Source organism: Mycobacterium sp. NGS63 (assembly GCF_059812295.1).
Window position 1 is genome coordinate 222,049 of record NZ_JCALCJ010000007.1, and the last position, 56,646, is coordinate 278,694.

The 56,646-nt window shown below is 70.4% G+C and carries 53 protein-coding genes, 1 tRNA gene and 2 pseudogenes (2 of these 56 cut by a window edge); 29 read left to right on the forward strand and 27 right to left on the reverse strand.

Going from position 1 to position 56,646, the window contains the following annotated elements:
* A protein-coding gene (locus tag AC5Y4Z_RS19500; RefSeq protein WP_499966273.1) for an acyltransferase family protein crosses the window boundary here: on the reverse strand, positions 1-1,240 show its 5' portion. 878 nt of this gene lie to the left of the window's left edge; only the first 1,240 of its 2,118 coding nucleotides appear in the window; its start codon is at positions 1,238-1,240; its stop codon lies off the left edge, out of view.
* A 9-nt stretch (positions 1,241-1,249) separates the two neighbouring features.
* Positions 1,250-2,119, reverse strand: coding sequence for an alpha/beta hydrolase (locus AC5Y4Z_RS19505; protein WP_499966379.1), 870 nt, complete (start codon positions 2,117-2,119; stop codon positions 1,250-1,252).
* Positions 2,120-2,300: 181 nt separating this feature from the next.
* Here AC5Y4Z_RS19505 and AC5Y4Z_RS19510 point away from each other — a divergent pair, with 181 nt between their 5' ends.
* Both AC5Y4Z_RS19510 and AC5Y4Z_RS19515 read left to right on the forward strand, forming a co-directional pair.
* Positions 2,301-3,359: an LLM class flavin-dependent oxidoreductase gene (locus AC5Y4Z_RS19510; protein ID WP_499966274.1), complete on the forward strand. Its 1,059-nt coding sequence runs from the start codon at positions 2,301-2,303 to the stop codon at positions 3,357-3,359.
* Positions 3,360-3,472: 113 nt separating this feature from the next.
* Positions 3,473-4,855 carry an amino acid permease gene (locus AC5Y4Z_RS19515; RefSeq protein WP_499966275.1) on the forward strand — a complete coding sequence of 461 codons (1,383 nt, stop codon included), beginning with the start codon at positions 3,473-3,475 and terminating at the stop codon, positions 4,853-4,855.
* Here AC5Y4Z_RS19515 and car read toward each other — a convergent pair.
* Positions 4,797-8,366, reverse strand: a complete 3,570-nt coding sequence (car, locus tag AC5Y4Z_RS19520; protein ID WP_499966276.1) for a carboxylic acid reductase — start codon at positions 8,364-8,366, stop codon at positions 4,797-4,799. The genes AC5Y4Z_RS19515 and car overlap by 59 nt on opposite strands.
* Before the next feature lie 84 nt (positions 8,367-8,450).
* Between car and AC5Y4Z_RS19525 the strand changes: the two genes are divergently transcribed.
* The 9 genes from AC5Y4Z_RS19525 (at position 8,451) to AC5Y4Z_RS19565 (ending at position 17,580) form a co-directional block, all read left to right on the forward strand.
* Positions 8,451-8,792 (forward strand): hypothetical protein, encoded by a 342-nt coding sequence (locus tag AC5Y4Z_RS19525; protein WP_499966277.1) that lies wholly within the window; start codon positions 8,451-8,453, stop codon positions 8,790-8,792.
* Between the two features lie 51 nt (positions 8,793-8,843).
* A complete protein-coding gene (gene hemL / locus AC5Y4Z_RS19530) occupies positions 8,844-10,175 on the forward strand; it encodes a glutamate-1-semialdehyde 2,1-aminomutase (protein WP_499966278.1) in 1,332 nt (443 codons plus the stop codon).
* Positions 10,175-10,783, forward strand: a complete 609-nt coding sequence (locus tag AC5Y4Z_RS19535; RefSeq protein ID WP_499966279.1) for a histidine phosphatase family protein — start codon at positions 10,175-10,177, stop codon at positions 10,781-10,783. The genes hemL and AC5Y4Z_RS19535 overlap by 1 nt, the downstream gene beginning before the upstream one ends.
* Before the next feature lie 17 nt (positions 10,784-10,800).
* The gene (locus AC5Y4Z_RS19540) at positions 10,801-11,376 is read left to right on the forward strand and encodes a TlpA disulfide reductase family protein (protein WP_499966281.1); all 576 of its coding nucleotides are present in this window, start codon (positions 10,801-10,803) and stop codon (positions 11,374-11,376) included.
* Positions 11,373-12,152 carry a cytochrome c biogenesis CcdA family protein gene (locus AC5Y4Z_RS19545; protein WP_499966282.1) on the forward strand — a complete coding sequence of 260 codons (780 nt, stop codon included), beginning with the start codon at positions 11,373-11,375 and terminating at the stop codon, positions 12,150-12,152. The genes AC5Y4Z_RS19540 and AC5Y4Z_RS19545 overlap by 4 nt, the downstream gene beginning before the upstream one ends.
* 29 nt (positions 12,153-12,181) lie before the next feature.
* Positions 12,182-13,831, forward strand: a complete 1,650-nt coding sequence (gene resB / locus AC5Y4Z_RS19550; RefSeq protein ID WP_499966283.1) for a cytochrome c biogenesis protein ResB — start codon at positions 12,182-12,184, stop codon at positions 13,829-13,831.
* Positions 13,828-14,805 (forward strand): c-type cytochrome biogenesis protein CcsB, encoded by a 978-nt coding sequence (gene ccsB, locus AC5Y4Z_RS19555; RefSeq protein WP_499966285.1) that lies wholly within the window; start codon positions 13,828-13,830, stop codon positions 14,803-14,805. Before resB ends, ccsB begins: the two co-directional genes overlap by 4 nt.
* A 42-nt stretch (positions 14,806-14,847) precedes the next feature.
* A complete protein-coding gene (locus tag AC5Y4Z_RS19560; RefSeq protein WP_499966287.1) occupies positions 14,848-16,158 on the forward strand; it encodes a MinD/ParA family ATP-binding protein in 1,311 nt (436 codons plus the stop codon).
* 135 nt (positions 16,159-16,293) lie between these two features.
* On the forward strand, positions 16,294-17,580 hold the full coding sequence (locus AC5Y4Z_RS19565; protein ID WP_499966289.1) for a MinD/ParA family ATP-binding protein: 1,287 nt from the start codon (positions 16,294-16,296) through the stop codon (positions 17,578-17,580).
* Between the two features lie 10 nt (positions 17,581-17,590).
* On the opposite strand, the gene AC5Y4Z_RS19570 is transcribed toward AC5Y4Z_RS19565, so the two are convergent.
* Positions 17,591-17,752: a hypothetical protein gene (locus AC5Y4Z_RS19570; RefSeq protein ID WP_499966291.1), complete on the reverse strand. Its 162-nt coding sequence runs from the start codon at positions 17,750-17,752 to the stop codon at positions 17,591-17,593.
* Between the two features lie 46 nt (positions 17,753-17,798).
* Here AC5Y4Z_RS19570 and AC5Y4Z_RS19575 point away from each other — a divergent pair, with 46 nt between their 5' ends.
* Positions 17,799-18,149: a DUF4229 domain-containing protein gene (locus tag AC5Y4Z_RS19575; protein ID WP_499966293.1), complete on the forward strand. Its 351-nt coding sequence runs from the start codon at positions 17,799-17,801 to the stop codon at positions 18,147-18,149.
* A 10-nt stretch (positions 18,150-18,159) separates the two neighbouring features.
* Here the strand turns inward: AC5Y4Z_RS19575 and AC5Y4Z_RS19580 are convergent, their stop codons facing one another.
* The gene (locus AC5Y4Z_RS19580) at positions 18,160-19,032 is read right to left on the reverse strand and encodes a 1,4-dihydroxy-2-naphthoate polyprenyltransferase (RefSeq protein WP_499966295.1); all 873 of its coding nucleotides are present in this window, start codon (positions 19,030-19,032) and stop codon (positions 18,160-18,162) included.
* A 34-nt stretch (positions 19,033-19,066) separates the two neighbouring features.
* Here AC5Y4Z_RS19580 and AC5Y4Z_RS19585 point away from each other — a divergent pair, with 34 nt between their 5' ends.
* The gene (locus AC5Y4Z_RS19585; RefSeq protein ID WP_499966297.1) at positions 19,067-19,843 is read left to right on the forward strand and encodes an S-methyl-5'-thioadenosine phosphorylase; all 777 of its coding nucleotides are present in this window, start codon (positions 19,067-19,069) and stop codon (positions 19,841-19,843) included.
* A complete protein-coding gene (locus AC5Y4Z_RS19590; RefSeq protein ID WP_499966299.1) occupies positions 19,840-20,868 on the forward strand; it encodes an NAD-dependent epimerase/dehydratase family protein in 1,029 nt (342 codons plus the stop codon). The genes AC5Y4Z_RS19585 and AC5Y4Z_RS19590 overlap by 4 nt, the downstream gene beginning before the upstream one ends.
* Here the strand turns inward: AC5Y4Z_RS19590 and AC5Y4Z_RS19595 are convergent.
* On the reverse strand, positions 20,865-22,496 hold the full coding sequence (locus tag AC5Y4Z_RS19595) for a DUF7937 domain-containing protein (RefSeq protein ID WP_499966301.1): 1,632 nt from the start codon (positions 22,494-22,496) through the stop codon (positions 20,865-20,867). The two genes, AC5Y4Z_RS19590 and AC5Y4Z_RS19595, sit on opposite strands and share 4 nt — an antisense overlap.
* A 295-nt stretch (positions 22,497-22,791) precedes the next feature.
* Between AC5Y4Z_RS19595 and AC5Y4Z_RS19600 the strand changes: the two genes are divergently transcribed.
* Genes AC5Y4Z_RS19600 through AC5Y4Z_RS19610 form a run of 3 tightly spaced genes read left to right on the forward strand, consistent with a single transcriptional unit; the run spans position 22,792 to position 25,839 of the window.
* Positions 22,792-24,501: a DUF7159 family protein gene (locus AC5Y4Z_RS19600; protein WP_499966303.1), complete on the forward strand. Its 1,710-nt coding sequence runs from the start codon at positions 22,792-22,794 to the stop codon at positions 24,499-24,501.
* 13 nt (positions 24,502-24,514) lie between these two features.
* Positions 24,515-25,171, forward strand: a complete 657-nt coding sequence (locus AC5Y4Z_RS19605; protein ID WP_499966305.1) for a glycosyltransferase family 2 protein — start codon at positions 24,515-24,517, stop codon at positions 25,169-25,171.
* Complete coding sequence (locus AC5Y4Z_RS19610; protein WP_499966307.1) at positions 25,168-25,839, forward strand: TIGR04282 family arsenosugar biosynthesis glycosyltransferase; 672 nt, start codon at positions 25,168-25,170, stop codon at positions 25,837-25,839. Before AC5Y4Z_RS19605 ends, AC5Y4Z_RS19610 begins: the two co-directional genes overlap by 4 nt.
* Before the next feature lie 209 nt (positions 25,840-26,048).
* Here the strand turns inward: AC5Y4Z_RS19610 and AC5Y4Z_RS19615 are convergent, their stop codons facing one another.
* From AC5Y4Z_RS19615 to AC5Y4Z_RS19660, 10 genes are all read right to left on the reverse strand, one after another.
* Complete coding sequence (locus tag AC5Y4Z_RS19615) at positions 26,049-27,401, reverse strand: hypothetical protein (protein ID WP_499966308.1); 1,353 nt, start codon at positions 27,399-27,401, stop codon at positions 26,049-26,051.
* Between the two features lie 11 nt (positions 27,402-27,412).
* The gene (gene menE, locus AC5Y4Z_RS19620; protein WP_499966380.1) at positions 27,413-28,498 is read right to left on the reverse strand and encodes an o-succinylbenzoate--CoA ligase; all 1,086 of its coding nucleotides are present in this window, start codon (positions 28,496-28,498) and stop codon (positions 27,413-27,415) included.
* 68 nt (positions 28,499-28,566) lie between these two features.
* Positions 28,567-28,878: a DUF3349 domain-containing protein gene (locus AC5Y4Z_RS19625; RefSeq protein WP_499966309.1), complete on the reverse strand. Its 312-nt coding sequence runs from the start codon at positions 28,876-28,878 to the stop codon at positions 28,567-28,569.
* A gap of 41 nt (positions 28,879-28,919) precedes the next feature.
* Positions 28,920-29,228 (reverse strand): hypothetical protein, encoded by a 309-nt coding sequence (locus AC5Y4Z_RS19630; RefSeq protein ID WP_499966311.1) that lies wholly within the window; start codon positions 29,226-29,228, stop codon positions 28,920-28,922.
* Positions 29,225-30,478, reverse strand: a complete 1,254-nt coding sequence (locus tag AC5Y4Z_RS19635; protein ID WP_499966313.1) for an inorganic phosphate transporter — start codon at positions 30,476-30,478, stop codon at positions 29,225-29,227. Before AC5Y4Z_RS19635 ends, AC5Y4Z_RS19630 begins: the two co-directional genes overlap by 4 nt.
* Positions 30,479-30,576: 98 nt before the next feature.
* Positions 30,577-30,981: a VOC family protein gene (locus tag AC5Y4Z_RS19640; protein ID WP_499966314.1), complete on the reverse strand. Its 405-nt coding sequence runs from the start codon at positions 30,979-30,981 to the stop codon at positions 30,577-30,579.
* Between the two features lie 21 nt (positions 30,982-31,002).
* On the reverse strand, positions 31,003-31,887 hold the full coding sequence (locus tag AC5Y4Z_RS19645) for an SDR family oxidoreductase (RefSeq protein ID WP_499966316.1): 885 nt from the start codon (positions 31,885-31,887) through the stop codon (positions 31,003-31,005).
* A gap of 53 nt (positions 31,888-31,940) precedes the next feature.
* On the reverse strand, positions 31,941-32,843 hold the full coding sequence (locus AC5Y4Z_RS19650; protein ID WP_499966317.1) for a 1,4-dihydroxy-2-naphthoyl-CoA synthase: 903 nt from the start codon (positions 32,841-32,843) through the stop codon (positions 31,941-31,943).
* A 13-nt stretch (positions 32,844-32,856) separates the two neighbouring features.
* Positions 32,857-33,312, reverse strand: coding sequence for a nitroreductase family deazaflavin-dependent oxidoreductase (locus tag AC5Y4Z_RS19655; RefSeq protein WP_499966318.1), 456 nt, complete (start codon positions 33,310-33,312; stop codon positions 32,857-32,859).
* A gap of 11 nt (positions 33,313-33,323) precedes the next feature.
* The gene (locus AC5Y4Z_RS19660; RefSeq protein WP_499966319.1) at positions 33,324-34,211 is read right to left on the reverse strand and encodes an aldo/keto reductase; all 888 of its coding nucleotides are present in this window, start codon (positions 34,209-34,211) and stop codon (positions 33,324-33,326) included.
* A gap of 83 nt (positions 34,212-34,294) precedes the next feature.
* Here AC5Y4Z_RS19660 and AC5Y4Z_RS19665 point away from each other — a divergent pair, with 83 nt between their 5' ends.
* On the forward strand, positions 34,295-34,840 hold the full coding sequence (locus tag AC5Y4Z_RS19665) for a TetR/AcrR family transcriptional regulator (RefSeq protein ID WP_499966321.1): 546 nt from the start codon (positions 34,295-34,297) through the stop codon (positions 34,838-34,840).
* A 71-nt stretch (positions 34,841-34,911) separates the two neighbouring features.
* On the opposite strand, the pseudogene fadD8 reads toward AC5Y4Z_RS19665, so the two are convergent.
* Positions 34,912-36,593 (reverse strand): annotated as a pseudogene (fadD8, locus tag AC5Y4Z_RS19670) (fatty-acid--CoA ligase FadD8).
* Between fadD8 and AC5Y4Z_RS19675 the strand changes: the two are divergent.
* From AC5Y4Z_RS19675 to AC5Y4Z_RS19705, 7 genes are all read left to right on the forward strand, one after another.
* Positions 36,579-38,183 (forward strand): amidohydrolase, encoded by a 1,605-nt coding sequence (locus AC5Y4Z_RS19675; RefSeq protein ID WP_499966323.1) that lies wholly within the window; start codon positions 36,579-36,581, stop codon positions 38,181-38,183. The pseudogene fadD8 and the gene AC5Y4Z_RS19675 sit on opposite strands and share 15 nt — an antisense overlap.
* Before the next feature lie 50 nt (positions 38,184-38,233).
* Positions 38,234-39,151 (forward strand): o-succinylbenzoate synthase, encoded by a 918-nt coding sequence (locus AC5Y4Z_RS19680; protein ID WP_499966381.1) that lies wholly within the window; start codon positions 38,234-38,236, stop codon positions 39,149-39,151.
* The gene (locus tag AC5Y4Z_RS19685) at positions 39,148-39,927 is read left to right on the forward strand and encodes an alpha/beta fold hydrolase (protein WP_499966325.1); all 780 of its coding nucleotides are present in this window, start codon (positions 39,148-39,150) and stop codon (positions 39,925-39,927) included. The genes AC5Y4Z_RS19680 and AC5Y4Z_RS19685 overlap by 4 nt, the downstream gene beginning before the upstream one ends.
* 99 nt (positions 39,928-40,026) lie before the next feature.
* Positions 40,027-41,664, forward strand: coding sequence for a 2-succinyl-5-enolpyruvyl-6-hydroxy-3-cyclohexene-1-carboxylic-acid synthase (gene menD, locus AC5Y4Z_RS19690; RefSeq protein ID WP_499966326.1), 1,638 nt, complete (start codon positions 40,027-40,029; stop codon positions 41,662-41,664).
* Positions 41,661-42,182, forward strand: a complete 522-nt coding sequence (locus AC5Y4Z_RS19695) for a DUF3592 domain-containing protein (RefSeq protein ID WP_499966328.1) — start codon at positions 41,661-41,663, stop codon at positions 42,180-42,182. The genes menD and AC5Y4Z_RS19695 overlap by 4 nt, the downstream gene beginning before the upstream one ends.
* A 38-nt stretch (positions 42,183-42,220) precedes the next feature.
* On the forward strand, positions 42,221-43,348 hold the full coding sequence (locus AC5Y4Z_RS19700) for a glycosyltransferase family 4 protein (RefSeq protein ID WP_499966330.1): 1,128 nt from the start codon (positions 42,221-42,223) through the stop codon (positions 43,346-43,348).
* A gap of 21 nt (positions 43,349-43,369) precedes the next feature.
* Positions 43,370-44,059, forward strand: a complete 690-nt coding sequence (locus tag AC5Y4Z_RS19705) for a demethylmenaquinone methyltransferase (protein ID WP_499966331.1) — start codon at positions 43,370-43,372, stop codon at positions 44,057-44,059.
* Between the two features lie 97 nt (positions 44,060-44,156).
* Here the strand turns inward: AC5Y4Z_RS19705 and AC5Y4Z_RS19710 are convergent, their stop codons facing one another.
* The 3 genes from AC5Y4Z_RS19710 to menJ form a co-directional block, all read right to left on the reverse strand.
* Positions 44,157-44,492 carry a DUF732 domain-containing protein gene (locus AC5Y4Z_RS19710; protein ID WP_499966333.1) on the reverse strand — a complete coding sequence of 112 codons (336 nt, stop codon included), beginning with the start codon at positions 44,490-44,492 and terminating at the stop codon, positions 44,157-44,159.
* A 17-nt stretch (positions 44,493-44,509) separates the two neighbouring features.
* Positions 44,510-45,184, reverse strand: coding sequence for a class I SAM-dependent methyltransferase (locus AC5Y4Z_RS19715; protein WP_499966335.1), 675 nt, complete (start codon positions 45,182-45,184; stop codon positions 44,510-44,512).
* A gap of 123 nt (positions 45,185-45,307) precedes the next feature.
* Positions 45,308-46,537, reverse strand: a complete 1,230-nt coding sequence (gene menJ / locus AC5Y4Z_RS19720) for a menaquinone reductase MenJ (protein ID WP_499966337.1) — start codon at positions 46,535-46,537, stop codon at positions 45,308-45,310.
* Between the two features lie 22 nt (positions 46,538-46,559).
* Here menJ and grcC1 point away from each other — a divergent pair, with 22 nt between their 5' ends.
* From grcC1 to AC5Y4Z_RS19735, 3 genes are all read left to right on the forward strand, one after another.
* A complete protein-coding gene (gene grcC1 / locus AC5Y4Z_RS19725) occupies positions 46,560-47,561 on the forward strand; it encodes a nonaprenyl/(2E,6E)-farnesyl/geranylgeranyl diphosphat synthase (RefSeq protein WP_499966338.1) in 1,002 nt (333 codons plus the stop codon).
* Positions 47,562-47,632: 71 nt separating this feature from the next.
* The gene (htpX, locus tag AC5Y4Z_RS19730) at positions 47,633-48,487 is read left to right on the forward strand and encodes a zinc metalloprotease HtpX (RefSeq protein ID WP_499966339.1); all 855 of its coding nucleotides are present in this window, start codon (positions 47,633-47,635) and stop codon (positions 48,485-48,487) included.
* Between the two features lie 85 nt (positions 48,488-48,572).
* A complete protein-coding gene (locus AC5Y4Z_RS19735) occupies positions 48,573-48,797 on the forward strand; it encodes a helix-turn-helix domain-containing protein (protein WP_499966340.1) in 225 nt (74 codons plus the stop codon).
* Between the two features lie 9 nt (positions 48,798-48,806).
* Here the strand turns inward: AC5Y4Z_RS19735 and AC5Y4Z_RS19740 are convergent, their stop codons facing one another.
* The 6 genes from AC5Y4Z_RS19740 to AC5Y4Z_RS19765 all read right to left on the reverse strand — a co-directional run bounded on the left by AC5Y4Z_RS19740 (position 48,807) and on the right by AC5Y4Z_RS19765 (position 54,903).
* Positions 48,807-50,303, reverse strand: coding sequence for a SulP family inorganic anion transporter (locus tag AC5Y4Z_RS19740; RefSeq protein WP_499966382.1), 1,497 nt, complete (start codon positions 50,301-50,303; stop codon positions 48,807-48,809).
* A gap of 314 nt (positions 50,304-50,617) precedes the next feature.
* Positions 50,618-51,643, reverse strand: a complete 1,026-nt coding sequence (locus AC5Y4Z_RS19745; protein ID WP_499966341.1) for an NAD(P)H-dependent glycerol-3-phosphate dehydrogenase — start codon at positions 51,641-51,643, stop codon at positions 50,618-50,620.
* Positions 51,644-51,684: 41 nt separating this feature from the next.
* Entirely contained in the window at positions 51,685-53,169 is a 1,485-nt protein-coding gene (locus AC5Y4Z_RS19750) for a flavin-containing monooxygenase (protein ID WP_499966342.1), read from the reverse strand.
* A gap of 61 nt (positions 53,170-53,230) precedes the next feature.
* Entirely contained in the window at positions 53,231-53,854 is a 624-nt protein-coding gene (locus AC5Y4Z_RS19755; RefSeq protein WP_499966344.1) for an RES family NAD+ phosphorylase, read from the reverse strand.
* Positions 53,851-54,357, reverse strand: a complete 507-nt coding sequence (locus AC5Y4Z_RS19760; RefSeq protein WP_499966345.1) for a hypothetical protein — start codon at positions 54,355-54,357, stop codon at positions 53,851-53,853. The genes AC5Y4Z_RS19755 and AC5Y4Z_RS19760 overlap by 4 nt, the downstream gene beginning before the upstream one ends.
* 54 nt (positions 54,358-54,411) lie before the next feature.
* Complete coding sequence (locus AC5Y4Z_RS19765) at positions 54,412-54,903, reverse strand: YajQ family cyclic di-GMP-binding protein (protein ID WP_499966347.1); 492 nt, start codon at positions 54,901-54,903, stop codon at positions 54,412-54,414.
* A 67-nt stretch (positions 54,904-54,970) separates the two neighbouring features.
* Here AC5Y4Z_RS19765 and AC5Y4Z_RS19770 point away from each other — a divergent pair.
* A tRNA-Tyr gene (locus AC5Y4Z_RS19770) sits at positions 54,971-55,056 on the forward strand.
* A gap of 32 nt (positions 55,057-55,088) precedes the next feature.
* Here the strand turns inward: AC5Y4Z_RS19770 and AC5Y4Z_RS19775 are convergent.
* Positions 55,089-56,646 (reverse strand): annotated as a pseudogene (locus tag AC5Y4Z_RS19775) (NAD(P)-binding protein) (it continues 1,534 nt past the right edge of the window).

Here is a 56,646-nt window from a genome sequence, read left to right on the forward strand (position 1 = left end):
CGGGGACATTCGCCGGTGGCAGCGTGACGATGTTGGCCTTCGGTGCCGCCGCGCCGTGGCCCGTCGGCACCGGCGTCAGCGTCAGCAACAGCGCGCACGCGCACGCCGCGGCCACGCTGGCGGCGCCCGCCACTGCCAGGCTCGCCTTCACAGACCGGCGCAGCGCGGCGGCGAACCGGCCGGGGTTTTCGACCAGATGCAACGTGATCACGGCCAGCCCGGCCGAGACGGCGACCGCGGTCAGCCGGGCCGCCAGCCCGTCGGGCTCCCCCAACAGCCGCGGCATGAGCAGCAGCACCGGCCAGTGCCACAGGTACCACGAGTAGGACACCCGGCCGATCGCCCGCATCGCGGGCCGGCACAGCAGGCGGCCGGCCCCCAGGCCGCCGGTGACGCAACCGCCCCCGATCACCAGCGCGGTGCCCAGCACGGGCAGCAGCGCCGCGGTGCCGGGGTAGGGCGTGCCGGGACCCAGCTGGGTGCAGGTCAACGCGATCAGCGCCAGGCCACCCCACCCGGCGATCGCCGCGGGCAGCAGGGGCAGCCGCCGCCAGTGGCGAATCGACAGCGCCACCAGCCCGCCGGCCGCCAGCTCCCACGCGCGGGTGGGCAACGAGAAGAACGCCCACGACGGCGACGTGCGCGTCCACGCCAGGCCCGCCGCCAGCGACGCCGCCCCGACCAGCCCCAGCGTCACCGCGTACGGGAGGGAGCCGCCGCTCCTGCGGCGGGCCAGCCACGCCGTGGCGATGATCAGCACCGGCCACACCAGATAGAACTGTTCCTCCACGCCCAGCGACCAGTAGTGCTGGAACGGAGACGGCGCGCCGGAGGCCAGGTAGTCGGTGGCTTGCCCGGCGAACCGGTAGTTGCCCACGTACAGGGCGGAGGCGATGCCGTCCAGCAGGACGCCGCGCGCCTGCAGCGGCGGCAGCGCGACGGCCGCCACGACGGCGGTGGCGACGCCGACGACGGCCGCGGCCGGCAGCAGGCGCCGGGCCCGGGCGCCGTAAAAGCGGCCCAGCGCAACGGTGTTGGTGCCGGTGACCTCGCGCCACAGCAGCCCGGTGATGAGGAAGCCGGAGATGACGAAGAAGACGTCCACCCCGATGTAGCCGCCCCCGACGCCCGGGATTCCCGCGTGGTACGCCACGACCGCGATCACCGCGACCGCGCGCAGACCCTCGATGTCCGGGCGGAATCCCGTCCCCTTGATGCGCCGCTCCGCCTGGACTGTCATCGGCGTGGGCTACGTCGCCATCCAGGTCAGCTCGCCGGGCAATTGCATGCGCCAGTAACCGACGTCGTGTCCGCCCAGGGAGAAGCTGCCCGCCGGCTTGGTCTTGAGCTGGCTGACGAATTGCTTTGTGGCGAAATAGAACCGGTCGAAGGTGCCGCAGTCCACGCGCAGCGGGATGGTGTTGAGCGCCGGCAGGCCCACGACGTTGTTCGCCACCCAGTCGTCGTAGCTGTCGAACGCGCCCGCCGCGCTGCCGGCGAACGAGGTGTACAGCGCCGGGCTGATCGCGCAGATGCCGGCGGTGCGCGCCGGGCCCAGCTTGGCGCCCAGGTGCAGCGCGCCGTACCCGCCCATCGACCACCCCATGAAGCCGACCCGCGAGGTGTCGAAACCCATGGTGGACAACATCGGCAGCAGTTCGTCGAGCACCATCGCGCCCGAGTCCACGCCGGAAGCCCTTTTGTGCCAATAGGTGTTGCCGCCGTCGACACCCACCACCGCGAACGGCGGCTTGCCCTCCTTGGCCAGCCGGGCCAGACCCTCCTGGACGCCCATGTCCAGCATCTGGTTGGCGTCGCCGTCCACGCCGTGCAGCGCGATCACCGGCCGCAGCGCCCCGGTTTGGCCGGGCGGCACGGCGATCACGTAGTTGGTCTTGATGCCCCCGCGGGCGGCCGACACGAACGAGCCGGTGAGCTTGGTCGGCAGGGTGCCGGCGGTCGGCGGCTCGAACGGGGCGGGGCCCAGCGGCGCCGGCGCGGCCTGCGGCCTGACCGGATCCAACAGGGCGCTGAACGCGAACATGCCAGCGGCTCCCAGGCTGGCACCGGCGCCCATTCGCAGCACCGCCCGGCGGGTGAGATCAGGCATGATCGCAATAATGCCGGGCCGATCGCTCGATATCGGCCGAGCCACGCCGAATTGGAAGCATTGCGTGATCTCGCGTGACCGCGCGGTCGCGAACCGGTGACCTTGTCGGGGATGCAATCTCGCCGGTTTCAACCCTGGCGCCCGTCCGCAACGTCGCCCACGATGCGGGGAGGCCGACGAGGGAGAATGGATGAGCCTGGCGTTTCACTGGTTTTTGCCGACCTACGGGGATTCGCGGAACCTGGTCGCGGGCGGGCACGGCACCGCCATGCACGGCGACCGGCCGGCGACGCTGCGCTACCTGCACCAGATCTGCGCGGCCGCCGAGGACAACGGCTTCGAGGCGGTCCTCACACCGACCGGATTGTGGTGTGAGGACGCCTGGTTGACGACGGCGATGCTGATCGATGCAACCGAGACGCTGAAATTCCTCGTCGCGTTCCGGCCGGGATTGCTCAGCCCCACCCTCGCCGCGCAGATGGCCGGGACGTTCCAGCGGCATTCGGCGGGGCGGCTGCTGCTTAACGTCGTGACCGGCGGCGAGCCGCACGAGCAACGCGCCTACGGGGATTTCCTGGACAAGGAGTCGCGCTACGCCCGCACGGCCGAATTCCTGCACGTGGTAAGGCAATTGTGGGCCTCGCGGGAGCCGTTGACCTTCGCCGGAGACCACATCCGCATCGACGGCGCGCAGCTCAACAACCCGCCCGACCCGATACCCACGGTGTTCTTCGGCGGTTCGTCGGCGGCGGCGGGGCCGGTCGCGGCCAAGCACTCCGACGTCTACCTGACCTGGGGCGAGCCACCGATCAGCCGCGACACCGCGGAGGCGGCGTGGGCCGAGGCCGACCGGTTGCTCGCGGCCGTCGACCCGGCCGACGTCCAGCGGGTGCAGGCCAGCCTGGCGCGCAGCGAATCCGAGGGCCAGCACCGCATGCTCAAGTTGCACGACGGCAGCACCGACCGGCTGGTGGTCGGCCCCAACCTGTGGGCCGGGGTGGGCCTGGTGCGCGGCGGCGCGGGCACCGCGCTGGTCGGGTCGCACGCCGAGGTCGCCGAACGGCTGGCCGAGTACTCCCGGCTGGGCATCACCCACTTCATCCTGTCGGGCTATCCGCACCTGGAGGAGGCCTACTGGTTCGGCGAGGGCGTCCTGCCGCTGCTCGAACGAAAAGGCTTGTGGCGACAACCCAACCGCCGATCACGCCCGGCACCGGCGACGCCGTTCGCGCTCGCCTCGGCGCACTGACGCGTATTCCCGCCGAGACTGCGTCCAGCGCGTGAATTTCGCGATTTTTTGGCGCTGAGCGCAGACTCGGCGCGGGCGGTGGCGCCTGGCCCACCGATGTGCTGTGGTTAACCATGGCCAGCGCTTCGCAACTGCGGCAAGGACTGTCGCAGCGGCAGCTCAGCATGATCGCCATCGGCGGGGTGATCGGCGCCGGCTTGTTCGTCGGGTCCGGCGTGGTGATCAAGGACACCGGGCCCGCCGCCTTCCTTACCTACACGCTGTGCGGCCTGCTGATCGTGTTGGTGATGCGGATGCTGGGCGAGATGGCCGCCGCCAATCCGTCGACGGGATCGTTCGCCGACTACGCGGCGCGCGCCCTGGGCGGCTGGGCGGGCTTTTCGGTCGCGTGGCTGTATTGGTACTTCTGGGTGATCGTGGTCGGGTTCGAGGCGGTGGCCGGGGGAAAGGTCCTCGGCTACTGGTTCCACGCGCCGCTGTGGCTGCTGTCGCTGTGCCTGATGCTGCTGATGACCGCGACGAACCTGTTCTCGGTGTCATCCTTCGGCGAGTTCGAATTCTGGTTCGCCGGAATCAAAGTCGCCACCATCGTGGTGTTCCTCGTCGTCGGCTCGGTCTTCGTGCTCGGCCTGCTGCCCGGCCACAACACGGACTTCTCGAACCTCACCGCGCACGGCGGCTTCTTCCCGAAGGGCGTCGGTGCGGTCTTCGCGGCCATCGTGGTGGTGATCTTCTCCATGGTCGGCGCCGAGATCGTCACCGTCGCCGCCGCCGAGAGCCGCGACCCCGAGGTCGCCGTCCAGCGGGCGACGCGCTCGGTGGTCGCGCGCATCGCGATCTTCTTCGTCGGTTCGGTGTTTCTGCTCGTGGTGATCCTGCCGTGGGATTCGGTGGAGCCGGGCGCGTCGCCGTACGTCGCCGCGCTCAAGCACATGGGTCTGCCCGGCGCGGACCAGGTGATGAACGCCGTCGTGCTCACCGCCGTGCTGTCCTGCCTGAACTCCGGGCTGTACACGGCGTCGCGCATGCTGTTCGTGCTCGCCGACCGCCGCGAGGCGCCGGCCCGGCTGGTCCGGCTCAGCCGCCGCGGGGTCCCCCACCTGGCCATCCTGTGCTCGTCGGCGGTCGGTTTCGGATGCGTCGTCATGGCGTGGGTCGCGCCGAACACGGTGTTCCTCTTCCTGCTCAACTCGTCGGGCGCCGTCATCCTGTTCGTCTATTGGCTGATCGCGCTGTCGCAGATCATCCTGCGCCGCCGCACCCCCGAGGACGAGCTGCGGATCAAGATGTGGTTCTTCCCGGTGCTGTCGATCCTCACGCTGGCCGGGATCACCGCCGTGCTGGTGCAGATGGCGTTCGATCGCTCGGCGCGCAGTCAGCTCTGGCTCAGCCTGCTGTCCTGGGCGGTGGTGATCGGGCTGTACCTGCTCGGGAGGGTCAGGCCACGTGCGCGCCGGTCGACGCCGGAAGCAAGCCCAGCCGCTGAAGATCGGTGACGTACTTGCCGATCAGCGGCTCCGTCACGTGCGGCACGTCCCCGGCGCTGTCGATCCCGGCGGATTGCACTGCGGCGCGGAACTTTTCGGCCGGCATCCCGGTGCCCTGCGTCGGCGCGCCCGGCGTGGCGTAGGCGCTCATCAGCGGCAGCATGGAATGCTTCCGCTGGCCCTCGGGCAGCGCCTTCATCGCCGCGGTGAACCGGCTGAGCCACTCGTCGTAGTCGTCGATGCGCTCGATGTGGTGGCCCGCCGCGATGAGCCAGTCGACGAAGGTGTCCAGAGAGACGCCGTCGTCGTGGGTGTTGAGCACGTTGTAGGTGCGGTACCCGTCGCGGATGTCCCCGCCCAGGGTGGTGATCGCCTCGGCGGTGAAATCGGCCGGCAGCCCGTCATAGTGGGCGCGCTGCGGGCGGCCGGACGCGTCGAGCCGGTAGAACGACCGCGGCGCCAGCCCGGTGGCCACCACGCTCAGGATCAGGCGGGTGAACATGTCGGGCACGTTGAGCTGGCCGGCGAAGGTGCTGTGCGCCAGGATCATGTCGGAGCGGAACACCGCCACCGGCAGCCGGCACAAGTCGTACGCCTCGCGCAGCAGCACCTCGCCCGCCCACTTGCTGGTCGCGTAGCCGCCGGCATACCTTTCGATGGACTCGTCGAGGGACCGCGACGGGCTGGCCGAGCGTACGTCGACGTCCTCGCCGAGGAACCCGCCGTCCGGCAGGGCCGTCACCGCGACCGTGGAGATGTAGTTGATCGCCTTGAGCCGGTTGGTGATTGCGAGTTTGACGATCTCGGCGGTGCCCACCACGTTGGGGCCGAACAGCTGGCTGTAGGGCAGCACGTGGTTCACCAGGGCGGCGGAGTGCACGATCAGGTCCACCGACCCCGCGAGCCGGTCATAGGTGGGGGTGTCCAGGCCGAGGTTGGACGCGCCCACGTCCCCGACGAGGACGCGCAGATGCTTGGCGGCCAATTCGCGGAAACGCGCGGACAATCGCGCGTCGCCGCTGTCCATCGCGGCCTCGATGCGCTGGCGTCCGGCGGTCGGGTCGGCGCCGCGGGCCAGGCAGATCACGGTGCCCCCGGCCGGCGCCAGCCGTTCGAGCCAGTCCAGGCACAAGAAGCGCCCCAGGTAGCCGTTGGCGCCGGTCAGCAGCACGGTGTCGACCGCGCCCGACGGGCGGTCGAGGCCGGGCGCGGCGGCCAGCGTGCCGGCATCGATGAACTTGTCCAGGGTGAGGTCGGCCGCCCGGGCGACGCTGGCGCCACGGCCGTGCACCGACGCGAACGTCGGGCGGGTGGACACCGACGTCCGTTCGCCGTCAACGAAATTGGCGATCGTCGCCAGGGTTGCGGTGGGGCTGACGATCGTCTGGACCGGCACGTCGATCCCGAAGATCGCCTCCAGCAGCGTGGCGAACGAGAATGCCGACAGCGAATCACCGCCCAGGTCAATGAATTTCGCGTCGGCTCCCGGGGTCGCGTCGCCCGGGAGACCGAGGGTGGCCACCGCCGCGCGTCGCACGGTGTCGATGGTGGGCCGGTCGCGGCTCGCCGCGCGCAGCTCGTCGAGCCGGTTGTTCTGGCTCGCTTCGATGTCGGCGTACATGGCGTCCAGGCGTTCGCCGTAGCGCGCCTTGAGCGCCGGGCGCAGCAGTTTGCCCACTCCGGACAGCAACCCGTTGTCGCGGGTGAAACGCTGTGGCTCCAGCAGGAAGTCGCGCGGGATCTCGTAGGGGTGCAGGCGGGCGTCGGCGGCGATCCGCTGCAGCGACTCGGCGATCAAACCCCGCGCGTCCCGGTCGCCGATGGCGTCGGGGTTGGGCACGATCACGGCGAGCAAAAACGGCTGCTCGCTGCTGCCGTACAGAAAGATCTGCCGGATGTAGGGACTGGTGGAGTAGGTGGCCTCCAGCTGGGACACCGCGACGAATTCGCCCTGCGAGAGCTTGATGACGTTGTTGGCACGGTCCAGGTACATCAGGCGGTCGGGGCCCAGCTCGGCCATGATGTCGCCGGTCTTGTAAAACCCTTCCTCATCGAAGATTTGGGCCGACAGTTCGGGATGCTTGAAATATCCCGGGATCACGGTGCTGGCCTTGACGCAGAGTTCGCCGCGCGGGTGGGGCTCGTCGGTGGTGAGGTAGCCCAGCTCGGGAACGTCGACCAGCTTGTAGTCGGTCACCGGCGGGCGCCGCAGGATGCCGTTGCGCAGGATGCCGCCGCCGGTCTCGGTGGCGCCGTACCCGTCGGCGACCGGCACGTCGAGCAGCGACTCCATGAAAGCGTGCATCTGCCGGGACAACGGCGCGCTGCCGCACATCGCCGAGAGCACCCGACCGCCGATGAAGTCTTCGCGCAGTTCGGCTTTCACCGCCTCGTCCAGCTGCTCGGCGCCCTGATCGCCGGGCGGTCGCTGGTCGAGTTCCTTGCGGTAGCGCCGAAAGAACATGTCGCACACGCGCGGGACCAGGTTCAGGGCGGTGGGGCGGACCAGGGCGATGTCGTCGAACAGGGTGGACATGTCGCTCTTGGCCGCGAAGTAGCCGATCCCGCCGGAGGACAGCGTGGCGATGAGCCATTCCAGCCCGTAGACGTGGGATAGCGGCATGTATTGCAGGTGGATCGCCGGGATCAGCTTGCCGATGTCCAGCGAGGGGCTGTGGGGACGCTGCCAGAGCCGGGTCATCATGTCGGTGGTGTACATCGCCCCCTTCGGGGTGCCGGTGCTGCCCGACGTGTAAATCAAAGTGGCCAAGGGGTTTTCGTCGGCGGGCGGGACGAACGCCGGCGCGGCCGGCAGCCCGTGGCCGGACTCGAGCTCGGCGGCCAGCGGCGCGACATCCAGCCGTCGCCCTGCGGCGCCCAGGCGTGCGACGGCGTACTCGTAGCGGTCGCGCTGTGCGTCGTCGTCGCTGGTGTAGTCGAACACCACCAGCCGTTCGATCGAGGGCGCGTCGACGACGACGTCGACGGCGGTGTCCAGCGACTCGATGCTCACGGCGAGGACGCGCGGTGCGGTCTCGGCGACGATCGGGGCCAGCTGCGCCGCCGACGAACTGGTCTGCAGCGGCACGAACACCGCGCCGAGGGCGATGCAGGCCAGGTAGTTCACCGCGTAGTCGATGCTGGTGAAGCCCAGCACGGCGACGAAGTCGCCCGGACGAAAGCCGTGCGGCAAGCCCGAGCGCCACGCGCCCGCCAGGGCGGCGACCCGCTCGGCCAGCTCGCGATAGGTGATGGTCTCGAATCCCGACAGCAACGTCGTGCCCGCGGCCCCCGTCGCCTCGTCGCGGGTCACCTCGCAGGCGCGCTGCCCCAGGGCGGGCCGGTCGGCGTAGCCCGCCAGATAGGTGTCGACCACCTCGGCAAGCCGCAACCCGGGCCGGTGCGCGGCCTCGGTCACCTCCGCCGACGGCGCGGCGGCGCGAAATTGCGGGTCGTTGGCGTACAGCTGCTCGACGCGCTCGGCCAGTCGCTGTTCCCGGTCGGTGGCGGTGTCAGTCATCGGGGCCGTATACCCGCCCGGTCCCGGTCCAGTCGCGGCGCGATTGGCCGCCCGGTTTGCCCAGCGTAAGCGTAGTGTCGCCTCATGGTTGATTCACCGGGCGACGAGGCCGGCAGGCGCGCCCAGGAGCTGCTGCGCAGGGGGGAAGAACTCGCCGCGCGCAAGGTCGTCACGGCCGAGGACGTCAAGCGCGCCGCCGAACGAGCCGAGCGCGGCCACCAGCGCGACCAGGAGGCCCACCAGCGCGCGGTGCATCGCCACTACCAGGCCGGCGCCGCGCACGAGCGCGCCGCCGAGGTCCACGAGGCGGCGGTCGCCGAGGGCCTCGGCGACGTCGCCGAACACGTGCGCGCGGCCGAACGGGAGCGCGAAGCCGCCCGGCGCGACCTGCTTGCCGCCCAGGAGGCCGACAACCAGGACGCCTGACTGCTACACCCTGTAGTTGAACGATCGGCGGCGGCTGGAACACTGGTCGGCATGGGTAGTGACCAGGCGGCCGCGCGCGCCCCGGCCGCGGTGACCGCGTCGGCGAGGCTGTTCGAGGATGCCTGCGCCGTCATTCCGGGCGGGGTGAACTCCCCGGTGCGCGCGTTCACGGCGGTCGGCGGCACCCCGCGCTTCATCACCGAGGCGCGCGGCTGCTGGCTCACCGACGCCGACGGCAACCGCTACGTCGACCTGGTCTGCTCCTGGGGGCCGATGATCCTGGGCCACGCCCACCCGGCCGTCGTCGACGCCGTCGCCACGGCCGCCGCCTCCGGCCTATCCTTCGGGGCGCCGACACCGGCGGAGAGCCGGCTGGCCGCCGAGATCATCGAGCGGGTGGCGCCCGTCGAGCGGATCCGGCTGGTGAACTCCGGCACCGAGGCCACCATGAGCGCCGTCCGGTTGGCCCGCGGCTACACCGGCCGCGCCAAAATCGTCAAGTTCTCCGGGTGCTATCACGGCCACGTCGACGCCCTGCTGGCCGACGCGGGCTCCGGGGTGGCGACCCTTGGTCTGCCGTCCTCGCCGGGGGTCACCGGGGCCGCGGCCGCCGACACGATCGTGTTGCCCTACAACGACATCGACGCGGTGCGGGAGGCTTTTGCGCGCCATGGGGACCAGATCGCGGCGGTGATCACCGAGGCCAGCCCGGGCAACATGGGCGTCGTCCCGCCGGGCCCGGGCTACAACGCGGCGCTGCGCGCGATCACCGCCGAGCACGGCGCGCTGCTGATCGTCGACGAGGTGATGACGGGCTTCCGGGTCAGCCGAAGCGGTTGGTACGGAATCGATCCGGTCGCCGCCGACCTGTTCACCTTCGGCAAGGTGATGAGCGGCGGGTTGCCGGCCGCCGCGTTCGGCGGCCGGGCCGACGTGATGGAGCGACTCGCCCCGCTGGGGCCGGTGTATCAGGCCGGCACGTTGTCGGGTAACCCGGTGGCGGTGGCCGCCGGCCTGGCCACGCTGCGCGCCGCCGACGACGCGGCCTACGCCGCGCTGGACGCCAACGCCGACCGCCTGGCCGGCCTGCTCTCCGACGCGCTGACCAAAGAGAGTGTGCCGCATCAGGTTTCGCGTGGGGGCAACATGCTCAGCGTGTTCTTCTCCGAGACGCCGGTCACCGACTTCGCCTCCGCGCGCTCCAGCGCGACGTGGCGCTATCCGCCGTTCTTCCACGCGCTGCTGGACGCGGGCGTCTACCCGCCGTGCAGCGCCTTCGAGGCGTGGTTCGTCTCGACGGCCCTCGACGACGCCGCGTTCGAACGGATCGGCGCCGCGTTGCCCGTCGCGGCGCGCGCGGCCGCCCAGGAGGGCAAGCCCTGATGGCCGAGACGACCCGGGTCCATGTGGTGCGCCACGGCGAGGTGTACAACCCCAGCGGGGTCCTGTACGGGCGGCTGCCCGGATTCCACCTGTCCGACAACGGCAGGGCCCAGGCCGAGGCGGTCGCCGAGGCGCTGGCCGGCCGCGACGTCGTCGCGGTCATCGCCTCCCCGCTGCAGCGGGCCCAGGAGACCGCCGCGCCCATCGCCGCCAGGCACGGCCTGCCGGTGGACACCGACCCCGACCTGATCGAGTCGGCCAACTTCTTCGAGGGCCGCCGGGTCGGTCCCGGCGACGGCGCGTGGCGCGACCCGCGGTTCTGGTGGCGGCTGCGCAACCCGTTCACCCCGTCGTGGGGCGAGCCCTACGCCGAGATCGCGGCCCGCATGGCGACCGCGGTCGACAAGGCGCGCGCCCGCGGCACCGGCCACGAGGTGGTGTGCGTCAGTCACCAGCTGCCGGTGTGGACGGTGCGGCTGCACCTGACCGGCCGGCGGCTGTGGCACGACCCGCGGCGGCGCGAGTGCGGCCTGGGCTCGGTGACGACCTTCGTCTACGACGGCGACCGGCTGGTCGACGTCGAGTATCGGGAACCGGCGGGCGGTTGATCGTGCGGCGACTGGCGATGGCCGGGGCGGCAGTGGCCATCTTGATGGCCATGGTGCTGGCCGGCTGCTCCGGCCGCGATGCCGTCGCGCAGGGCGGCACCTTCGAATTCGTCTCGCCCGGCGGCAAGACCGACATCTACTACGACCCGCCCGCCAGCCGCGGCCGCCCGGGCCCGCTGTCGGGTCCCGACCTGGCGGACCCGGCGCACACGCGGTCGCTGGACGACTTCGGCGGGCAGGTCGTCGTCGTCAACATCTGGGGGCAGTGGTGCGGGCCGTGCCGGGCCGAGATCGGCCAGCTGCAGCAGGTGTATGACGCCACCCGGGGTGGCTCGGTTTCGTTCCTCGGCATCGACGTCCGCGACAACAACCGCCAGGCGGCCCTGGACTTCGTCGACGACCACCACGTGAGCTACCCGTCCATCTACGATCCGGCGATGCGCACCCTGATCGCGTTCGGCGGCAAGTACCCGACCACCGTGATCCCGTCGACGCTGGTGCTGGACCGCCAGCACCGGGTGGCCGCGGTGTTCCTGCGCGAACTGCTGGCCGCCGACCTGCAGCCGGTGGTGCAGCGGGTGGCCAAAGAATGACCGGCTTCGCGCAGATCGCCGCCGCCGGGCCGCTGCTGGTGGCGCTGGGGGTGTGCTTGCTGGCGGGGCTGGTGTCGTTCGCCTCGCCGTGCGTGGTGCCGCTGGTGCCCGGCTACCTGTCGTACCTGGCGGCGGTCGTCGGGGTAGATGAGGAGCCAGGGCGCGGCGCGGTTAAGGCCCCACCGAGCGCCCGGTGGCGGGTCGCGGGATCCGCGGCGTTGTTCGTGGCCGGCTTCACCACGGTGTTCGTGCTGGGCACCGTAGCCGTGCTGGGCATGACCACCACGCTGATCACCAACCAGCTGCTGCTGCAGCGGGCCGGGGGCGTGCTGACCATCGTGATGGGGCTGGTGTTCGTCGGCCTGATCCCGGCCCTGCAGCGCCAGGCCCGGTTCAGCCCGCGGCAGCTGACGACGGTGGCGGGGGCGCCGCTGCTCGGCGCGGTCTTCGCGCTCGGGTGGACGCCGTGCCTGGGGCCGACGCTGACCGGGGTGATCACCGTCGCCTCGGCCACCGACGGCGCCAACGTCGCGCGCGGGGTCGCGCTGGTGATCGCCTACTGCCTCGGGCTGGGGATCCCGTTCGTGGCGCTGGCGTTCGGCTCGGCGGGCGCGGTGGGGGCGCTGGGCTGGCTGCGGCGGCACACCCGGGCGATCCAGATCTTCGGCGGGGCGCTGCTGATCGCGGTCGGTGTCCTGCTGGTCACCGGGGTGTGGAACGACTTCATCTCCTGGCTGCGCGACGCGTTCGTCTCCGACGTGAGGCTGCCGATCTAGTGGCGCGAGCAGACGCAAAAGCACCCAAAATGCGCCATTTTGGGGTGCTTTTGCGTCTGCTCGCCACCGCCCGCAACACCTGGCGCGCGCTGACCTCGATGGGCACCGCGCTGGTGCTGCTGTTCCTGCTCGCGCTGGGCGCGATCCCCGGCGCGCTGCTGCCGCAGCGCAGCCTCAACGCCGGCAAGGTCGACGACTACCTCAAGACCCACCCCGTGATCGGGCCCTGGCTGGACCGGCTGCAGGCCTTCGACGTGTTCTCCAGCTTCTGGTTCACCGCCATCTACGTGCTGCTGTTCGTCTCCCTGGTCGGCTGCCTGACCCCGCGGATGATCGAGCACGCGCGCAGCCTGCGCGCCGCGCCCGTCGCCGCGCCGCGCAACCTGACCCGGCTGCCCAAGCACGCCGGCGCCGAGCTGCGCGCCGACCCCGTGGAGCTGAATGCCCTGGCGAACCGGATCACCGGCCGGCTGCGCGGTTGGCGCACGGCCATCCGCCACCCGGACCCCGACGACGCGAACACGGTCGAGGTGTCCGCCGAGAAGGGCTACCTGCGCGAGTTCGGCAACATCGCCTTCCACTTCTCGTTGCTGGGCCTGCTGGTCGCGGTGGCCGTCGGCAAGCTGTTCGGCTACGAGGGCAACGTCATCGTCATCGCCGACGGCGGGCCCGGCTTCTGCTCGGCGTCGCCGGCCGCGTTCGATTCCTTCCGCGCCGGCAATACCGTCGACGGCACGTCGCTGCACCCAATCTGCATCCGGGTCAACGACTTTCAGGCCCACTACCTGCCGTCGGGGCAGGCCACCTCGTTCGCCGCCGATATCGACTACCAGGACGGCCGCGACCTGGCCGCCAACAACTGGCGGCCCTACCGGCTGGAGGTCAACCACCCGCTGCGCGTCGGCGGCGACCGGGTGTACCTGCAGGGCCACGGCTACGCGCCCACCTTCACCGTGACGTTCCCCGACGGCCGCACCCGCACGTCGACCGTGCAGTGGCGGCCCGACAACCCGCAGACCCTCCTCTCGTCGGGGGTGGCGCGCATCGACCCGCCCGCCGGCACCTTCCCCACTGCCGCCGAACGCCGCCAACACGAGATCGCGATCCAGGGCCTCCTGGCGCCCACCGAGCAACTCGACGGCACCCTGTTGTCGTCGCGGTTCCCGGCCCTGAACGCGCCCGCGGTGGCCGTCGACATCTACCGCGGCGACACCGGCCTGGACACCGGGCGGCCGCAGTCGCTGTTCACCCTGGACCCGCGGCTCATCGAGCAGGGCCGGCTGACCAAGGCGAAGCGGGTCAACCTGCGCGCCGGCCAGGAGGTGCGCCTCGATCAGGACGGCACCGTCGTCCGCTTCGACGGCGCGGTGCCGTTCGTCAACCTGCAGGTCTCCCACGACCCGGGCCAGACGTGGGTGCTCGTCTTCGCCGTCACGATGATGGCCGGGCTGCTGGTGTCGTTGCTGGTGCGCCGCCGCAGGGTGTGGGTCAGGCTCACTGCGGGAAGTGCCGAGGCGGCCGGTACGGTGAACGTCGAGCTGGGCGGGCTGGCGCGCACCGACAACTCCGGGTGGGGCGACGAGTTCGAGCGGTTGACCGAGCGGATACTCGACGGGCTCGGCGAGCCGGCACCGGCGCCGGTCCCCCAACCGGCCACGAGCCCACAGGACGTCACATGAACACGACACACATCAACATCGGGCTGGCGCGCTTCTCCGACTGGGCCTTCACGTCGGCGGTGGTGGCCCTGGTCGTCGCGCTGCTGCTGCTGGCCTTCGAGCTGGCGTACGTCGGGGCGCGACGCTCCGAGAACCGCGCCGCCGTCCTGGCCGGCGCGGTGGCCGCCGACAGCGCCGTCCCCGGCGTCGTGGCGGACAGCGACCGGCGACCGGTCGACGAACGCGTGGGGCGGGCCGGGTTGGCCGTGGTCTACCTCGGCATCGGGCTGCTGCTGGCCTGCATCGTCTTGCGCGGCCTGGCCACCCTGCGGGTGCCGTGGGGCAACATGTACGAATTCATCAACCTGACCTGCTGCTGCGGGCTTGTCGCCGGCGCGGTCGTGTTGCGCCGCCCGCAGTACCGGGCCCTGTGGGTCTTTCTGCTCGTCCCGGTGCTGATCCTGCTGACGGTTTCCGGGCGCTGGCTCTACGCCAACGCGGCGCCGGTGATGCCCGCGCTGCAGTCCTACTGGCTACCCATCCACGTCTCGGTGGTCAGCCTGGGTTCGGGCGTGTTCATGGTCGCCGGCATCGCCAGCATCCTGTTCCTGCTGCGCACGTCGCGGCTGAGTGACCCATCGGCCGAGGGCACACTGGCCCGGGTGGTGCGGCGCCTGCCCGACGCCCAGACCCTTGACCGCGTCGCCTATCGCACCACGATCTTCGCGTTCCCGGTGTTCGGTTTCGGGGTCATCTTCGGGGCCATCTGGGCCGAGGAGGCCTGGGGCCGGTACTGGGGCTGGGATCCGAAAGAGACCGTTTCGTTCGTCGCCTGGGTGGTATACGCAACTTATCTGCATGCTAGGTCAACCGCGGGATGGCGGGGCAGGAAGGCCGCATGGATCAACGTCGTGGGATTCGTGGCCATGGTCTTCAACTTGTTCTTCGTCAACCTGGTGACCGTCGGCCTGCACTCCTACGCAGGGGTGGGATGACACTGACGAATTTGATCCGAGAATTGCAAGGGGAAGTACAACGTGTCCGAGGACCGAACGACGGGCGTCGGTGGGCCGGACGGTGACGGAGGCGCTAACGGTGCCATCAGGCCGAAGACCCCACCGCCGTGGTACGCCTCCGGGTACTCCTCCGAGCCGTCCACACAGTCCGGTCCGGATGCGCCGCCGGGGGCCAACTGGGGTTTGCACGTCGAGCGCAAGTTGAACGATCCCCCGACGAACGTGGTGCCGACGCCGCCGACGAGCGCTGAACCGCGGGCCTGGGCGGAGACACCCGATGAGGCACATTTGCCGGGCGTGGAGTCACCCCCGTACGGGCGCTACTACGGCATGTCGGGTGACACATCGTCGGGTCCTCGATACCGCGAGCCGCTCGCCGCACCCATTTCGTATCCGGAGCTGTCCACCAGCTCACTGTTGCGGCAGATCAAACCGCCACCGTCGGAGGGTTGGCGGCGGTGGCTGTACAACGTGTCGGGCCAGCTGATCAACGTCGGCGAGAGTCCCCGGACCCTCCACTATCGCGACCTGATGGTCCACGTCAACCAACCGCTTCGCGGGTGCTATCGGATCGCGCTGTTGTCGTTGAAGGGCGGCGTTGGCAAGACCACGATCACCGCCGCCCTGGGCGCCATCTTCGCCTCCGTTCGCGGTGACCGCGTGGTGGCCGTCGACGCCAACCCCGACCGCGGCACGCTCAGCGAGAAGGTGCCGCAGGAGACCTCGGCCACGGTGCGGCACCTGCTACGCGACGCCGACGGCATCCGGCGCTACGGCGATGTGCGCAGCTACACCAACCAGGGACCGAGCAGGCTGGAAGTGCTTGCGTCGGAAAGCGATCCGGCGATCTCCGAGGCTTTCAGCGCCCAGGATTACGCCCGCACCCTGGAAATCCTCGAGCGGTTCTACGGCATCGTGCTGACCGACTGCGGTACCGGGCTGCTGCACTCGGCGACGTCGGCGGTCTTGGAAAAGGCCGATGTTCTGATCGTGGTCAGCTCCGCATCCATCGACGGGACGCGTAGCGCCTCGGCGACGCTCGACTGGTTGGATGCCCACGGCTACGAAGACCTGGTGCGCAGGTCCATCGCGATCGTCAACGCGGTACGGCCGCGTTCCGGCAAGGTCGACATGCAAAAGGTGGTCGAGCACTTCGCCCGGCGCTGCAACGCGGTGCGGCTGGTGCCCTTCGATCCACACCTTGAGGAAGGCGCCGAAATCCACCTCGAGCAGTTGAAACGGGAGACCCGCGAGGCGATTGTCGAGCTGGCGGCTGTGGTCGCCGACGGGTTCCCCAGCGACCAACTGAGCGTCGGGACCAACTTTCTCTAGGACTGCTGGGGCAGGCGTGCCATTTTCGTCCGCGTGTTCTTCGTTAACCTGGTGACTGTGGGCCCGCATTCGTATGCGGGTGTGGGATGACAGTCAGCGACCGACCTAGGTAAGCCCAAACAAGGGGGAGTGCAGGTGTCCGACCATCCAACGACGGGCGTGGGGGCGCCCGAACCGCCGACCACGCAGATGCCGCCCCAGCAGCCCGCGGAACCGACGGCCGAGACCGGCGAAGCGCCGACCCGGGCTTTCGCCGGATTCCGCACCGAGCGCCGGGTCCCGGGACCCGAGCGGCGGCAGGCCGCGGCGCCCACCGCCCCCGGCGGCGTGCCGACGGGGATGCCGCCGTGGGACTCCACACCGGCCACCGGCATCGCCCGCGTCGACCCGACGGCGTTCGGCGCCTACTACAACGGCCCCGCCGAGCCGCCGCCCGCCCAGGCCCAGGCCACCCCGTACCGGCGCGAGGCGCTCCCGCACACGCCGTATCCCGAACTGTCCACCGGCATGCTGTTGCGGCCCGTCAAACCGCCGCCATCGGAGGGGTGGCGCCGGCTGGTATACGACCTGTCGGGCCGGCTGATCAACCTGGGCGAGAGCCCCCGCGCCGCGCGGCACAACAACCTGGTGGCCCAGGTCAACCGGCCCCTGCGGGGCTGCTACCGGGTCGCGGTGCTGTCGCTGAAGGGCGGCGTCGGCAAGACCACGATCAGCGCCACGCTCGGGTCGACCTTCGCCTCCATCCGCGGCGACCGGGTGGTGGCCGTGGACGCCAACCCCGACCGCGGCACCCTGAGCCAGAAGATCCCGTTGGAGACCGCGGCGACGGTGCGCCAGCTGCTGCACGACGCGGGAACCATCGAGCGCTACAGCGACGTCCGCCGTTACACGTCGAAAGGTCCGAGTGGGATGGAGGTGCTGGCGTCGGAGACCGACCCGGCCGTCTCCGAGGCGTTCGGCGCCGACGACTACAGCCGGGTGCTGAATATTCTCGAGCGGTTCTACGGCCTGGTGCTCACCGACTGCGGTACCGGGCTGCTGCACTCGGTGATGTCGTCGGTGCTGGAGAAGGCCGACGTCCTGCTCGTGATCGCCTCGGGATCCATCGACGGCGCGCGCAGCGCCTCGGCCACGCTGGACTGGCTGGACGCGCACGGGCACGAAGCGCTGGTGCGCGACTCCATCGCCGTCATCAACGGCGTGCGCCCGCGTACCGGCAAGGTCGACATGAACAAGGTGATCGATCACTTCTCCCGGCGTTGCCGAGCCGTGCAGGTGATTCCGTTCGACCCGCACCTGGAAGAGGGTGCGGAAATCAGCCTGGACCAGTTGCGGCGAGGCACGCGCGAAGCGCTGACCGAGCTGGCGGCCGTCGTGGCCGACGGGTTCCCCGGCGACCAACGCAATCCGGGTGTGGCCTGAACGCGGCCAGTTAACGAGGGTTGTTGTCCCCGTGCCCTAACCGCCGCAAGAACTCTGGATCGTCGTCGGGACCGATGACGCGTGTCTTCGGCCGGTGGGTCTGCGAACGGGCGGCACGCCAGCCGACATAGATCAGCGTCCCCAGAATCAGGACGAGCAGCAGGTAGAGCACTCAACACCTCCTTCGAGCGAATATACCTGCGCCGTAGGCTCGGGGTGTGTCTGAACGGCCTGGCGAGAACGGGACCCATGAGCGTGCGCGGACCAGCGCGGTCGTCGACGTTTTGCTGTACACGGCGGCCCGGCTGGGGCTGGTGCTGGTCCTCAGCGCCGCGATCTACGGCGTCGCGCGATTGCTGGGGGTGGCGCAGTTCCCCGTCGTGGTCGCGGTGTTGTTCGCTCTCATCATCGCGATGCCCCTGGGCATCTGGGTGTTCGGGCCGCTGCGCCGGCGCGCGACCGCTTCGCTCGCGGTGGCCGGCGAACGCCGGCGCCGGGAGCGCGAACAGCTGCAGGCCCGGCTGCGCGGGGAGGCGCCACCCGACGAGCCCGGCGTGCCCGGCGACTAGGTGCGCCCGTTCAGCGCGCGAGCGCCAGCGCGGCCGCCACCGCGATCGCCCACACCACCATCGCCAGCCCGGTGTCGCGCAACACCGGAATCAGTTGGGGCCCGCCGCGGCCCGATCGCACCGGGGCGGCCGCGCGCAGCGCCAGCGGGGTGGCCACCAATCCCACCGCGCACCACGGCGTCGCCGCCATGAGCACCAGGGTCAGCGCCCCGGCGGTGGCCAGCAGCGTTTGGTAGAGGACCCGGGTGCGGGCATCGCCCAGCCGCACGGCCAGGGTCACCTTCTGCGAGCGGGCGTCGGTGGGGATGTCGCGCAGGTTGTTGGCCACCAGCACCGACGACGACAGCGCCCCGACCGACACCGCCAGCACCAGCCCGACCCAGTCCACCCGCAACGCCTGGGTGTACTGGGTGCCCAGCACCGCGACCAGGCCGAAGAACACGAACACCGCGACCTCGCCAAAACCCGCGTAGCCGTAAGGCTTTGACCCGCCCGTGTACAGCCACGCCCCGGCGATGCAGGCCGCGCCGACCGCGATCAGCCACGGCGCGCTGCACAACGCCAGCGCCACCCCGGCCGCCGCCCCCACCGACAGGCTCGTCACCGCCGCGGCCAACACCGAGCGCGGGGTGGCCAGCCGCGCGCCCACCAGGCGCACCGGCCCGGCCCGGTCGTCGTCGGTGCCGCGGATGCCGTCGGAGTAGTCGTTGGCGTAGTTGACACCCACGATGAACGCCACCGCGACGGCCAGCGCCAGCAGCGCCTTCCACCACACCGCGGATCCCAGCCACGCCGCGGCGCCCGTGCCGGCCACCACCGGCGCCACCGCGTTGGGCAGCGTCCGGGGCCGGGCACCCGAGACCCACTGCGCGAAACTGGCCACCAGGGCATCCTGCCCTATGCACCACAATGGTCGGATGCTCGGAGTCATCGGCGGCAGCGGCTTCTACACGTTCTTCGAGTCCGGCACCCGCGACGTCGACGTCGACACCCCGTACGGCCCGCCCAGCGCCCCAGTCACGGTCGGCGCCGTCGGCGGGCGCGAGGTCGCGTTCCTGCCGCGGCACGGCGCGACGCACCAGTTCTCGGCGCACACCGTGCCCTATCGGGCCAACATGTGGGCGCTGCGCAAGCTCGGCGTGCGGCGGGTGCTCGGCCCCTGCGCGGTCGGCAGCCTGGATCCGGCCAACGGCCCGGGCGCGGTGGTGGTGCCCGACCAGCTGGTGGACCGCACCAGCGGGCGCGCCGACACCTACTTCGACTCCGGCGCCGTCCACGTCGACTTCGCCGATCCCTACTGCCCTGGCCTGCGGGAAGCGGCCACCGGCCTGCCCGGCGTGGTCGACGGCGGCACCATGGTGGTGATCCAGGGACCGCGGTTTTCCACCAGGGCGGAGAGCCGCTGGTTCGCCTCGGCGGGGTTCGCCCTGGTCAACATGACCGGCTACCCGGAGGCGGTGCTGGCGCGGGAACTCGAAATATGTTATGCGGCAATCGCATTGGTGACCGACCTGGACGCCGGCGTCGCGGCCGGCGAGGGCGTGAAGGCCGTCGACGTGTTCGCCGAATTCGAACGGAACATGGGACCGTTCAAGGAACTGGTCCGCGCGGCGATCGGGCGGGTCACCGACGAGGGCGCGTGCGCGCACTGCCTGCCGCACACCGGGGTCACGCTGCCGGTGGAGTTGCCGTGAGGGTGTTGCTGACCGGCGCGGCCGGCTTCATCGGGTCGCGGGTGGACGCGGCGCTGCGGGCGGCGGGCCACGACGTGGTCGGTGTCGACGCGCTGCTGCCCGCGGCGCACGGCCCGGACGCGGTGCCGCCGCCGGGATGCCGGCGGGTCGACCTCCGCGACGGCGAGGCGCTGGCCCCGCTGCTGGACGGCGTGGACGTCGTCTGTCATCAGGCGGCGATGGTGGGTGCGGGCGTCGACGCTGCCGACGCGCCGGCGTACGGCGGCCACAACGATTTCGCCACCACGGTGCTGCTGGCGCGAATGTTCGCCGCCCGGGTGCGCCGCCTGGTGCTGGCGTCCTCGATGGTGGTCTACGGGCAGGGCCACTACGCCTGCCCCGAACACGGGCTCGTCGATCCGCCGCCGCGGCGGCGCGCCGACCTCGACGCCGGAGTCTTCGAAAACCGTTGTCCGGTATGCGGACTGGACACGACGTGGCGATTGGTCGACGAGGACGCCGCCCTGCGGCCGCGCAGCCTGTACGCCGCCAGCAAGACCGCGCAGGAGCACTACGCGCTGGCGTGGTCGGAGGCGACGGGCGGCTCGGTGGTGGCGCTGCGCTACCACAACGTCTACGGGCCCGGCATGCCGCGCGACACCCCGTATTCCGGCGTGGCGGCAATCTTCCGCTCTTCGCTGGAAAAGGGCGAGCCGCCAAGGGTTTTCGAGGATGGCGGCCAGATGCGTGACTTCGTGCATGTCGACGACGTAGCTGCCGCCAACCTCGCGGCCATGAGTGTCCAGGACGGCTTCACCGCCGTCAACGTCTGCTCCGGACAACCGATCTCAATCCTGGAGGTGGCCACCGCGCTGTGCGACGCGCGCGGCACCTCGCTCGCCCCAACGGTCACCGGGCAGTACCGCAGCGGCGACGTGCGCCACATCGTCGCCGATCCCACCCGCGCCGCGCAGCTGCTGGGATTCCGGGCGGCGATCGATCCGCGCGCGGGACTGCGCGAATTCGCCTTCGCGCCTTTGCGTTAACTCGGCGGCCGGAAGATCCTGGGCTTCTGCAGGGGGATCTGCCGGGTGGCGGAGTCGTCACCGCGGAAGATGCGCGGCGAAGCGCCCGGCCGCGGCGGAGCGCCGGTGGGGATACGCGTGGTCGCCGCCCCCGACGGCGGGGCGCCCCGGCCGACCGGGATGCGCGTCGTCGGCGCGCTGGCGCCTTTGGCACCGGCGGCGCGCTTGCGGGCGGCGAGGCGTTTCTGGCGGCGCAGCCGCCGCCCGCTGAGGTGGCCCGTGACGACCGCGGCCGCGAGAATGCACAGCGCCAGCACGCACAGAGCGACGTCGAACGTGCTGGTGATCTGTTGCGCAAGGTTGTTGCCGTAGACCGGGTTCGGGGCGGGCGCGTTCGGCGACTCCTCGAACCGCGGCGCCAGCGCGACGCCCACGACGACGCGCGAGATGCTCAGGGTGGCCACCAAACCACAGAGCGAGGAGACCAGCCTGGCCGCGACGGCGTCGTTGCCGAGGTTGATGCGCAACCAGATCGCGAGCACCGCGGTGGCCAGATCGAACGCGGCCAGCACCAGGGTGTCGTAGCGCGAGAACGGATAGTTCAGGCTCACGGCGACGGCGAGGTCGGTGAACCGCATGAACATCGACCCCAGGCACCAAACGATGATGAGCAGCAACCCATTTCGGGCCGCCGCGCGCCACGCGTTCTCCTCGGTCGCCGACGCGTCGCGGCGGGCCAGCAGGGTCCGCGGCGCGAAGATCGCCGCGGCCGCCGCCCACGCCAGGTAGCCCTCGAAACCGACGCCGGCCGTCGAGGTGTTCTGCGCGATGCCGTGGAACGCGTCGATGTCGCGGCCGACGGGAAGGATCCACACGAGGACCCCGGCCACCAGGGTGGACACGCCGAGGGCCACCGTCGCCAGCCGCGACGCCCTGGTGGTGCGCAACAGCCAGCGCGACGCGACCAGGACGGCGACCAGCGCCACCACGCCGTAGACCACCGCCGTCACGATGACGGCGATGTTCTGCTTACCGAACTCGGACGAACCGTTCGCGCCGTGCAGCGCGTAGCGCACCCGCCAGAACAGGTTGAAGGCGAAGCTCAGCGCCGCACCCGCCATCGACGCGTAGCCGATGACCCGCGCGGGCCGGGCGCCGGCGTCGGGGTCGTCGCCGGCGGGCGCCGGTTGCGCGCTCAACAGAGCGCCGGCGATCCCGACCCACGCGCCCGGTCCGACACCGCCCGGCACGTTCACCGTGCCGCCGAACCGGACGGTCTCGACGATGTCGAACACGACAAAGCCCAGGACCAGCAGCGCATAGGGGAGGTTCAGCGCCAGCCGAAGCCGCCCGGCCAGCGCGGGATTGAACCGCGCGCTCGACGACCGCGAGGACCCGGCCAGGACGATCGAGGCCAGGGACAGCAACGTCGCGACGAACAGCAGGGCCGACACCACCGTGTTGCTGCGCGGGATCCCAAGCCCGACATACAGATTCCACGGCAACAACAGCGCCACCACGAGCAGTGCGGCCGCGGTCAGATCGCCGGCGACGTCCCGCCGCCGGCTGGATGTTGGCGTCCCGGCGGGCGCGGGTGGTGTCCGCCCGCGGATGGGGCCGGTAGGGGCGTCGTCGCTGGTCTGACTCACGGTTCCCCCCGCATATCGAGGACGGCCATCGGTGGCGCAACGTTGGCCGCCGGGCGGGGGAACCCCCTGCCGCGCCGACGTCGTTGCTCAGTTGAAAACATAATCTCCGTTCGGCCAACGCGGCAGTGCTGAGAACGTGCGGTACCGCGGATAACCTGGCGCGGTTTGCCAACCCGGTTACGCTGCGCTCACAGGCTAACGTGTCGACCGAATGACCGTAGGTGCCGACGGCATCGCAGTGCAATGATGCCGGGACATGCTGGTGGCGGGGTAGCCAGGCCGAAGGAGAGCCGGGATGGACGTCGTTTTGGGGGTCGCGGTCGCGGGTCCCGTTGCCCGCTTGGCGCTCGTCGGGTCGGGCTCGGACGTGATCGACCAATCCGTCGTCGAGCTGGGCGGCAACCCGATCGGCACCCTGACCGAGACCGTGGCCGGGACGAACCGATTGCTGGCCGACGAAAACCACCGGCTCGTCGCCACCCGGCTGTGCTGGCCCGACGCCGGCCAGGCCGACCAGCTCCGCCGGGCGCTGGAGGATTCCGGTGTGCACAACGTGGCGGTGCTCTCGGAGTCGCAGGCGGTGACGGCGCTGATGCGCGCGGCCGGCCGGACCGGCGGTGTCCTGGTGGTCGACGACGAGACCGCGACGCTGTCGGTGGTCGGTTCGGGCGGCGACGACGCGCCGCCGACGATGCTGGCCCAGCAGCCGCTTGCGGCCTCGGGACCCGACGCCACCGCCGCGTTGGACACGATGATGGCCCGGCTCAACGACCAGCCCGGCGCCCCGCAGGACGTCTACCTTGTGGGGGCGTCGTCGAACCTGAACCGGGTCGCCGACCAGCTGCGCGACGCGTCGACCATGCGCGTGGAGATTCCCGAAGACCCCACCTTTGCGCTCGCCCGCGGCGCGGCGCTGGCCGCCGCGCCCGTGGCTTTGGATGCGACGGCGATGGCGCCGGCGGTGGGGCTGACCGGCGACGCGACGGCGATGGCGCCGGCGGCCGGGCTCACCGGCGACGAGACCGCGTTCGCGCCCGCTGCCGAGCCGGCCGGCGAGGAACAGCAGCTGGCGTACTCGATGGCGGACGAGGGCGAGCCGTACGCAGCGGACGAATTCGGTTCCGAATTCGACGATTTCGGCGAATACGACGACGACGCGACCGCGACCGGCCGGGTGCCGCTGAGCAGACGGTCGTTGGTGCTCGGCAACGCCGTGATCGCCTTCGCCGTCATCGGTTTCGCTTCGCTGGCCGCCGCGGTGGCCATCGCCGTCCGGCCGACCGCCAGTGCGCAGCCGGTGGTGGGGCACCAGAACGCCGCCCCCGGCAAGTTCATGCCGCTGCTGCCGACCCAGCAGCAGGCGCCGGTGCCACCACCGCCGCCCGAGGCGCCCAACGCCGGGTTCCAGGGCGGCGTCATCCCGGCCCCGACCGGCGGGGGCACGGGTCCGCAGCAGCTGCCGGCGCCGGCCGGCCCCGTCGGGCCGGAGACGCCGGGGACCCCCGGTTTCGTGCCCAACCCGAATCCGGGTGTGCCGATCCCGGTGCCGATCATCATTCCGTTCCCGGGCTGGCAGCCCCCGTATCAGCCGCCGTATACGCCGCCGACCACACCGTCGACGCCGACGACGCCGACGACGCCGCCTACGACGACCGCGGTGACCACCACGCAGCCGCCGACGACCACCACGCAGCCGCCGACCACGAGCACGCAGCCGCCGACCACGAGCACGCAGCCGCCGACCACGAGCACGCAGGCGCCGGTGACCACCACGCAGGCGCCGGTGACCACCACGCAGGCACCGGTGACGACGCAGGCGCCCGTGACCACTCAGGCTCCCGTGACCACCCAGGCGCCGGTGACCACCCAGGCCCCGGTGACCCAGCAGCCCACGCAGCAAACAGCGGCGCCGAAGCCACCACCGACGCAACAGCAGACCGTCGCGCCGAAGCCGGCTCAGCCGACGCAGCAGGCCCCGAAACCCGGGCACCTTCCCGGGTTCTGAGCGCGGTCGGGCGATGCGGGGCGATGCGGTCACGGTCGTGCTGCCGTGCCTCAACGAGGAGGAGTCTCTGCCGGCCGTGCTGGCGGCCGTTCCGGACGGCTATTGCCCGCTCGTGGTGGACAACAACAGCACCGACGAAACCGCCGCGGTCGCCGCCCGGTACGGCGCCCGGGTGGTGAGCGAACCGCGGCCCGGCTACGGGTCGGCGGTCCACGCGGGCGTCGTGGCCGCGACGACGCCGATCGTCGCGGTCATCGACGCCGACGGCTCGCTGGACCCCGGTGATTTGCCGCGGCTCGTCGCCGCGCTGGACGAGGGCGCCGACCTGGTGATCGGCCGTCGGCGCCCGGTGCCCGGGCTGCACTGGCCGTGGGTCGCCCGGGTGGGCACCGTGGTGATGAGCTGGCGGTTGCGCACCCGCCATGGCCTGCCGGTGCACGACATCGCCCCGATGCGCGTCGCCGGCCGCGAGGCGTTGCTGAATCTCGGTGTCGCCGACCGGCGCTCGGGCTACCCACTGGAGCTGCTGGTCCGGGCTGCGGCCGCCGGCTGGCGGGTGGTCGAGCTCGACGTCAGCTACGGCCCGCGCACGGGCGGCAAGTCGAAGGTCAGCGGTTCGCTGCGGGGCAGCATCACCGCGATCCTGGACTTCTGGAAGGTGATTTCGTGAGCGTCCTGCCGGTCAGCCTGCTGGTGGTCGCCAAGGCGCCGGAACCCGGGCGCGCCAAGACGCGTCTCGCCGCGACCGTCGGCGACCGCGTCGCCGCCGACATCGCCGCCGCGGCGCTGCTGGACACGCTGGACGCGGTGGCCGCCGCTTCGGTGGCGGCCCGGGTGGTGGCCCTCACGGGCGACCTCGGCGCGGCCGCGGGCGCCGCCGAGATCCGGCGACGGCTCGAGTCCTTCACGGTGATCCCGCAGCGTGGTGACGACTTCGCCGACCGGCTCGCCAACGCCCATTGTGACGCGGGCTCGATCTTCGAGGGCTGCCCGGTGCTGCAGATCGGGATGGACACCCCTCAGGTCAGCGCCGAACTGTTGACCGATTGCGCGCGTCGGCTGCTAGAGGCGCCGGCGATCCTCGGGTTGGCCCACGACGGTGGTTGGTGGGCGCTCGGGGTGACCGCGCCGTCGATGGCCGAATGCCTGCGCGCCGTGCCGATGTCTCAAGCCGATACCGGGGCGTTGACCTTGAAGGCATTGCGCGACAACGGCATTGACGTGGTATCGGTGCAGCGCCTAGCCGACGTCGACGTCGTCGACGACGTCGCCGTGGTGCGCGACGCCTGCGGGGCCGCCAGCCGCTTCGCGCGGGTCACCCGCGCGGCCGGGCTATGAATCCATGGCTTTGGGTGTGAATCGTGGGCGGAATATTCGGCTGGAGACCGCCACTGGCTCACAGTCAAAGCCCTGGGCTCACAGTCAATTATGTCGTGGGTCTGTGACGGCTTGGGTGTGAATCTATGGCTTTGGGTGTGAATCGTGGGCGGAATATTCGGCCGGAGACCGCCACTGGCTCACAATCAAAGCCCTGGGCTCACACTCGATCACCAGTTGGTGACCATGACGGTGTTCACAAGCAGCGCCCCGGGGGCGTTGACCGCCAGCCACCACCGATGTGAGCGCACCGGCAGCAGCGCCGGCGCCGCGGTGAGCCAGACGGTGAACGGCAACCAGATCCGTTCCACCTCGGCCTTGCTCAGCATGCTCAGGTCGGCGCAGACGATGACGGCCAGCATGGCCAGCAGCACCAGGTGGAAGCCGCAGCGGCGGCGGATGGCAACGAAGTCGAACACCCGGCTGAGGCCCGCGACGCTGCCCAGCCCGATCGCGCACACCACGCACGCCAGGTTGGCCCAGCTCCAATACTGAAACGGCCGGTCCTTGGCGATCCCCTGCCAATAGCGTTGCTGCACAAGCGTATAGCCATCGAACCAGTAGAACCCCGCGACGGCGAAGGTCACCGCGACCGCCAGCGCGGTCAGGGCCGCCGGGCCAAGCGCGCGCAGCACCGCGCGCCAATCGCGCGCCGAGACCAGCACCGCGAACGCCGGCAGCCCCAGCAGGATCAGGCCGTAGTTGAGGAAAACGCCCCAGCCCAGCAGCAGCCCCGCGGCGGCCGCGACCAGCGCGGGGAACCGCACGGGACGGTGCACCGCCACCGCCAGCAGCGCGAGGCCCCACGCCGCGACCCCGGCGAAATAGCCGTCGGCCGACACCGCGATCCAGATCGCCGTCGGCGCCACGGCGACGAACGGCGCCGCGCGGCGCGCGATCTGCTCGTCGGCGAGCGCGCGCACGGCGATCACCACGGCCGCCGCCGCACTCGAGCCGGCCAGCAGGCACAGCAGGCCGGCCCAGGCGCCGCCGTGCAGCCCGATCCGGTCCAGCCACACGAATGTCAGCAACGCGCCGGGGGGATGCCCCGAAACGTGGGTGACCCACGAGTCGGGCTGGTAGTCGACGATCCGGCTTGCGAACCCGCGCAGCGCGGCCGGGATGTCGGTGATGCCCGGCACCTGCGACAGGTACTCGTCGCGGGTGGTCAGCCGCCCGGCGAAGCCGCGCTGCCAGCCGTCGATCATCGCCAGCGCGAACGCCCACCCGCAGGCGGTGGCCCACGCGCCCAGCGTCAGAGCCCGCCACGAAAGGCGTTGCGCGACGGCGGGTCCCCACACGACGGCGGCCACGGCGATGAGGATGGCCGGGCCGGTTCCCCAGCTGGCGTGGATCTCCCAGGCGCCGAAGATCGGCGAGGCGCCGGCGTGCGTGGCGAACCGCTCCTGGCCCACGTCCAGCCGCGGCCTGACTCCCCAGTGCAGGCGCGGCAGCACGAACGCCGCCGCCACCAGGACGCCCCCGACCGCGACGGCTGCCAGCTCCCGTCGCGCGACCCTCACGATCGACCAGCCTATTGTCCGAACCGGCGCGCCAGCGCCACCCGGTCGACCTTGCCGATGCCGCGCCGCGGCAGCGCGTCGACGACGTGCAGCTCGCGCGGGGCGGCGGTGGCGTTCAAAACGCGGGTCACCTGATCCCGCAACGCGGCCAGCGTCGGCGCCTCGGCGCCGTCGCTAACCACGATCGCGGCGACCACCCGCTGCCCCAGTCGGCCGTCGGCGACGCCGAAGACCGCGCAGTCGGCGACCGCGGGGTGGGCGCACAGCGCGGCCTCCACCGGCTGCGGCAGCACCGTCAGCCCGCCCGTGCTGATCGCGTCGTCGGCGCGGCCCAGCACGCTCAGCACACCCGCGTCATCCAGCGAGCCCAGGTCCTCGGTGTAAAACCAGCCCGGCTCGGCGAAGGGGTCGGGGTCGACTGGGTTGCGGTAGCCCTTGGCCAGCGTCGCCCCACCGATGACGATGCGGCCGTCGTCGGCCACCCGCACCGCCACCCCGTCCAGCGGCACCCCGTCGTACACGCAGCCGCCCGCGGTCTCGCTCATCCCGTAGGTGCGCACCACCGCGATGCCCGCCGCGGCGGCGGCGTCGAGGACCGGTCGCGGCGCCGGCCCGCCGCCCAGCAGCACGGCGTCCAGCTCGGCCAGCGCGGCGGCGGCCGCCGGGTCGGCCAGCGCCTTGGCCAGCTGGGCGGCGACCAGCGACGTGTATCGCCGCCCGGGCCCCAATCGCCTTATCGCACTGGGCAATTCGCTGACATCGAACCCGCCGGCCACGTCCAGCTCGACGGGCACGGTGCCGGCGAGCAGGCTGCGCACCAGGACCTGCAGGCCGGCGATGTGATGTGGCGGCAATGCCAGCAGCCAGGACCCGGGTCCGCCGAGGCGGGCGTGGGTGGCCGACGCGCTGGCGGTCAGCGCGGCCGCGGTCAGCAGGGCGCCCTTGGGCGCGCCGGTGGTTCCGGACGTCGCGGCCACCAGGGCCACGTCGTCGTCGATCTCCTCACCCACCCGCAAGCCCACGCGCAGGCCCGCCGCCGGGGCGCCGCCGTCGTCGGGAGGCACCGCGACCAGCGCGGGTTCGCTGCCGTCGAGCACCCGCGCCAGCGCCGGCAGCAACACGGGGGCGGCGGAGCCCGCCGGGACGCCGAGCGCGCGCAGGACGGCTATGCGCGGTCTCCGCTGCCCAGGCCGTCGCGGGGCCCGTCGAGCGGCCAGCCCTTGGCTGCCAACCGGGTTCGGACGCGCTCGATGTCGTCCGGCGCCGGCAGCTCGTCGGTGATCTGGGTGATCGCGACGCCGATGTCGATGTCGTCGAAGTCGCCCCGCTGCATGAGTTCGTGCGCCACGGCCACGGCTTCGTCGTTACTCAGCCGACGGGTCAGCAGGGCGAGCACCGCGAAGCTGTCGGTCGCCGGGATGCCCTCCGGATATCCCGCGCGCAGCCATGAGACGACTGAACTAAGGAAGCGGTTCACTCTGCTATCTCTCGGCGCAAGGGCAAAACAACGATCCAATGCTACTTGGCGCCACCGGGGCGTGCCCCCAGGAACGGGTGGCCCAGTTGGTGGGCGAGGAAGTCGCGCGAGATGTAGAGCAGAGCCAAGGCGATCACCGCGATCACCAACGCGAAGATCACCCACGCGAGCGCCAGCATCAGCGGATTCTTGTGCGACGGACCGCCGTCGGTGCCGGCCTGCCCGCCGCCGATCGCATGGAACCGGAGCCCCAGGGCGAACAGGCCCGGCAGCGCGGCGCCGGCCAGCATGCTGAAGACCAGAATCTTCAGGGACGCTTCGTAATTGAACCAATCGCCGAAGTGGTTCACGAGAGGTTCCCCGCGCTTACCGTCGGGTCATCCGAGCCGGTCCGGGGCGGAGCCGGGATGCGTATCGCCGGCCCGGGGTCCGACGGCGGTGGCGGCGGCGGCGCGCCCGAGCCTTCGAGGCCGGCGGTGAGGCTGCCTTCCCACTCGGCGTTGACGTTCTTGTGGTCGACCTTGATCTTGCGCGAGCGCACGTAGATGGTGGCCGAGACCGCGACCAGCAGCCCGAAGCCGATGATCGCGCCGGGGTAGCCGCCGATGAAATGCACGATCCAGTACGTGATCGCCCCGACCAGCCCGGCCAGCGGAAGCGTGACCAGCCACGCGACCGCCATCCGGCCGGCCACCCCCCAACGCACCTCGCCGCCCGGCTTGCCCAGCCCGCTGCCGAGCACCGAACCGGTGCAGACCTGGGTCGTGGACAGCGCGTAGCCGAAGTGGGCGGACAGCAGAATGACTGCGGCCGAAGATGATTCGGCCGCCATGCCCTGCGGCGACTTGATCTCGACCAGTCCCTTGCCCAGGGTGCGGATGATCCGCCAGCCGCCCAGGTAGGTGCCCGACGCCATGGCCAGCGCGCACCCGACGATGACCCACAGCGGCGGTGCCACCGCGCTCTTGCTGACCGATCCGTAGGACATCAGCGCCAGGAAGATGATGCCCATCGTCTTCTGCGCGTCGTTGGTGCCGTGCGCCAGCGAAACCAGCGACGCCGAGCCCCACTGGCCGTAGCGGAACCCGGCCTCGGTGCGCTTGGCCGACACGCCGCGGGTGATCCGGTAGACCAGCCAGGTCGCGATCGCCCCGACGGCGATGGCGAGGATCGCCGAGACGACAGCCGGGATGATCGCCTTGGACACCACGCCTTTCCAGATCACGCCGTGGCCGCCGACGGCGGCGATGGTGGCGCCGACGATGCCCCCGATCAGCGCGTGCGAGGAACTGGAGGGGATGCCGAGGAACCAGGTCAGCAAGTTCCAGACGATGCCGCCGACCAGTCCGGCGAACACCAGGTCCAGCGTCACGACGTGGCCGTCGATCAGGCCCTTGGCGATGGTGGCCGCGACGGCGGTGGACATGAACGCGCCCACCAGGTTGAGTACCGCGGACAGCGCGACGGCCGCCTTGGGCGCCAGCGCGCCGCTGGCGATGGAGGTCGCCATCGCGTTGCCGGTGTCATGGAAGCCGTTGGTGAAATCGAAAGCGAGCGCCGTGATTACGACAATGATCAAGAGGAACAAATCGATGTTCACAGGGCCTGATTCTGGTAGTCGGGTGATTCAATTGTCGAACGGAAAGACGGCCGAAACGCAGGTGTACCTTGACTTGTCGTTCGATGTTAGCTGTTAGTTCACCGGATGTTCCCTTGGTCGCCGCGGGTGTCGCGGCGCAGCGGATGATCGCCGGGAACCTCGACGAAAATCAGTGTGATGCCGTCCGGATCCGTGACGTGCATCTCATGCAGGCCCCACGGTTCGCGGCGCGCCTCGCGGGCGATCGGCACCCCACGGCCGCGCAGCTCGGCCTGGGTCGCCTCGATGTCGCGGACCTGCAGCCACAGCGCCCCGGGAAACGGTCCCCGGGAATGGTCCGGCGAGCCGTAGCCGGCCAGCTCCAGCAAAGACTGGCCCGCGAAAAACACGGTGCCCGCGCCGTACTCGCGGGCTATCGCCAGGCCGATCTCGTCGCGGTAGAAGCTCAACGAACGCTCATAGTCCGCCGGCCGGAGCAGCATCCGACTGGCCAGGATCTCCATAGCCTCGTGTCTATCACGTCTCTAGCGGGCGGGCTGGATGCTCTGGCGCTGCATCAGGGTGTTGACCCACCGGGGTCCGAACGTGTCCAGCGCCTTGGCCGCGATCGCCATTCGCGGCGCGATCCGCACCGGGCGGGTGCGCGCGGCGGTGAGCATCCACTCGGCGGCCTCCTCCGACGTCAGCGCGGGCATCCCCTCGTAGGCCTTCGTCGGCGCGATCATCGGCGTGGCCACCAGCGGGTAGTACAGCGTCGTCGAGTGCACGCCGTGGCGGCCCCACTCGGTTTCGACCACCCGGCTCACCGTCGACAACGCGGCCTTCGAGGCGTTGTACACCGAGAACAGCGGCGAGGCCTCCGAGAGCACACCCCAGGTCGAGACGTTGATGATGTGGCCATCGCCGCGCTCGAGCATCCCGGGCGCGATCCCGCGGATCAGCCGCAGCGGCGAGTAGTAGTTGAGCACCATGGTCCGCTCGACGTCATGCCAGCGTTCCAGCGACTCGGCCAGCTGGCGGCGGATGGACCGGCCGGCGTTGTTGATCAGGATGTCGACGCCGCCGAGCCGCTGTTCGACGTCGGCGACCAGCGCGTCGACGGCGTCCATGTCCGAGAGGTCGCAGGGGATCGCGATGGCGGCGCCGCCGGCCTTGGTGATCCGGTCGGCCAGCGCGTCGAGCAGGTCGCCGCGACGGGCGACGACGACCACCGTCGCGCCCTCGCGGGCCAGGCGCTCGGCGCCGGCCTCGCCGATGCCCGACGACGCCCCGGTCAGCAGGATCCGCTTGCCGTCGAGGTTGACCGGTTTCATCGCGGGCCGGTTGATCAGGATCTGCGGCGCCATGGGCGGCCGCATGGTCGCCAGCACGAACTGGTCGGTCAGCCGGCGCAGGGGGCTCTTGCTCACAGGGGGCGAGTCTAGGCGGGCGGGTGGGGAGACCCGCGTCACGCTGGCGGACCCTAGAAATACCGCGGGAACGGGCTCCAGTCCGGGTCCCGCTTCTGCAGGAACGCGTCGCGGCCCTCGACGGCCTCGTCGGTCATGTACGCCAGCCGGGTGGCCTCACCGGCGAACAGCTGCTGACCCACCAGCCCGTCGTCGAGCAGGTTGAACGCGAACTTCAGCATCCGTTGCGCCTGAGGCGATTTGGCGTTGATCTCGCGTGCCCAGCCGATGGCCTCGGATTCCAGGTCGGCGTGGTCGACGACGGCGTTGACCGCGCCCATGCGGTGCATCTGCTCGGCGGTGTAGGCGCGGCCCAGGAAGAAGATCTCGCGGGCGAACTTCTGGCCTACCTGGCGGGCCAGATAGGCGCTGCCGTAGCCGCCGTCGAAGCTGCCGACGTCGGCGTCGGTCTGCTTGAAGCGGGCGTGTTCGCGGCTGGCCAGGGTGAGGTCGCACACCACGTGCAGGCTGTGCCCGCCGCCGGCCGCCCACCCGTTGACCAGGCAGATGACCACCTTGGGCATGAACCGGATCAGCCGCTGCACCTCGAGGATGTGCAGGCGGCCGGCGCGGGCGGCGTCGACGGTGTCCGCGGTGTCCCCGGAGGCGTATTGATACCCGGAGCGCCCGCGGATGCGCTGATCGCCGCCCGAGCAAAAGGCCCAGCCGCCGTCCTTGGGCGACGGGCCGTTGCCGGTCAGCAGCACCACGCCCACGTCGGGCGACATCCGGGCGTGGTCGAGTGCGGTGTACAGCTCGTCGACGGTGTGCGGCCGAAACGCGTTGCGCACCTCGGGCCGGTCGAACGCCACCCGCACCGTGGGGTCGGTGACGTGGCGGTGGTAGGTGATGTCGGTCAGGTCGCCGAATCCGTCGACGGGCCGCCACGCCTGCGCATCAAAGGGGTTGTCGCTCAATGTTTTCGGACTCCTACACCGGGTCGAAACGGAACACCGGGCAGATGCCCGCCAGCGCCTCGAATTCCTCGGGCCGGCCCCCGGTGACCAGCCCGGCGCGTTTCATGAAGCCGACGCCGGTGGGCACCTCCGTCGGAAACGCCCGCAGCAAGGGCCGCGCGTCGTCGGGGGACAGCTCGACCATGCGCACTCGCTCGACGCGCCGCCCGCGCGCGATGGTCACCTGGCCGGCCGCGCGCACGTTGGCCACCCAGTCGGCGCCGGGAAACCCGCCGACGACGTACTGTTTGCCGTCGACCGTCATCGGGGTCACCGGGGTCGACCGATCCCGCCCGGACTTGCGGCCCCGCACCGTCAGCACCACGGGGCTTTCGCCGCCGAAACTCAGTCCCAGCCGCGACATCCGGATGAAGACCTTGTTGGCCGGCTTCAGCCACCACGGCGGCCGTACGGTGTTGCCGCTTCCCATAGGCCGTGACGTTACCTCTGAAAGGGCTCGACCCCATGGGGCTGGGGCTCCGTCGTGCCGACGGCGTCCAGCCGGGCCATCGCGTCGGAGCTCAGGGTGACGTCCGCGGCGCCGAGGTTCTCCTCGAGGTGGGGGATCGACCGGGTGCCGGCGATCAGCAACGTGTTGGGCGTGTGGGCCAGCAGCCACGCCAGCCCGACCTGGGCGCCGGTGACGCCCAGTTGGTTGGCGATGTCGGCCACCACCGGGTGGACGGCGACCTTCGGGAATCCGGGGAACGCCGAGCCGAGCGGGAAATACGGCACCCACGCGATGCGCTCGGCCGCGCATAGCTGCAGGGCGGCTTCCTGGGAGCGGTCCAGCAGGCTGTAGGGGTTCTGCACGCACACGACGCCGGCGGGCAGCGCGCGCTGCACCACCTCGAGCGGCACGGCGCTGATTCCGATCGCGCCGATCTTGCCCTCGTCGCGCAGGGAGATCATCTCGGCGAGCTGGTCGTCGAGGTCGACGATCTGGTCGCCCTCGGCGGCCAGGCCCGGACCCAGGTCGAGCCGGCGCAGGTTGACCACCGGGATCCGGTCCAGACCGAGTTGGGCCAAATCGTCCTCCACCGCGGCGCGCAGTTCGGTCGGCTTCTGGGCGGGCGCCAGGGGCACGGGTTGTTCGCCGGTGTAGCGCGCACCGACCTTGCTGACGATGACCAGGTCTTTCGGGTAGGGGGCCAGCGCCGCGCGGATGCGGCGGTTCACCTCCCCGGGGCCATAAAACGACGCGGTGTCGATGTGGTTGACGCCGAGTTCGACGGCGCGACGCAGCACGGCCGCCGCGTCGTCGGGTGTGGCCTCGAACAGTTGCATCGCGCCGTAGCCGACGCGCGTGACCGGGGGAAAGGTTGTCATGGTGCTCCCGTCTGACACACTTGATAGGAATGCGGAGGAGCCTCCGCTTGTGCCGAGCCTAGCAGAAACGGAGGAGCCTCCGCTTGGTCACACCGAGTCGGTCCGATGCGCGCCGCAATCGCGAACGGCTGCTGGCCGCGGCCACCGCGGCGTTCACCGCGCACGGCGCGTCGGTCTCGCTGGAGTCGATCGCCCGCCACGCGGGCGTGGGAATCGGCACGCTGTACCGCCATTTCCCGAACCGGGAAGCTCTCGTCGAGGCGATCTACCGGGCGGAGCTCGCCGAGGTGGCGGCCGCGGCCGGGCAGCTGCTCGAGCGGCATCCGCCGAAGGTCGCGCTACGGCGCTGGATGGATCGCTACGCCGGCTTCGTGGCCGCCAAGCGGGGAATGGCCGAGTCTCTGCACGCGATCTTCGACTCGGGCGCCATGGAGCCCAGCCAGACCCGCGACAGCATCGTCGGCGCCGTCGACGCGCTGTTGCGCGCCGGCGCCGCCGATGCGACCCTGCGCGCCGACGTGCAGGCCGACGACGTGGTGTCGAGCCTCATCGGCATCTTTCTGGTCAGCGGTTCGCCCGAGCAGACATCTCGCATGCTCGACCTACTCGTGGCCGGCGTGACCCGCTAACCTTTGCCGAGCGTGCGGCCAGCCGCACTTTCGGCTGCGAGTGTGCGGCCAGCCGCACGCGGGGCGAGCATCTAGCCCACCGCGCGGCCGGCGCCCTCCCAGAACCGCGCCCGCACGGCCTTCTTGTCCGGCTTGCCGAGACCGGTCAGCGGCAGCGCGTCGACGATTTCGACCCGCTTGGGCGACTGCACCGAGCCCTTGCGCTCCTTGACCGCGGCCTGGATCTCGGCGGTCATGGCCTCGATCGCGGCGTCATCGCGCGGCGCATCGGCGCGCAGCACCACCACCGCGGTGACGGCCTCGCCCCACTTGTCGTCCGGGGTCCCGACGACGCACACCTGCGCGACGGCCGCGTGCTCGGCGATGACGTCCTCGACCTCGCGGGGGAACACGTTGAAGCCGCCCGTGACGATCATGTCCTTGACGCGGTCGACGATGAAGTAGAAGCCGTCCTCGTCCTCGCGGGCCATGTCACCGGTGTGCAGCCAGCCGTCTTTAAAAGTCTTCGCGGTCTCGTCAGGTAAATTCCAGTAGCCGCCGGCCAAAAGCGGTCCGCTGACGCAGATCTCGCCGGGTTCGCCCTGTGGCACCGGCTGGCCGTCCTCGCCGAGCAGCGCCACCCGCGCGAACAGCGTCGGGCGCCCGCACGAGGTGAGCCGCTTCTCGTCGTGGTCTCCCTTGGCCAGGTAGGTGATCGCCATCGGCGCCTCGGACTGTCCGTAGTACTGGGCGAAGATCGGGCCGAACCGCCGGATCGCCTCGGCCAGCCGCACCGGGTTCATCGCCGACGCGCCGTAGTAGACGGTCTCCAGTGACGACAGGTCGCGGGTGTGCGAGTCCGGGTGGTCCATCAGCGCGTAGAGCATCGACGGCACCAGCATGGTCGCCGTAATCTTTTGCTCTTCAATGGTTTTCAACACCTCGGCGGGATCGAACTTGCTCAGCACCACCATCTCGCCGCCCTTGACCACCGTCGGCGTGAAGAACGCCGCGCCGGCGTGTGACAGCGGCGTGCACATCAAAAACCGCGGGCTCTCCGGCCACTCCCATTCGGAGAGCTGGATCTGCGTCATCGCGGCGATGTTGCCGGTGGTGCCCATCACGCCCTTGGGCTTGCCGGTGGTGCCGCCGGTGTAGGCCATGCCCCCGATGTGGTCCGGCGCCAGCTCGGCGACCACCAGCGGCTTGGGTTCGTACTTGGCCGCCTCGGCCGACAGGTCGACCGCCACACCGGTGAGCGCCTCGGGCACCGGGCCGATGGTGAGGATCTGCTTGAGCGAGTCGACCTTCTCCAGCAGCCCCAGCGCGCGCTCGACGAATGCCGGGTTGGGGTCGACGATCAGCGAGCTGGCGCCGCAGTCGGACAGCACGTAGGCGTGGTCGTCCAGCGAGCCCAGCGGATGCAGCGCGGTGCGCCGGTAGCCCTGGGTCTGGCTGGCGCCGAGGATCATCAGCACCTCGGGGCGGTTCAGCGACAGCAGCCCCACGGTGACGCCGGTGCCGGCGCCCAGCGCCTCGAACGCCTGGGTGTACTGGCTGACCCGCTCGGCGAGCTGACCACCGGTCAGCGTGGTGTCGCCGAGGAAGAGCACGGGCTTGTTCTTGTGGCGCTTGAGCGCGCCTACCAGTAAGTGGCCGTTGTGGGTCGGATGGCGCAGCAACTCGTCACTCATGGCCCAAGACTAGAACGTGTTGCAATTCGGGTCGGTCGCGCCCTCCGACCACTAGCATCCGGCCTATGGCCGATGCCGATCTCGTCGTCACCGGAACGGTGCTGACCGTCGACGACGCGCGGCCCACGGCCGAGGCGCTGGCCGTGTCCGGCGGCCGGATCGTCGCCGTCGGCGCCCGCTCCGACGTCGCGGGCCTCGTCGGCCCGGACACGAAGACCGTCGACGTCGGTGACGGCTGCGTGATGCCGGGATTCGTTGAGGCGCACGGCCATCCGCTGATGGAAGCGATGGCGCTGTCGGACCGGATCGTCGACATCAGGCCGGTGACCGTGCGCGAGGCCGAGGACGTGGTCGCGGCCGTCGCCCGCGAGGCGAAAACCTGGGGGGACGCCGGGGCCTACCTCAACGGCTGGGACCCGTTGCTGCAGAACGGGCTTCCGGAGCCGACGCTGGCGTGGCTCGACGAGATCGCGCCCGACGGGCCGCTGGTGATCATCCACAATTCCGGGCACAAGGCCTATTTCAACTCCCGCGCCGCCCGGCAAGCCGGGCTCACCCGCGACACCCCGGATCCCAAGGGCGCCAAGTACGGCCGCGACGCCCGCGGCGAGCTCGACGGCAGCGCCGAGGAGACCGGCGCGGTGTTTCCGCTGTTGGCCGGCGCCATCCACCCCGGCGACTCCCCGGCACTGCTGCTCGCCGAGTGCGGCCGGCTCAACCGCGCCGGGCTGACGACCTGCTCGGAGATGGCCTTCGACCCGGCGTTTCGGCCGCTGGTCGAGCAAGTGCGGGGCGAGCTGACGGTCCGGCTGCGCACCTACGAGATCTCCAACCCGCAGATGCGCACCGACGCCACCCCCGGCGAGGGCGACGACATGCTGCGCCAGGTCGGCATCAAGATCTGGGTGGACGGCTCGCCGTGGGTGGGCAACATCGCCCTGACCTTCCCGTACCTGGAGAGCCCCGCCACCCGCACCATCGGGGTGACGCCCGGTTCCTGCGGGCACGCCAACTACACGAAAGAGCAGCTCGACGAGATCGTCGGCGCGTATTTCCCGCTGGGCTGGCCGATGGCCTGCCACGTGCACGGCGACGCCGGTGTCGACATCATCCTCGACGTCTACGAAGCGGCGCTGAAACGCCACCCGCGCGACGACCACCGGCTGCGGCTCGAACACGTCGGCGCCATCCGGCCCGACCAGCTGCGGCGCGCCGCCGACCTCGGGGTCACCTGCAGCATCTTCGTCGACCAGATCCACTACTGGGGCGACATCATCGTCGACGGGCTGTTCGGGCCCGAGCGCGGATCCCGTTGGATGCCAGCGGGTTCCGCGGTGGCCACCGGCATGCGCATCTCGCTGCACAACGACCCGCCGGTCACGCCCGAGGAGCCGCTGCGCAACATCAGCGTGGCCGCGACCCGCACCGCGCCCAGCGGCCGGGTGCTGGCGCCCGAGGAGCGGCTGACCGTCGAGCAGGCGATCCGCGCGCAGACCATCGACGCGGCCTGGCAGCTGTTCGCCGACGACGTGGTCGGCTCGCTCGAGGTCGGCAAGTACGCGGACCTGGTGGTGCTGTCGGCCGATCCGCGCACGGTGCCGCCCGAGCGGATCGCGGATCTGGACATTCGCGCGACGTATCTCGCCGGCCGCCAGGTGTACAGCGCGTGACGCCGACGCTCGAGGACCTGTTGGACCGCCTGCACGTGGTCGCGTTGCCCATGCGGGTGCGGTTTCGCGGCATCACCACCCGCGAAGTGGCGTTGATCGAGGGCCCGGCGGGCTGGGGTGAGTTCGGCGCCTTCGTCGAATACGGCCCGGACGAGGCGGCGCACTGGCTGGCCTCGGCCGTCGAGGGCGCATACCGCCAGCCGCCGCCGGTGCGGCGCGACCGGGTACCGATCAACGCCACCGTGCCGGCCGTCCCCGCCGCCCGGGTCGGCGAGGTGCTGGCCCGGTTCCCCGGGGCCGCCACCGCCAAGGTGAAGGTCGCCGAGCCCGGGCAGACGCTGGCCGACGACGTCGACCGGGTCAACGCGGTGCGCGAGCTGGTCGGCACCGTGCGGGTGGACGCCAACGGCGGCTGGACCGTCGAGCAGGCGGCGCGGGCGGCGGCCGCGCTGACCGCCGACGGGCCGCTGGAGTACCTCGAGCAGCCCTGCGCGACCGTCGGCGAGCTCGCCGCGCTGCGCGCGCAAATCGACGTGCCGGTCGCCGCCGACGAAAGCATCCGCAAGGCCGACGATCCGCTGGCCGTCGTCCGCGCCCGCGCCGCCGACATCGCGGTGCTCAAAGTCGCTCCGCTGGGCGGGGTTTCGGCCCTGCTCGACATCGCCGCCCAGATCGACATCCCGGTCGTGGTGTCCAGCGCGCTGGATTCGGCGGTGGGGATCGCCGCCGGGCTCACCGCCGCGGCGGCCCTGCCGCACCTTCGTCACGCGTGCGGGCTGGGCACCGGGCGGCTGTTCGTCGAAGACGTCGCCGACGTCGGCACGCCGCACGACGGCTACCTGCCGGTGGGCCCGGTGACACCGGATCCGGCGCGGCTGCGGGCGCTGGCCGCGCCGGCCGGGCGGCGGCAGTGGTGGATCGACCGGGTCCAGGCCTGCTATCCGCTACTTGTACCGTCGTGCGGGTGATCAACCTGGCTTACGACGACCGCGGGTCCGGCGACCCCGTCCTTTTCATCGCCGGCCGCGGGGGCGCCGGGCGCACCTGGCACCCGCATCAGGTGCCGGCGTTCCTGGCGGCCGGATACCGGGTCATCACCTTCGACAACCGCGGGATCGGCGCGACCGAGAACGCCGAGGGGTTCACGACGCAGACCATGGTGGCCGACACCGCCGCGCTGATCGAGTCGCTGGGCGCCGCGCCCGCGCGGGTCGTCGGGGTGTCGATGGGCGCCTACATCGCGCAGGAGCTCATGGTGGCCCGGCCCGAACTGGTGTCCTCCGCGGTGCTGATGGCCACCCGCGGCCGCCTGGACGCCGCGCGCAAGTTCTTCTACGACGCCGAGGTCGAGCTGTTCGCCTCCGGGATCCAGCTGCCACCCGTGGCCGACGCGAGAAACCGCTTGCTGGAAAGCTTTTCGCGCAAAACCATCAACGACGACACGGCCGTCGCCGACTGGATCGCGATGTTTTGCACCTGGCCGGTCAAGCAGACCCCGGGCCTGCGCTGCCAACTGGACGTCTCCCCGCAGACCAACCGGTTGCCCGCCTACCGCAGCATCGCCGCCCCGGTGCTGGTGATGGGCTTCGCCGACGACGTCGTGACTCCGCCCTACCTCGGGCGCGAGGTCGCCGACGCCATCCCCAACGGCCGCTACCTGCAGATACCCGAGGCCGGTCACCTGGGGTTCCTGGAGCGCCCGCAGGCCGTCAACTCCGCGGCGCTGCAGTTCTTTGCGACCTAGCCCGGTCGCCCAACGTCGAGTTGTTGCGCAAAAACACGCGATGTGGCGCAACAACTCCACGCTCGGCGCGCATTTTGCCGGTTATGACACCCTGTAGGAGTGAACCCCTCGACGACCCAGGCCCGCGTCGTCGTTGACGAGCTGATCCGCGGCGGCGTCCGCGACGTGGTGCTGTGCCCCGGGTCGCGCAACGCCCCGCTGGCGTTCGCGCTGGCCGACGCCGACCGGTCGGGCCGGATCCGGTTGCACGTGCGCATCGACGAGCGCACCGCCGGGTACCTGGCGATCGGCCTGGCGATCGCCGCCGGCGCGCCGGTGTGTGTGGCGATGACGTCGGGCACCGCGGTGGCCAACCTGGGCCCGGCGGTGGTGGAGGCCAACTACGCGCGGGTGCCGCTCATCGTGCTGAGCGCCAACCGGCCCTACGAGCTGCTGGGCACCGGCGCCAACCAGACCATGGAGCAGCTGGGTTATTTCGGCACCCAGGTGCGCGCCACCATCAGCCTGGGCCTGGCCGAGGACGCACCCGAGCGGATGCCGGAGTTCAACGCCACCTGGCGATCGGCCACCTGCCGGGTGTTGGCCGCCGCCACCGGATCTCGCACCGCCAACGCCGGGCCCGTGCAGTTCGACATCCCGCTGCGCGAACCGTTGGTGCCGGACCCCGAGCCGCACGCCGCCGCGATCCCGCCGGGACGGCCCGACGGCAGGGCGTGGACGTACACGCCGCCGGTCACGTTCGACCAGCCGCTGGAAATCGACCTGACGCCCGACACCGTCGTCATCGCCGGGCACGGCGCCGGGGCGCACCCCAACCTCGAGCAACTGCCCACCGTCGCCGAGCCCACTGCGCCGGCGCCGGCCAACCCGCTGCACCCCCTGGCCCTGCGGCTGCTGCGCCCGAAGCAGGTGATCATGCTCGGGCGCCCCACGCTGCACCGGCCCGTGTCGGCGCTGCTGGCCGACCCGCAGGTGCCCGTCTACGCGCTGACCACCGGGCCCCGGTGGCCCGACGTCTCGGGCAACTCCCAGGCCACCGGCACCCGCGCGGTCACCACCGGGGCGCCGAACCCGGCGTGGCTGCACCGCTGCGCGGAGATGAACCGGCACACCAACGACGCGGTGCGCAGCCAGCTCAAGGCGCACCCGCTGACGACGGGCCTGCACGTCGCCGCCGCCGTCGCCAACGCGCTGCGGCCGGGTGACCAGCTGGTGCTCGGCGCGTCCAACCCGGTCCGCGACGCGGCGCTGGTGGGCCTGGACACCCACGGCATCCGGGTCCGGTCCAACCGCGGCGTGGCCGGCATCGACGGCACCGTGTCGACGGCGATCGGGGCGGCGTTGGCCTTCGAGGGGCAGCACGACGGGCGCACCGTCGCGCTGATCGGCGACCTGACCTTCGTGCACGACAGCTCCGGGCTGCTGATCGGGCCCACCGAGCCGACGCCGCAGCGGCTGACCATCGTGGTGTCCAACGACAACGGCGGCGGCATCTTCGAGTTGCTCGAGCAGGGCGACCCCCGGTTCTCCGACGTGTCCTCGCGGATCTTCGGCACCCCGCACGACGTCGACGTCGGCGCGCTGTGCCGCGCCTACCACGTGGAGAGCCGCCAGATCGAGGTCGACGAACTCAGCGCGGCCCTGGACGAGCCGGCGCCGGGGATGCGGGTGCTGGAGGTCAAGGCGGACCGGTCCTCGCTGCGACAGCTGCACGCCGCCATCAAGGCGGCCCTTTGATCTCGCCAAAGGTGTTGTTGCACATACTTATTCATGGCCGCACCGAAAAGCCGCCGACGACCCGCGGCAGGATCGTGTTGCGCTGGTTGCGGATTACGGTGCTGATCCTGACCGCCTTGGTGACGCTGCAGTCGGCGCTGCTGGTGGCGGGCGCGTGGCGCGACGACCTGGCGATCCAACACAACATGGGCGTGGCGCAGGCCGAGGTGCTCAGCGCCGGACCGCGGCGCTCCACCATCGAATTCGTCACCCCCGAGCGCGTCACCTACCGACCCGAGCTCGGCGTGCTGTATCCGTCCCAGTTGGCGACCGGCATGCGCATCTATGTCGAATACAACAAGAAGAACCCGAACCTGGTCCGGGTCCAGCACCGCAACGCCGGGCTGGCGATCATCCCGGCCGGATCCATCGCGGTGGCGGCGTGGCTGATCGCGGCGGCGGCCCTGGCCGGGCTGGCGCTGCTGGACCGCTGGCTGGACCGCCGCGACCAGCAGATTTCGCACGACGTACGCCCGTAGGCCACCTGCGCGACAACCGTCACTGACAAGATGGTGTCGTGCGCGTTGCCATCGTCGCCGAATCCTTCCTCCCGAATGTCAACGGCGTCAGCAACTCCGTGCTGCGCATCCTGGAGCACCTGCGCCGCACCGGACACGAGGCACTCGTCATCGCGCCCGACAACCCCAGGGGCCGGCCGCGGGCGGACCGCATCCACGACGGCATCCGGGTGCACCGGGTCCCGTCGCGGATGTTTCCCAAGGTGACCACGCTGCCGCTGGGGGTGCCGATGCCCCGAATGCTGGGCGTGCTGCGCGGATTCGACCCGCACGTCGTGCACCTGGCTTCGCCGGCGCTGCTCGGCTACGGCGGGGTGCTGGCGGCGAGGCGGTTGGGCGTGCCGACGGTCGCGGTGTATCAGACCGACGTGCCCGGATTCGCGGCCAGCTATGGGATTCCGATGACGGCGCGGGCGGCGTGGGCGTGGTTTCGCCACCTGCACGGCCTCGCCGACCGGACCCTGGCGCCGTCCAGCGCGACCATGGAAGTGCTTGCCGCCCAGGGGTTCCCGCGGGTGCACCGCTGGGCGCGCGGGGTGGACGTGCTGCGGTTCGCGCCGTCGGCGCGCAGCGAGGAGCTGCGGCGGCGGTGGTCGCCGGCCGGCAGGCCGATCGTGGGGTTCGTGGGCCGGCTGGCGCCGGAGAAGCACGTCGAGCGGCTGGCCGCGCTGGGCGCCGACGACTCGGTGCAGCTGGTGATCGTCGGCGACGGCGTGGATCGCACCAAGCTGCAATCCGCAATGCCCGCAGCGGTTTTCACCGGCGCGCTCTACGGCAGTCAGCTCGCCGCGGCCTACGCCAGCATGGACGTCTTCGTCCATCCCGGTGAGCACGAGACGTTTTGCCAAGTCGTGCAAGAGGCGCTGGCGTCCGGGCTGCCGGTGATCGCCCCCGACGCCGGCGGACCCCGCGACCTCGTCGCCCCATGGCGCACCGGGCTGCTACTGCCCGTCGACGAGTTCGAGGCGCGGCTGCCGGCCGCCGCCGCGCACCTGCTCGCCGAGCGGCACCGCTACGCGCCGGCCGCCCGGCGCAGCGTGCTGCACCGCAGCTGGCCGGTCATCTGCGACGAGCTGCTCGGCCACTACGAGGCGGTGCTGGGCAGGCGCGGGGCCGTCGCCGCCTAACCGGCAGGTAGCGTCGACGCGGTGAGTCGCGCGGAGCTGGACAAGAACCCCCGGGACGTCGCTTCGATGTTCGACGGCGTCGCCCGCCGCTACGACCTGACCAACACCGTGCTGTCACTGGGTCAGGACCGGTACTGGCGTCGGGCCACCCGCGCGGCCCTGCGGATCGGGCCGGGTCACAAGGTGCTCGACCTGGCCGCGGGCACGGCGGTGTCCACCGTGGAGCTGGCGAAATCGGGGGCGTGGTGTGTGGCGGCCGACTTCTCGGCCGGGATGCTCGCGGCGGGCGCGTCCCGCCAGGTGCCCAAGGTCGCCGGCGACGCCACCCGGTTGCCGTTCGGCGACGCGGTGTTCGACGCGGTCACGATCAGTTTCGGGCTGCGCAATGTCGTCGACCACGAGGCGGGGCTGCGCGAGATGTTCCGCGTCGCCCGGCCCGGGGGCCGGTTGGTGGTGTGCGAATTCGCCACGCCCACCAACGCGCTGTTCGCCACGGTCTACAAGGAGTACCTGATGCGGGCGCTGCCGCGGGTGGCGCGGGCGGTGTCGTCCAACCCCGACGCGTACGTGTACCTCGCCGAGTCGATCCGGGCCTGGCCCGACCAGCCCACCCTGGCGCACCAAATTTCGGCGGCCGGGTGGTCGGCGGTGCGGTGGCGCAACCTGACTGGCGGAATCGTCGCCCTGCACGCGGGCTACAAGCCGCTTTAGTTCTGGCGGCCGGCCACCGCTTTCTCCGCGACAGTGCGACTACCGACGCATCGCCCGAGAGAGGTCGTCAGTAAGTGCACTCTCGCGGCTAACGCGGCTAGCGGCCGGCGCTTTGGACGAAGCCGACCTGGTTGGGGCAGTAGTGGTCGACCGCGGCACCCAGGAACTGCAACGCCTGACCCTGCGTGGTGCCCAACGGCAGGTTGTGCTGGATGAAGTTGGCCGACTTGTACGCGTCGCCGTCGACGCCGCGACCGATGCGTTCACAGCTGATCTTGGCCAGCCACGCGAGCTGGTCCTGCGGGCCGTAAACGCCGAAGTGGTTGACGGTTTGTTTGAAAACGTAGTCGTAGTCGTCGGCCTGCGCGGGCGCCGCCAATGCGATAGCGGCGCCCGCCATGGCGATGAGCGAAGCCAGCCTCGAAGCCTTCATTAGCCGGACTATACGCCTTACGCCAAATGCGCGGACAGTAACCAGGCGCTGACCGACTTCAGGCCGTTCGGCTCGTCGCGGACGTCGGGGAACGGCATCACCGGCGCGCCCTCGGGCAGGCTGGCGTGGATGCGGGCCGGCCGGATCTCGTCGACGACCCAGTACTTGGACACCACCTCGCGCAGCTCGTCGGCGGTGACGGCGTTGATCGGGCCCTCGGGCACCCCGGCCTTGTCGAAGACCAGCGCGAAGTACGACGCGCCGGGTGCGGCGGCCCGCCGGATCGACTGCTGGTAGCCCTCGCGCGCCTCGACCGGGATCGAGTGGAACAGGGTGCTGTCGACGATGGTGCCGAACCGGCCGTCATAGCCGGTGAACGAGCTGATGTCGGCCACCTCGAACGTGAGGTTGGTCAGCCCCCGCGCCTGGGCCTCGCGGCGGGCCAGGTCGATCGCGGTGGGGGAAAGGTCCAGCCCGACGGTGGTGTGGCCCCGCTCGGCCAGCGCCAGGGAGATCGCGGCTTCGCCGCAGCCGACGTCGAGGACGTCGCCGTGGAACTTGCCCTGCTCGATCAGGGCGGCGAGCTCGGGCTGCGGGGCGCCGATGCTCCACGGCGGCCGCACGCCCTCACCGAATTGGGCGGATTCACCGCGATAGGCGGTTTCGAATTCGAAATCGAGTGGTTGGGTCATGCCACCAGATATATCAAGCGGGCTGATATATGTCAAGGAGCCTTATACGTGCGAGCAGACGCAAAAGCACCCGACACGCCGAGTATTTGGGTCCCTTTGCGTCTGCTCGCCACGGAAAGTGGCTCAGGTGAATGGCGTTCGGCGATCGATCAGCCGCGACAGCCGGCCGCCGCCCCGCCAGGCCCGCGCCACCCAGTCGGCGTCGTCGTCGGTGACCAGGTTGGCCATCACGCGCACGGCGATCGTCATCAACCGCGTCGAGCGCATCGCGACCGGCCCGGTCGCGGGCAAAAACCGCTGGAACGTCAGCGCCAACGCGAGCCTGCGCGCGACCGAAAACCCGCGCGCGTAGTGCTGCTGCAGCAGCTCCGGCCACACCCGCGACAGGTCGGCGCAGTCGAGCAGCTCGGCGGCCAGCCGCCCCGTCTCCATGCCGTAGTCGATGCCCTCGCCGTTGAGCGGGTTGACGCAGGCTGCCGCGTCGCCGATCAGCATCCAGTTGGGGCCGGCCACCCCGGAGACCGCGCCCCCCATCGGCAGCAGCGCCGACGCCACCGCCCGCGGCGCGCCGTCAAAGCCCCACTCGTCGCGGCGCAGGTCGGTGTAGTAGGAGATCAGGGGCCGCAGCGCCAGGTCCGCGGGCCGCTTCGACGTCGACAGCGCGCCGACGCCGATGTTCACCTCGCCGTTGCCCAGCGGGAAGATCCAGCCGTAGCCGGGCAACACGGCGCCGTCCGGAGAGCGCAGCTCCAGGTGCGACGTCAACCAGGGCTCGTCGGCCCGCGGGGTGGTCAGGTAGCCGCGCGCGGCCACGCCGTACACCGTCTCCTGATGCCAGCGCCGTCCCAGCTTGCGGCCCAGCGGTGAGCGGGCCCCGTCGGCCACGATCAACCGGCGGCAACCCACCTCGGTGCCGTCGGCCAGCGTCAGCGAAACCACCCGCCTAGATGAGTCATGATGGGCGGCAACGGCTTTGGTGCCCAGCAGCATCCGCGCCCCGGAATCCTCGGCGCACTTGCGGATCCGGTCGTCCAGCTCGAGGCGGGCCACCGCGCTGCCGGTCGACGGGAACGACGGCCCCGGCCAGTCGACCTCCACCTCGCCGCCGAACCCGCTCATCCGCAGGCCGCGGTGGCGGATGCGGGTGTCCAGCCAGCCGCCCAGCCCCAGTCGTTCGACCTCGGCGACGGCGCGCGGGGTCAGCCCGTCGCCGCACGCCTTGTCGCGGGGGAAGCTGGCGGAGTCGACGACGAGCACGTCGTTGCCGGCGCGGGCGGCCCAGGCCGCGGCCGCCGAACCGGCCGGTCCAGCGCCCACGACCACCACGTCGGCTCCGATGGCTTTCGTCCCCATGCACACCAGTATGTTTGGTCGGGTGAGTACCCCGGCGACCGTGGTGGCGGGCATCGACTTCGCGGATGCCGCGTTCGCCGCCACCGTGCGCGACGGGGTGGCGCGGATCGAGCAGCTCATGGAGACCGAGCTGCGCAGCGCCGACGCGGTGATGACCGACTCGCTGACCTACCTGTTCAAGGCCGGCGGCAAGCGGTTCCGGCCGCTGTTCACCGTGTTGTCCGCGCAGCTCGGCCCCGACCCGGACGCCGCGGAGGTCACCATCGCCGGCGCGGTCATCGAGCTGGTGCACCTGGCCACGCTCTACCACGACGACGTGATGGACGAGGCGGAGGTCCGCCGCGGCACGCCGACCGCGAACGTGCGCTGGGGCAACAACGTCGCGATCCTGGCCGGCGACTACCTGTTCGCGACGGCCTCGCGGCTGGTGTCGCGGCTAGGACCGGAGGCGGTGCGGCTCATCGCGGAGACGTTCGCCCAATTGGTGACCGGGCAGATGCGCGAGGGGAGGGGCGCGGCCGACGGGGTTGATCCCGTCGAGCACTACCTGAAGGTGGTGTACGAGAAGACGGCGTGCCTCATCTCCGCGGCGGGCCGGTTCGGCGCGATGTTCTCGGGCGCCGACGCCGAACAGGTGGAGCGGCTGAGCCGCCTCGGCGGCATCGTGGGCACCGCGTTTCAGATCTCCGACGACATCATCGACATCGACAGCGACTCCCACGAGTCCGGCAAGCTGCCCGGCACCGATGTCCGCGAAGGGGTGCACACCCTGCCGATGGTCTATGCGCTGCGCGAGCCCGAGGCCGTGCGGCTGCGACAGCTGCTGTCCGGGCCCGTCGAGGACGACGCGTTGGTGGCCGAGGCGCTGACGCTGTTGCGCGCGTCACCCGGCATGACCAAGGCCAAGCACTTCCTGACGCAATATGCCGAGCGGGCGCGCCGGGAGCTGGCGCTTTTGCCCGACGTCCCGGGCCGGCGGGCGATGGAGACGCTGGTCGACTACACGGTGAGCCGCCACGGTTAGCGGGTCCCGGAACTCCGCCAGGCGTTTCAGGCGTTCAATGAGCAATAGTTGAGGCTCCTAGGAGGACACCGATGACCTGGCATCCGCATGCCAACAGGCTGAAGACCTTCGCCCTGTTGGTCGGTATGTCCGTGTTGATCGTGCTGGTGGGCTCGCTGTTCGGCAGGACGGCCATGTGGCTGGCGGTGCTGTTCGCGATCGGCATGAACGCCTACACCTACTTCAACAGCGACAAGCTGGCGCTGCGGGCCATGCACGCGCAGCCGGTGACCGAGGTGCAGGAGCCGGCGATGTACCGGATCGTGCGCGAGCTGGCCACCTCCGCGCACCAGCCGATGCCGAGGCTGTACATCAGCGACACCAACGCCCCCAACGCCTTCGCCACCGGCCGCAATCCGCGCAACGCCGCGGTGTGCTGCACCACCGGCATCCTGGGCATGCTCAACGAGCGCGAGCTGCGCGCCGTGCTGGGCCACGAGCTTTCCCACGTCTACAACCGCGACATCCTGATCTCCTGTGTCGCCGGCGCGATGGCGTCGGTGATCACCGCGCTGTCCTACATCGCGATGTTCTTCGGCGGCAACGACCGCGACGGCGACAATCCCTTTGCGCTGCTGCTGGTTTCGTTGCTGGGCCCGATCGCGGCGACCGTGGTCAAGCTGGCGGTGTCCCGGTCGCGGGAATACCAGGCCGACGAGTCGGGCGCCGTGCTGACCGGCGACCCCCTGGCTTTGGCGTCGGCGCTGCGCAAGATCTCCGGCGGGGTCCAGGCGGCGCCATTGCCGCCGGAGCCGCAGCTGGCCAGCCAGGCGCACCTGATGATCGCCAACCCATTCCGCGCGGGCGAGAAGATCGGGTCGCTGTTTTCGACGCACCCGCCGATCGAGGACCGCATCCGCCGGCTCGAGGAGATGGCCGGGCGGTAGTGGCGGCGTAGGATCGGGGTTGGATGCTCGATCTCGGACCGACCTACTACGGAAGCCGGTGATTGCCATGCCGGAAGCTAACTCAATGGATATTCACGAAGCCGGGCTGGCACTGGACTTGCCCGATCTGATCTTCGAGACACGCGCCGGCGCGGATATGAACCAGGCCCAACTGGCCGAGGCGCTCGGCACTACGCCGGAAGCCGTTGCCGCGTGGGAGGACGGGACGGAGGTGCCGCGGGTCGACGTGCTGGCGCGCCTGGCGCAGGTGTGCGGCAAGCGACTGCACATCCGGATCGACGTCGACTGAGCGAGTCAATTAGGCTGCGGCCCCCGGGCTTTCGGCTTCCACGAGTTCGTTTGTGTGCCGGCGGAAGAGGTGGCCGGTCTCGAACACTCCACGGATCCGGACTGTGCCACCCGTCAACTCGAACTGGCGCTGCCAGTCGCTGATCGCTTGGTGCGCGGCGTGATCGAGGTAGTTGACGGACACAACTACGGTCACTTGTGATCCGGCGGGGATGGACGCCAGCACGCGCGTCAGGCGGGGCAGGGCGAGGAAGGTGCATGCCGGCCCCTCGATCAGCACGTGCCACCCGTCGCCTTCGGACTTGGCTTCGACCCTGGCCCGGATCACTCGCCAACCGGTCATCGCGATGGCCAGGGCGAGCCCGATCAGCACGCCGTGCAGCAGATTGAGGAATACAACGGCGATCACGGTCACCACGTAGACGATCAAATCCCCGCTTTTCAGCGCGGTTTCGATGTGTGCCGGTTGCAGCAGCTGAATTCCGATCACGATCAGCAACCCGGCAAGGGCCGCGGTGGGAATCTGCTCGATCAATCCCGCGAACGGAAGGGCGAACAGGAGGACCCAGAAGCCGTGCAGGATGGTCGACGCGCGGGATTTGGCACCCGCCCTGATATTGGCCGAGCTGCGGACGATGACGCCCGCGATGGGAAGACCGCCGATCGCTCCCGATGCGATGTTGGACGCGCCCTGCCCGACCAGTTCGCGGTTGAGGTCGGTGCGGGGTCCGGTGTGCATCCGGTCGGTCGCCACCGCTGTCAGCAGGCTCTGCACGCTGGTGATGAGCGTGACCGTGATGATTCCGATCACGACGGCGCCCCAATTGCCGGCGGGCCACTGCGGTAGCTGCAGAGCGTCCAGCGGCGACCCCTCGAGGTCGATGCGCCGCACGTGGAACGGGAACACCACGGAGACGACCGTGACCACCACAATGGCGACCAACGGGCCGGGAACCACCGCAAGTTTGGCTGGGGCCCAACGCCACGCGACCATGATGACGATCACCAGTACGCCCAGGATGACCCCGGGGCGATGAGCGCCGATGATCTGGCCGGGCAGCCCAACAAGGTTGTGCCAGGCCGTGCTTTTCGACTTCCCGCCCAGCAACACATGCGTCTGTTGCAGTGCGATCGTGATCCCGATGCCGGCCAGCATGGCGTGCACGACAACGGGTGAGATCGCCAGCGCGGCTCGCGCCACCCGGCTGAACCCCAGCACTACCTGCAGCACACCCGCGGCGACCGTGATCAAACACGTTATGCCCCAGCCGAATTGGGAAACCAGTTCGGCGACCACGACGGTCAGGCCGGCGGCGGGGCCACTGACCTGCAGATGCGACCCGCCAATGGCGCCACCGATGACGCCGCCGACGACCGCCGCGATGAGGCCGGCGAGCACCGGGGCGTTCGACGCGATCGCGATCCCCAGTGACAACGGGAGTGCGACCAGGAAGACGACGAGCGACGCGGGCAGATCGTGCCGGACGACGGAGCGTATCCGGTCCATTCGCGTTTCTTCGCCGCCGTGGTTGATCGCTTGATCGTCGAGTTGTGCAGTGCTTTCAGTGTTTTGAACGTTTTGCATCGGTTGGCTTCCCTCGTTGGTCGTAGCGGGGGATGTTCCGATATTCGCCCCGGATTGCGCTGCGTTGCGTCGGCGTAGCACGTTGGCGCACAGACGATTACGACTGCGCGAAGCGACGGGTTATAGCCCGGCTACCTGTTCCGACGGTATTTGCCGGGCAAAGCGGGGGTCAAGCCGACGGGCCTCGGCCATAGCGAATGCAAATGTTTTCGTTACACGGCGTTAAACGGGCCGGCTCAGAACCCCGAGCCGTGCACCTCGTGGCCGGGGACCTCGGCGGCCAGGCCGTGATAGGCCTGTTCGACGGTCGAGCCGTGATTGATCACCGCGTCCACTTCGCGGGCGATGGGCATGTTCAGCCCGAACTCGTTGGCGAACTCCATGATCACGCTGGCCGCCTTGACGCCCTCGGCGACCTGGTTCATCGACGCGATGATCTCGTCGATCGCCTTGCCGGCGCCGAGTTGCTCGCCGACGTGGCGGTTGCGGCTGCGCTGGCTGGTGCAGGTGACGATCAGGTCGCCCAGGCCGGCCAGCCCGGGGAAGGTGTCGGGGTTGCCGCCCATCGCGACGCCCAGCTTGGTCATCTCGCGCAGCGCCCGCGCGATCACCAGCGCGCGCGTGTTTTCGCCGATACCCAGGGAATAGCCCATCCCGACGGCGATGGCGAAGACGTTCTTCAGCGCGCCGGCCATCTCCACCCCGACGACGTCGTCCGTGGTGTACACGCGGAAGCGCCGGGTGCGGAACAGGCCCGACAGCCGGGTCGCCAGGTGCTGGTCGGGCATGGCCAGCACCGCGGCGGCGGCGTAGCCCTCGGCTACCTCGCGGGCGATGTTCGGCCCGGCCAGGATGCCTGCCGGGTGACCGGGCAGCAGCTCCTCGATGATCTGCGACATCCGCATGTTGGTGCCCTGCTCGAGCCCCTTGACCAGCGACACCACCGGCACCCATGGACGCAGCTCCTTGCCCAGCTCGGTGAGCACCCCCCGGAAGCCGTGCGAGGGCACCCCCATGACGACGACGTCGGCGGAGTTGGCGGCTTCGGCGAAGTCGGTGGTGGCGCGCAGCGTGTCGCTGAGGATGACGTCGTTGCCGAGATAGCGGCTGTTGCGGTGGTTGTCGTTGATGTCCTTGGCGGTCGCCTCGGAGCGCACCCACTGCAGCGTCGGTGCGCGGCGCGCGCAGATGGACGCCACCGTGGTTCCCCAGGAACCGCCACCGAGGACAACGACTCTGGGTTCGCGCTTCTCAGCTGCCATGGCGATCAGCGTATTGCCGACATCGGAGATTTAGAAGCCGTTCACCCGGCGAGTGGCGCCCGGTCGGCCACACGGCCGAACACCATCGCCTCCTCGATGCGGTCGAACCGGTAGTCGATGGCGTCGGCGAGATAGTTCTGCCGCACGTTCCACGGCCGCCTGGTGCCCGACTTGGGCAGCGCGTGCCCCGAGCGCTTCACGTAGTTGGCCTGGATGTCCCACGACGGCTTGACGTCCATCGGCTCGTCGCCGAGGTGCGGGTAGGCGTGGGTGTAGCCGTGGGAGGTCATGTGCGCCAGCAGTTTTGCCGTGGCGCGCGCGGTGATGTCGGCCCGCAGCGTCCACGAGGCGTTGGTATAGCCCACGCACCAGAACAGGTTGGGCACGTCTTCGAGCATGTGCGCCTTGTAGACGAAGCGGTCGCGGTGGTCGATCTGTTCGCCGTCCACGCTGATCGTGGCCCCACCCAAGGCCTGCAGCTGCAGACCGGTCGCGGTGACGATGATGTCGGCGTCGAGGCGCCCCCCGGACTCCAGCGCGATGCCGTTCTCGTCGAAGTGGTCGATGTGGTCGGTGACCACCTCGGCGCCGCCGTCGCTGAGGGCGTTGTAGAGGTCGGCGTCGGGGATCAGGCACATCCGCTGGTCCCACGGGTTGTAGCGCGGCTTGAAGTGGACGTCGACGGCGTAGCCGTCGGGCAGGCTGTTGATCGCCTTGCGCCGCAGCAGCCAGCGCACCAAACCCGGTGCCTTGCGGGACAAGAAGAAGAACACCGCCTCGGTCAATGCGCTGTACATCCGGACGACGAGATGGGAAGGCTTGCGGGGCAGCAGTTTACGAGACACGGCGGCGACCTTGCCGTATTTGGACGCCGAGATCAGGTACGTCGGCGAGCGCTGCAGCATCGTCACTTTCGCGGCGCGTTCGGCCAGCGACGGGATCAGCGTGACGGCGGTGGCGCCGCTGCCGATGACGACGATCTTCTTGCCGCTGTAGTCGAGGTCCTCGGGCCAGTGCTGGGGATGGATGACGGTGCCCGCGAACCGTTCGATGCCCGGAAAGTCCGGGGTGTAGCCCTCGTCGTAGTTGTAGTAGCCGCTGCCGAAGAACAGGGAGCGCCCGCGGTAGAGGCGGCGGGCGCCGTCTTGTTCGACGGTGACCGTCCAGGTGTCGGTGGACGAGTCCCAGTCGGCCGAGACGACGTCGCTGTTGAACCGGATGTTGCGGTCGATGCCGTACTTGTGCGCCGTGGCGGTCAGGTACTCGCGGATGTGTTCGCCGTCGGCGACGCCCTCCTTGCGGGTCCACGGCTCGAACGGAAACGACAGCGTGAAGATGCTGCTGTCGGAGCGAACGCCGGGGTAGCGGAACAGGTCCCAGGTGCCGCCGATCTGGGCGCGCCGCTCCAGGATGGTGTAGGTCAGGCCGGGGTTGCGCTCGGAGATGCGGTAGGCCGCGTCGATGCCGGAGATGCCCGCGCCGATGATGATGACGTCGAACTGGTCGTCCTGTGGACCCACTGTCATCGTGAACCTCGCTTAACTCTGCGGTCTCATGATGCAGCCTAGATAGTTACCGGCTGGTCGGTTACAACGGCTTCAAGAGCACGTCGACATGCAGCGGTGCGCACAGGTCGATCAGCCACATCTGATCCGCGGCGCTGGCGAAGATGCGCGCGTGGGAGGGGTCCTGGGCGAACGCCCCCGTGGTTCCGCCGCGTCGGTCGCCGAAGAACACGTACGCCTTGCTGTCATTGCACAGCCGCGACATCCACACCATGCCGTCGAGGCCGATCCCGTGCGCGGCTTCGGCCCAGCGCACGGTGTCCGGATAGGTCGAGGCCGGGCTCGACGTCACGTCGTCGGCGGTGACTTTGAGGCGTCGCAGCCCCATGCCGTGCAAGACGGCGAGGCGAAGCTCGCGGGTGACCTTAATGAGGGCGAGTGCCTTGGTGGAGTACCTGTCGTAGGACAGCTCGCCGCCTTCGGGCGGTACGTTGTGCAGCAGCGTTTCGGCGATCGCCGCCTCCTCGGTCTCCGCCGCGTACATGATCGGTATTGGGGGCTGGCCGAAGAAGCCGAACCGGGTCGCAGCGCCAATGCCCGGATTGAACTCGGTGGGCGTGCGGGTAGCCGTGAAGACGCGATATAGCAGTTGTCCCGCGGGCAGTTTCTCGATGGCCGGGTCGAACGGGGTCGGCGGCCCTTTCACCACTCGATGGCCAAGTCCTGCGCAGCCACCGCGGCGACGCGGTCCGGATCCTCGGCGAGGTGGTCCACGGGCCGATCCCCGTCGAAGTAGGTCGTCGGCGAGCACAGCCACTGCACCAGGCCGGTCTCCGACCAGTCGTTGGCCTCCGCGATCTCGCGCAGCCGGGGTATGACGGCAAGCGGCTGCCCGTCCGGTCCGAACTGGAACCCCGGGTATACGAGAGAGTTGCCCCGCCGCACCGCAAGCAGTTGGTTGTTGCTTCGGGCGGTGCTGGCGAGATTGCGCGGGGCGCGGGACCGCGACCCCATTCGTTTGCCGGCTTCGGTGCTGGTCAGCATGCCGAACTCCGCGTCGATCCGCGCGTAGAGGTTGTGCTCCGCCTGGACCGCCCGGGCGGTGGCCGGCTCGACGTAGACGGCGACCGATGCCAGGGCGGCGCCAACCGCTCGGGCGCTTTCGCGTACCCGCCGCGTCGCGTCGGCGAGATCCTCGACGGTGGTCATGGCAACCAGTTTAGATGCGTTTCGTGCATTTATAAGTAGTGCACGAACTGAACGCTACCGGTAGTTGACGAACTGCAGCGCGACGTCGAGGTCGGCCTGCTTGAGCATCGCGATGACGGCCTGCAGGTCGTCGCGCTTCTTGCTGGTGACGCGGACCTCGTCGCCCTGGATCTGGGTCTTGACGTTCTTGGGCCCCTCGTCGCGGATCAGCTTGGTGATCTTCTTGGCGTTCTCGCTGCTGATGCCCTGCTTGAGGGTGCCGGCCACCTTGTAGGTCTTGCCGGAGGCCTGCGGCTCGCCGGCGTCGAAGGCCTTCATCGAGATGTCGCGGCGGACCAGCTTCTCCTTGAAGACGTCGACGGCGGCCTTGACGCGCTCCTCGGTCGACGACGTCAGCTCGATCGCCTCGTCACCCTTCCACGCGATCGTGGTGTCGGTGCCGCGGAAGTCGAAGCGGGTGGCCAGCTCCTTGGCGGCCTGGTTGAGCGCGTTGTCGACCTCCTGGCGGTCGACCTTGCTGACGATGTCGAACGATGAGTCGGCCATGCGATCCGTCCCTTCCTCCGGTTAGCCGTTTGTGCCTTGTCTACCCGGTCGTTGTAACCTGTCTGGCGGCAGGTTGCCCGAGCGGCCAATGGGAGCGGACTGTAAATCCGTCGGCTTACGCCTACACAGGTTCGAATCCTGTACCTGCCACCACAGTCCAGGGTCAGATTTAGCCCGGCGTCCGCTCAACCCTCCCGGGGGGCGTCGGTCACCGAGAATAGCGATTTCGGCTCGGCCAGCGGCGACACAATCGGCTCGACGCGCTCCATCATGGCGGCGAAGGCCGAATTCTGCGCAAGGTGCGCCGATTCCGCCGTCGTGGTGACGGCTGCGCCCGCCGGCAGCACTGCGGGGCTGAGGCGGTCGAGATACCCGAAGGCATAGTCGGGCGGATTCAGCAGCTGCTGTGGTCTGGAGCCGAGAGTGCTGAATTCGCTTTGGTACTGGCTCGTGGGCGGCACATCGAGCAGGGGAGACGCTTGGCCGCTGATGTCGACGCTGACGTCTTGGCTCCCGCCGTAGGTCTCGGGCTGCACGTCGATCTGTTGCGGCGGCCAGGGCGCGGTCGATGCCTTGCCGGCGCCGCCCGTGGCGCCGCTCTTGCCGCCCGTGCCGTCGGATGGCCCACGGGGTTTGCCGCTGTCGCCAGTGGACCCCGGCTGTTGCGGGGTGGACGCGCTGGGTGAGCCCGGCGCTCCGGCGGCCGCCTGCTCGAGGTATTGCCGCCACGCCTGCAGGTAGCTGAACAGCTGCTGGGTGTAGTCAGTAGGCGCGGGAGGCGCCGGCGGCGCGGCCGCGGGCGTCGGGGGCATGAAGGGCGGCATGGGCGGCACGAACGGCATCCCGGGTCCCATGAACTGCCCACCGAACGGCACCGGGGGCCACATCGGCGGGGCGGCCAGGACCTGTAGGCCGGGCAGCATGGCTACCCACTGCTCCAGAAACTGTCGCCAGGCCTGCAGGTATGCGAGCGTCTGCTGGTCGTAGCCGGGTATGGGTGGATACATTTCTAACCTCCAGCGGGTGGCGGGATGAACGGCACTGGGACGGCGGGCAGCTGCGCCGTCGGCAGCTCCCAGGGAGGCGGCAGCGACCGCTGGCAATAGTCCGAATCCAGCGTGCGCAGCGTGCGGGCGTCGGCGGGCTCGCGGTTCTCGATGTCGAAGATGTAGCAGTAATCGCCGGCGGGCGTCGGCAGCCGGACCGGGCCCGACATTCCTTGGTCGAGGAAGCCGAACGGAAACTGCCACGCGAGAGTCGTCTTCTCCCGCCGATCGACGCCGCCCGATTGGACCCAGACGTAGTGATCGAGGATGGCATTGACGGCGTGGCGCGCCGACTCGCACGCCGCCTCCATCGACGTGATCCGGGTGAACGTCTTGTTCCACGTGCCCGCGAAGACCACCGAGTTGTTGTGCACCTGGTAGCCGCCGTGGCGCGCTTGCCAGACGTTGCGCTGCTCGAGATCGTCGAGCCACACCGGCTCCGGTGGTTTGGTCGTCCAGGATGTTCCCTGCGGATTCCAGGGATCGCTGCTGGGCCGGTTGTTCCAGTCCCCGACGACAGGAACGAGGTACGGCGTGTCGTTGCGAACAATGCGGCCCTGGCCCTGGCCGGGCCCGTCGGCCATCCGCAGGCCTCGGTCGAGCGCGTACCACACAGGCCACGGGATCGCCTTGTCGGCAAGCGAGTCGTCGTCGCGGGTGATGGTGGAAACAATCTGGCGCCACACCTCGGCGGCGA

Excerpts from the sequence above, each read along its gene's own strand:
- AC5Y4Z_RS19525 (WP_499966277.1), top strand. The coding sequence starts at position 8,451 with ATGGTTGATTCACCGGGCGACGAGGCCGGCAGGCGCGCCCAGGAGCTG.
- AC5Y4Z_RS19710 (WP_499966333.1), bottom strand. The coding sequence starts at position 44,492 with ATGAAGGCTTCGAGGCTGGCTTCGCTCATCGCCATGGCGGGCGCCGCT.
- AC5Y4Z_RS19640 (WP_499966314.1), bottom strand. The coding sequence starts at position 30,981 with ATGGAGATCCTGGCCAGTCGGATGCTGCTCCGGCCGGCGGACTATGAG.
- AC5Y4Z_RS19675 (WP_499966323.1), top strand. The coding sequence starts at position 36,579 with ATGGCCGATGCCGATCTCGTCGTCACCGGAACGGTGCTGACCGTCGAC.
- AC5Y4Z_RS19735 (WP_499966340.1), top strand. The coding sequence starts at position 48,573 with ATGGATATTCACGAAGCCGGGCTGGCACTGGACTTGCCCGATCTGATC.
- AC5Y4Z_RS19740 (WP_499966382.1), bottom strand. The coding sequence starts at position 50,303 with ATGGACCGGATACGCTCCGTCGTCCGGCACGATCTGCCCGCGTCGCTC.
- AC5Y4Z_RS19605 (WP_499966305.1), top strand. The coding sequence starts at position 24,515 with ATGCGGGGCGATGCGGTCACGGTCGTGCTGCCGTGCCTCAACGAGGAG.
- AC5Y4Z_RS19660 (WP_499966319.1), bottom strand. The coding sequence starts at position 34,211 with ATGACAACCTTTCCCCCGGTCACGCGCGTCGGCTACGGCGCGATGCAA.
- menJ (WP_499966337.1), bottom strand. The coding sequence starts at position 46,537 with ATGGGGACGAAAGCCATCGGAGCCGACGTGGTGGTCGTGGGCGCTGGA.
- ccsB (WP_499966285.1), top strand. The coding sequence starts at position 13,828 with ATGAACACGACACACATCAACATCGGGCTGGCGCGCTTCTCCGACTGG.
- AC5Y4Z_RS19680 (WP_499966381.1), top strand. The coding sequence starts at position 38,234 with ATGCGGGTGCGGTTTCGCGGCATCACCACCCGCGAAGTGGCGTTGATC.
- AC5Y4Z_RS19750 (WP_499966342.1), bottom strand. The coding sequence starts at position 53,169 with ATGACAGTGGGTCCACAGGACGACCAGTTCGACGTCATCATCATCGGC.
- htpX (WP_499966339.1), top strand. The coding sequence starts at position 47,633 with ATGACCTGGCATCCGCATGCCAACAGGCTGAAGACCTTCGCCCTGTTG.
- AC5Y4Z_RS19600 (WP_499966303.1), top strand. The coding sequence starts at position 22,792 with ATGGACGTCGTTTTGGGGGTCGCGGTCGCGGGTCCCGTTGCCCGCTTG.
- AC5Y4Z_RS19540 (WP_499966281.1), top strand. The coding sequence starts at position 10,801 with ATGGCCGGGGCGGCAGTGGCCATCTTGATGGCCATGGTGCTGGCCGGC.
- AC5Y4Z_RS19545 (WP_499966282.1), top strand. The coding sequence starts at position 11,373 with ATGACCGGCTTCGCGCAGATCGCCGCCGCCGGGCCGCTGCTGGTGGCG.
- AC5Y4Z_RS19760 (WP_499966345.1), bottom strand. The coding sequence starts at position 54,357 with ATGACCACCGTCGAGGATCTCGCCGACGCGACGCGGCGGGTACGCGAA.
- AC5Y4Z_RS19535 (WP_499966279.1), top strand. The coding sequence starts at position 10,175 with ATGGCCGAGACGACCCGGGTCCATGTGGTGCGCCACGGCGAGGTGTAC.
- hemL (WP_499966278.1), top strand. The coding sequence starts at position 8,844 with ATGGGTAGTGACCAGGCGGCCGCGCGCGCCCCGGCCGCGGTGACCGCG.
- AC5Y4Z_RS19715 (WP_499966335.1), bottom strand. The coding sequence starts at position 45,184 with ATGACCCAACCACTCGATTTCGAATTCGAAACCGCCTATCGCGGTGAA.
- AC5Y4Z_RS19585 (WP_499966297.1), top strand. The coding sequence starts at position 19,067 with ATGCTCGGAGTCATCGGCGGCAGCGGCTTCTACACGTTCTTCGAGTCC.
- car (WP_499966276.1), bottom strand. The coding sequence starts at position 8,366 with ATGACTGACACCGCCACCGACCGGGAACAGCGACTGGCCGAGCGCGTC.
- AC5Y4Z_RS19655 (WP_499966318.1), bottom strand. The coding sequence starts at position 33,312 with ATGGGAAGCGGCAACACCGTACGGCCGCCGTGGTGGCTGAAGCCGGCC.
- AC5Y4Z_RS19765 (WP_499966347.1), bottom strand. The coding sequence starts at position 54,903 with ATGGCCGACTCATCGTTCGACATCGTCAGCAAGGTCGACCGCCAGGAG.
- resB (WP_499966283.1), top strand. The coding sequence starts at position 12,182 with ATGCGCCATTTTGGGGTGCTTTTGCGTCTGCTCGCCACCGCCCGCAAC.
- AC5Y4Z_RS19510 (WP_499966274.1), top strand. The coding sequence starts at position 2,301 with ATGAGCCTGGCGTTTCACTGGTTTTTGCCGACCTACGGGGATTCGCGG.
- AC5Y4Z_RS19515 (WP_499966275.1), top strand. The coding sequence starts at position 3,473 with ATGGCCAGCGCTTCGCAACTGCGGCAAGGACTGTCGCAGCGGCAGCTC.
- AC5Y4Z_RS19745 (WP_499966341.1), bottom strand. The coding sequence starts at position 51,643 with ATGGCAGCTGAGAAGCGCGAACCCAGAGTCGTTGTCCTCGGTGGCGGT.